At 38.2% G+C, this 57,671-nt stretch carries 52 protein-coding genes and 1 tRNA gene (2 of these 53 cut by a window edge); 15 read left to right on the plus strand and 38 right to left on the minus strand.

What is annotated here, in order from left to right; genetic code table 11:
- Nucleotides 1–809, minus strand: the 5' portion of a protein-coding gene (locus K5G00_RS10765) for a hypothetical protein (protein ID WP_238766168.1). The gene continues 370 nt to the left of window position 1, outside the view; only the first 809 of its 1,179 coding nucleotides appear in the window; its start codon is at nt 807–809; its stop codon lies beyond the left edge, outside the window.
- A 443-nt stretch (nt 810–1,252) separates the two neighbouring features.
- Between K5G00_RS10765 and K5G00_RS10770 the strand changes: the two genes are divergently transcribed.
- The gene (locus K5G00_RS10770) at nt 1,253–2,611 is read left to right on the plus strand and encodes a glycoside hydrolase family 27 protein (protein WP_238766169.1); all 1,359 of its coding nucleotides are present in this window, start codon (nt 1,253–1,255) and stop codon (nt 2,609–2,611) included.
- A 70-nt stretch (nt 2,612–2,681) separates the two neighbouring features.
- Here the strand turns inward: K5G00_RS10770 and K5G00_RS10775 are convergent, their stop codons facing one another.
- The 4 genes from K5G00_RS10775 to K5G00_RS10790 all read right to left on the minus strand — a co-directional run bounded on the left by K5G00_RS10775 (nt 2,682) and on the right by K5G00_RS10790 (nt 4,659).
- A complete protein-coding gene (locus tag K5G00_RS10775) occupies nt 2,682–3,173 on the minus strand; it encodes a Dps family protein (protein ID WP_238766170.1) in 492 nt (163 codons plus the stop codon).
- Nucleotides 3,174–3,198: 25 nt separating this feature from the next.
- Nucleotides 3,199–4,062 (minus strand): universal stress protein, encoded by an 864-nt coding sequence (locus K5G00_RS10780; RefSeq protein ID WP_238766171.1) that lies wholly within the window; start codon nt 4,060–4,062, stop codon nt 3,199–3,201.
- Between the two features lie 73 nt (nt 4,063–4,135).
- Nucleotides 4,136–4,432, minus strand: a complete 297-nt coding sequence (locus K5G00_RS10785) for a YtxH domain-containing protein (RefSeq protein ID WP_238766172.1) — start codon at nt 4,430–4,432, stop codon at nt 4,136–4,138.
- Between the two features lie 44 nt (nt 4,433–4,476).
- Nucleotides 4,477–4,659 (minus strand): hypothetical protein, encoded by a 183-nt coding sequence (locus tag K5G00_RS10790; protein WP_238766173.1) that lies wholly within the window; start codon nt 4,657–4,659, stop codon nt 4,477–4,479.
- 564 nt (nt 4,660–5,223) lie between these two features.
- Here K5G00_RS10790 and K5G00_RS10795 point away from each other — a divergent pair.
- Complete coding sequence (locus tag K5G00_RS10795; protein ID WP_238766174.1) at nt 5,224–7,644, plus strand: TonB-dependent receptor; 2,421 nt, start codon at nt 5,224–5,226, stop codon at nt 7,642–7,644.
- A gap of 121 nt (nt 7,645–7,765) precedes the next feature.
- Here K5G00_RS10795 and K5G00_RS10800 read toward each other — a convergent pair whose 3' ends face one another.
- From K5G00_RS10800 to K5G00_RS10845, 10 genes are all read right to left on the minus strand, one after another.
- Nucleotides 7,766–9,976 carry a S8/S53 family peptidase gene (locus tag K5G00_RS10800; protein WP_238766175.1) on the minus strand — a complete coding sequence of 737 codons (2,211 nt, stop codon included), beginning with the start codon at nt 9,974–9,976 and terminating at the stop codon, nt 7,766–7,768.
- A gap of 411 nt (nt 9,977–10,387) precedes the next feature.
- Nucleotides 10,388–11,686, minus strand: coding sequence for a sensor histidine kinase (locus K5G00_RS10805; protein WP_238766176.1), 1,299 nt, complete (start codon nt 11,684–11,686; stop codon nt 10,388–10,390).
- Nucleotides 11,683–13,056: a sigma-54-dependent transcriptional regulator gene (locus K5G00_RS10810; RefSeq protein ID WP_238766177.1), complete on the minus strand. Its 1,374-nt coding sequence runs from the start codon at nt 13,054–13,056 to the stop codon at nt 11,683–11,685. Before K5G00_RS10810 ends, K5G00_RS10805 begins: the two co-directional genes overlap by 4 nt.
- A gap of 27 nt (nt 13,057–13,083) precedes the next feature.
- Nucleotides 13,084–13,752, minus strand: coding sequence for an ABC transporter ATP-binding protein (locus K5G00_RS10815; protein ID WP_238766178.1), 669 nt, complete (start codon nt 13,750–13,752; stop codon nt 13,084–13,086).
- Between the two features lie 152 nt (nt 13,753–13,904).
- On the minus strand, nt 13,905–15,068 hold the full coding sequence (locus K5G00_RS10820) for an ABC transporter permease (RefSeq protein WP_238766179.1): 1,164 nt from the start codon (nt 15,066–15,068) through the stop codon (nt 13,905–13,907).
- Nucleotides 15,065–16,312, minus strand: coding sequence for an ABC transporter permease (locus K5G00_RS10825; protein WP_238766180.1), 1,248 nt, complete (start codon nt 16,310–16,312; stop codon nt 15,065–15,067). Before K5G00_RS10825 ends, K5G00_RS10820 begins: the two co-directional genes overlap by 4 nt.
- Before the next feature lie 11 nt (nt 16,313–16,323).
- Entirely contained in the window at nt 16,324–17,823 is a 1,500-nt protein-coding gene (locus K5G00_RS10830; protein ID WP_238766181.1) for a TolC family protein, read from the minus strand.
- Nucleotides 17,824–17,829: 6 nt separating this feature from the next.
- Nucleotides 17,830–19,119, minus strand: coding sequence for an efflux RND transporter periplasmic adaptor subunit (locus K5G00_RS10835; protein ID WP_238766182.1), 1,290 nt, complete (start codon nt 19,117–19,119; stop codon nt 17,830–17,832).
- Nucleotides 19,120–19,324: 205 nt separating this feature from the next.
- Nucleotides 19,325–19,397, minus strand: a tRNA-Thr gene (locus tag K5G00_RS10840).
- A 25-nt stretch (nt 19,398–19,422) separates the two neighbouring features.
- Nucleotides 19,423–20,319, minus strand: coding sequence for a sugar phosphate isomerase/epimerase family protein (locus K5G00_RS10845; RefSeq protein WP_238766183.1), 897 nt, complete (start codon nt 20,317–20,319; stop codon nt 19,423–19,425).
- Nucleotides 20,320–20,440: 121 nt separating this feature from the next.
- On the opposite strand from K5G00_RS10845, the gene K5G00_RS10850 reads away from it, so the two are divergent.
- The 3 genes from K5G00_RS10850 to K5G00_RS10860 all read left to right on the plus strand — a co-directional run bounded on the left by K5G00_RS10850 (nt 20,441) and on the right by K5G00_RS10860 (nt 22,178).
- Nucleotides 20,441–20,878 (plus strand): peptidylprolyl isomerase, encoded by a 438-nt coding sequence (locus K5G00_RS10850; RefSeq protein WP_238766184.1) that lies wholly within the window; start codon nt 20,441–20,443, stop codon nt 20,876–20,878.
- A 103-nt stretch (nt 20,879–20,981) separates the two neighbouring features.
- On the plus strand, nt 20,982–21,698 hold the full coding sequence (locus tag K5G00_RS10855) for a vitamin B12 dependent-methionine synthase activation domain-containing protein (protein ID WP_238766185.1): 717 nt from the start codon (nt 20,982–20,984) through the stop codon (nt 21,696–21,698).
- A 144-nt stretch (nt 21,699–21,842) separates the two neighbouring features.
- Complete coding sequence (locus K5G00_RS10860) at nt 21,843–22,178, plus strand: hypothetical protein (RefSeq protein ID WP_238766186.1); 336 nt, start codon at nt 21,843–21,845, stop codon at nt 22,176–22,178.
- 91 nt (nt 22,179–22,269) lie between these two features.
- Here the strand turns inward: K5G00_RS10860 and K5G00_RS10865 are convergent, their stop codons facing one another.
- The 15 genes from K5G00_RS10865 to K5G00_RS10935 are packed head-to-tail and all read right to left on the minus strand — an operon-like array spanning nt 22,270 to nt 39,130.
- Nucleotides 22,270–22,719, minus strand: coding sequence for a GatB/YqeY domain-containing protein (locus K5G00_RS10865; protein ID WP_238766187.1), 450 nt, complete (start codon nt 22,717–22,719; stop codon nt 22,270–22,272).
- A 15-nt stretch (nt 22,720–22,734) separates the two neighbouring features.
- The gene (gene ftsZ, locus K5G00_RS10870; protein WP_238766188.1) at nt 22,735–24,120 is read right to left on the minus strand and encodes a cell division protein FtsZ; all 1,386 of its coding nucleotides are present in this window, start codon (nt 24,118–24,120) and stop codon (nt 22,735–22,737) included.
- Nucleotides 24,121–24,144: 24 nt separating this feature from the next.
- Nucleotides 24,145–25,494: a cell division protein FtsZ gene (ftsZ, locus tag K5G00_RS10875; protein WP_238766189.1), complete on the minus strand. Its 1,350-nt coding sequence runs from the start codon at nt 25,492–25,494 to the stop codon at nt 24,145–24,147.
- An 11-nt stretch (nt 25,495–25,505) separates the two neighbouring features.
- Entirely contained in the window at nt 25,506–26,795 is a 1,290-nt protein-coding gene (ftsA, locus tag K5G00_RS10880) for a cell division protein FtsA (RefSeq protein WP_238766190.1), read from the minus strand.
- A 2-nt stretch (nt 26,796–26,797) separates the two neighbouring features.
- Entirely contained in the window at nt 26,798–27,547 is a 750-nt protein-coding gene (locus tag K5G00_RS10885; protein WP_238766191.1) for a cell division protein FtsQ/DivIB, read from the minus strand.
- The gene (gene murC, locus K5G00_RS10890; RefSeq protein ID WP_238766192.1) at nt 27,547–28,932 is read right to left on the minus strand and encodes a UDP-N-acetylmuramate--L-alanine ligase; all 1,386 of its coding nucleotides are present in this window, start codon (nt 28,930–28,932) and stop codon (nt 27,547–27,549) included. The genes K5G00_RS10885 and murC overlap by 1 nt, the downstream gene beginning before the upstream one ends.
- Entirely contained in the window at nt 28,932–30,032 is a 1,101-nt protein-coding gene (gene murG / locus K5G00_RS10895) for an undecaprenyldiphospho-muramoylpentapeptide beta-N-acetylglucosaminyltransferase (protein ID WP_262921331.1), read from the minus strand. The genes murC and murG overlap by 1 nt, the downstream gene beginning before the upstream one ends.
- Nucleotides 30,032–31,237 (minus strand): FtsW/RodA/SpoVE family cell cycle protein, encoded by a 1,206-nt coding sequence (locus tag K5G00_RS10900; protein ID WP_238766193.1) that lies wholly within the window; start codon nt 31,235–31,237, stop codon nt 30,032–30,034. Before K5G00_RS10900 ends, murG begins: the two co-directional genes overlap by 1 nt.
- 2 nt (nt 31,238–31,239) lie before the next feature.
- On the minus strand, nt 31,240–32,577 hold the full coding sequence (gene murD, locus K5G00_RS10905) for a UDP-N-acetylmuramoyl-L-alanine--D-glutamate ligase (protein ID WP_238766194.1): 1,338 nt from the start codon (nt 32,575–32,577) through the stop codon (nt 31,240–31,242).
- Between the two features lies 1 nt (nt 32,578).
- Nucleotides 32,579–33,829, minus strand: a complete 1,251-nt coding sequence (mraY, locus tag K5G00_RS10910; RefSeq protein ID WP_238766195.1) for a phospho-N-acetylmuramoyl-pentapeptide-transferase — start codon at nt 33,827–33,829, stop codon at nt 32,579–32,581.
- Between the two features lie 9 nt (nt 33,830–33,838).
- Nucleotides 33,839–35,296, minus strand: a complete 1,458-nt coding sequence (locus K5G00_RS10915) for a UDP-N-acetylmuramoyl-L-alanyl-D-glutamate--2,6-diaminopimelate ligase (protein WP_238766196.1) — start codon at nt 35,294–35,296, stop codon at nt 33,839–33,841.
- Nucleotide 35,297: 1 nt separating this feature from the next.
- Complete coding sequence (locus K5G00_RS10920) at nt 35,298–37,400, minus strand: penicillin-binding protein (RefSeq protein ID WP_238766197.1); 2,103 nt, start codon at nt 37,398–37,400, stop codon at nt 35,298–35,300.
- Between the two features lie 5 nt (nt 37,401–37,405).
- Nucleotides 37,406–37,753: an FtsL-like putative cell division protein gene (locus K5G00_RS10925; RefSeq protein WP_238766198.1), complete on the minus strand. Its 348-nt coding sequence runs from the start codon at nt 37,751–37,753 to the stop codon at nt 37,406–37,408.
- Between the two features lies 1 nt (nt 37,754).
- Nucleotides 37,755–38,657 carry a 16S rRNA (cytosine(1402)-N(4))-methyltransferase RsmH gene (gene rsmH, locus K5G00_RS10930; RefSeq protein WP_238766199.1) on the minus strand — a complete coding sequence of 301 codons (903 nt, stop codon included), beginning with the start codon at nt 38,655–38,657 and terminating at the stop codon, nt 37,755–37,757.
- Between the two features lie 11 nt (nt 38,658–38,668).
- Nucleotides 38,669–39,130 carry a division/cell wall cluster transcriptional repressor MraZ gene (locus K5G00_RS10935; RefSeq protein WP_238766200.1) on the minus strand — a complete coding sequence of 154 codons (462 nt, stop codon included), beginning with the start codon at nt 39,128–39,130 and terminating at the stop codon, nt 38,669–38,671.
- A 372-nt stretch (nt 39,131–39,502) separates the two neighbouring features.
- Between K5G00_RS10935 and K5G00_RS10940 the strand changes: the two genes are divergently transcribed.
- The 3 genes from K5G00_RS10940 (at nt 39,503) to K5G00_RS10950 (ending at nt 42,075) form a co-directional block, all read left to right on the plus strand.
- Nucleotides 39,503–40,345, plus strand: a complete 843-nt coding sequence (locus K5G00_RS10940; RefSeq protein WP_238766201.1) for a 1-acyl-sn-glycerol-3-phosphate acyltransferase — start codon at nt 39,503–39,505, stop codon at nt 40,343–40,345.
- A 73-nt stretch (nt 40,346–40,418) separates the two neighbouring features.
- Nucleotides 40,419–41,378 (plus strand): GNAT family N-acetyltransferase, encoded by a 960-nt coding sequence (locus K5G00_RS10945; protein ID WP_238766202.1) that lies wholly within the window; start codon nt 40,419–40,421, stop codon nt 41,376–41,378.
- Between the two features lie 4 nt (nt 41,379–41,382).
- Nucleotides 41,383–42,075, plus strand: a complete 693-nt coding sequence (locus K5G00_RS10950) for an NUDIX hydrolase (RefSeq protein ID WP_238766203.1) — start codon at nt 41,383–41,385, stop codon at nt 42,073–42,075.
- 35 nt (nt 42,076–42,110) lie between these two features.
- Here K5G00_RS10950 and K5G00_RS10955 read toward each other — a convergent pair whose 3' ends face one another.
- The 7 genes from K5G00_RS10955 to larE all read right to left on the minus strand — a co-directional run bounded on the left by K5G00_RS10955 (nt 42,111) and on the right by larE (nt 48,982).
- Nucleotides 42,111–44,009: an amidophosphoribosyltransferase gene (locus K5G00_RS10955; protein WP_238766204.1), complete on the minus strand. Its 1,899-nt coding sequence runs from the start codon at nt 44,007–44,009 to the stop codon at nt 42,111–42,113.
- On the minus strand, nt 44,002–44,472 hold the full coding sequence (locus K5G00_RS10960; protein ID WP_238766205.1) for an SPOR domain-containing protein: 471 nt from the start codon (nt 44,470–44,472) through the stop codon (nt 44,002–44,004). The genes K5G00_RS10955 and K5G00_RS10960 overlap by 8 nt, the downstream gene beginning before the upstream one ends.
- A 137-nt stretch (nt 44,473–44,609) precedes the next feature.
- Nucleotides 44,610–45,359: a YebC/PmpR family DNA-binding transcriptional regulator gene (locus K5G00_RS10965; protein WP_238766206.1), complete on the minus strand. Its 750-nt coding sequence runs from the start codon at nt 45,357–45,359 to the stop codon at nt 44,610–44,612.
- A gap of 148 nt (nt 45,360–45,507) precedes the next feature.
- On the minus strand, nt 45,508–46,218 hold the full coding sequence (locus tag K5G00_RS10970; RefSeq protein ID WP_238766207.1) for a sulfite exporter TauE/SafE family protein: 711 nt from the start codon (nt 46,216–46,218) through the stop codon (nt 45,508–45,510).
- Between the two features lie 7 nt (nt 46,219–46,225).
- The gene (larB, locus tag K5G00_RS10975) at nt 46,226–46,966 is read right to left on the minus strand and encodes a nickel pincer cofactor biosynthesis protein LarB (RefSeq protein ID WP_238766208.1); all 741 of its coding nucleotides are present in this window, start codon (nt 46,964–46,966) and stop codon (nt 46,226–46,228) included.
- Nucleotides 46,953–48,137: a nickel pincer cofactor biosynthesis protein LarC gene (gene larC, locus K5G00_RS10980; protein ID WP_238766209.1), complete on the minus strand. Its 1,185-nt coding sequence runs from the start codon at nt 48,135–48,137 to the stop codon at nt 46,953–46,955. Before larC ends, larB begins: the two co-directional genes overlap by 14 nt.
- A 5-nt stretch (nt 48,138–48,142) precedes the next feature.
- A complete protein-coding gene (gene larE / locus K5G00_RS10985) occupies nt 48,143–48,982 on the minus strand; it encodes an ATP-dependent sacrificial sulfur transferase LarE (RefSeq protein ID WP_238766210.1) in 840 nt (279 codons plus the stop codon).
- Between the two features lie 208 nt (nt 48,983–49,190).
- Between larE and miaB the strand changes: the two genes are divergently transcribed.
- From miaB to K5G00_RS11000, 3 genes are read left to right on the plus strand one after another with little or no spacing between them, the layout of a single operon-like run.
- Complete coding sequence (gene miaB / locus K5G00_RS10990) at nt 49,191–50,522, plus strand: tRNA (N6-isopentenyl adenosine(37)-C2)-methylthiotransferase MiaB (RefSeq protein ID WP_238766211.1); 1,332 nt, start codon at nt 49,191–49,193, stop codon at nt 50,520–50,522.
- A gap of 6 nt (nt 50,523–50,528) precedes the next feature.
- Nucleotides 50,529–50,879 carry a carboxymuconolactone decarboxylase family protein gene (locus tag K5G00_RS10995; protein ID WP_238766212.1) on the plus strand — a complete coding sequence of 117 codons (351 nt, stop codon included), beginning with the start codon at nt 50,529–50,531 and terminating at the stop codon, nt 50,877–50,879.
- 47 nt (nt 50,880–50,926) lie between these two features.
- Nucleotides 50,927–51,250, plus strand: coding sequence for a NifB/NifX family molybdenum-iron cluster-binding protein (locus K5G00_RS11000; protein WP_158864486.1), 324 nt, complete (start codon nt 50,927–50,929; stop codon nt 51,248–51,250).
- A 25-nt stretch (nt 51,251–51,275) separates the two neighbouring features.
- Here the strand turns inward: K5G00_RS11000 and yjjX are convergent, their stop codons facing one another.
- Nucleotides 51,276–51,815 (minus strand): inosine/xanthosine triphosphatase, encoded by a 540-nt coding sequence (gene yjjX, locus K5G00_RS11005; RefSeq protein WP_238766213.1) that lies wholly within the window; start codon nt 51,813–51,815, stop codon nt 51,276–51,278.
- 124 nt (nt 51,816–51,939) lie between these two features.
- On the opposite strand from yjjX, the gene K5G00_RS11010 reads away from it, so the two are divergent.
- The 4 genes from K5G00_RS11010 to K5G00_RS11025 all read left to right on the plus strand — a co-directional run.
- Nucleotides 51,940–52,386 carry a GNAT family N-acetyltransferase gene (locus K5G00_RS11010; RefSeq protein WP_238766214.1) on the plus strand — a complete coding sequence of 149 codons (447 nt, stop codon included), beginning with the start codon at nt 51,940–51,942 and terminating at the stop codon, nt 52,384–52,386.
- A gap of 15 nt (nt 52,387–52,401) precedes the next feature.
- The gene (locus K5G00_RS11015; RefSeq protein ID WP_238766215.1) at nt 52,402–53,277 is read left to right on the plus strand and encodes a VIT1/CCC1 transporter family protein; all 876 of its coding nucleotides are present in this window, start codon (nt 52,402–52,404) and stop codon (nt 53,275–53,277) included.
- Nucleotides 53,278–53,282: 5 nt separating this feature from the next.
- Nucleotides 53,283–53,945: an AlbA family DNA-binding domain-containing protein gene (locus K5G00_RS11020; protein ID WP_238766216.1), complete on the plus strand. Its 663-nt coding sequence runs from the start codon at nt 53,283–53,285 to the stop codon at nt 53,943–53,945.
- 302 nt (nt 53,946–54,247) lie between these two features.
- On the plus strand, nt 54,248–57,671 hold the 5' portion of the coding sequence (locus K5G00_RS11025; RefSeq protein WP_238766217.1) for a PAS domain S-box protein. It continues 599 nt past the right edge of the window; the window shows 3,424 of its 4,023 coding nt (coding positions 1–3,424); it begins with the start codon at nt 54,248–54,250; the stop codon falls past the right edge of the window.

A 57,671-nucleotide genomic window follows, 5' to 3' on the forward strand; every position in this document is an offset into this window, starting at 1 on the left:
TCCGAATTAATATCATTCATACAGGTGCCATACCATCCTGCCACAATTAAATTATTGTCGGGGCTGCAACAAATACACTCAGCTCTCACATCAACATTGGGGGTTTTATACCGTTTCTCCCATATTTTATTTCCCTCGCTATTGAAACGTATCACCAAAAGATCTGATTCCTGAGCAACTTTTCCGGCAGTTTGCGCTGCAACAACAAAGCTTCCATCAGGTAGTTTCTTCATGGATCCAACTTCCTCTATATCATTTTCGCCGCATGTTTTTTTCCATAATAATTCTCCATCATTATCGAATTCAGCCAGCCATATTTTTCTGAAACCCTCTGAAACTAAGACTGAGCCACAGGTCACAAAGTTTCCATCATCTGAAGTTAAAACTTCGCTAACAGAAATATTCTCCAATTCATTCAGGCTCTTCTGCCAAACTTCGTTTCCATCAACATCTGATTTGAAGAAAAAAACATGAGTTTTTCCGGCATCCAAAACGCTATTCCCCACAACAATATATTCGCCACTTACAAACTGGGAAATACCTGATGACAAATCGTTACTTTCTGTTCCGAATATTTTTACGGTAATTATCTGTCCTTCGGCAGAAAACTTCACCAAACAAAAATCCAAATCATCCCGGTTAACCGCCGGCGAAGAACCCACTACAGTGTATCCTCCATTCACATCTTCGATTATACAAGTAAAAACATCCAAACCAGCTTTACCTGTTTTTTTCTCCCACTCGATATCTAAAGTTTGAGAAAGCGCCTGAAAACCAATCAAGCTGAAAACAACAAAAAAGTAAAACATTTTGGAACACATGGCCGTTTTTTTTGATTTTGTTTTGACTTTTTTTACGGATTTCAAACTTGATTAGTTATACATTTTTGATATTTCATTTTGTAAGCTAAATAGTTATTAACAACTAACTTTCAGTACAAAACATTGACATATATCAACAGATTCTCCTGCAAAGAGCTTCAAAATGACCCAAAAAAAGACAATTCGTTAAAAAAAATTAATTTCTGATAGGATATTTTGGATTTTTATTTACATTTGAAACGCATTTGGGATTCATCCCATATTGTGTGTTTGGGGGTTAACATTTAGGAAGGAGGCTGATGAGCCTCCTTCTTTCTTTTTATACCTTAATCTCCCTCGGTAAATTCATATTACTTTTAATAAAAAAAATAGAATCCCAAATAGTTAAAAGTCATTTATACATTTATTATCTTAGCAAAAAAAACAAACCGATGAAATTAAAACGACTTATATCAGCAGCAGTTAGCTTTCTAGTCATGCTACACCCCCTTCTTGCTCAAAATAAAACTCCTGAATTTTACTCTCTGGCAGAAAGCCCTCCAATGGGATGGAACAGCTGGGACTGCTACGGGCCAACCGTTACTGAAAAAGAAGTAAAAGCCAATACTGATTATATGGCTGAAAAATTAAAATCTTTTGGATGGCAATACATTGTGGTTGATATAAGATGGTATGTTGAAAATACCAAGGCACAGGGATACAATCAAACCGACCCTGTTTATTGTATGGATGAATATGGAAGATTAATTCCAGCAACAAATAAATTTCCATCATCTGCAGAAAATAACGGATTCAAACCACTGGCAGACTACATTCATAAAAAAGGACTAAAATTCGGGATTCATCTCATGCGTGGTATTCCGGTTGAAGCAGTTAAAAGAAATACACCTGTAAAAGGCACAAAACATTCAGCAAAAGACATTTATTCTGAAGAACTACAATGTAAATGGTTACGAGATATGTATACCGTTGATGCATCGAAACCAGGAGCACAGGAATATTACAACTCATTATTTGAACTCTATGCAAGCTGGGAAGTAGATTATGTTAAAATTGACAATCTATCACGCCCTTATCACCAAAAAGAAATAGAGCTTATCAGAAATGCAATAGACAATTGCGGAAGACCAATGGTATTAAGTACATCGCCAGGAGCAACTCCACTTGAAAATGCAGAACATGTAAAAAGACACGCTAACCTTTGGCGCATTTGTGATGATTTTTGGGATAACTGGAGATACATGGCCCCAATGTTTGAATTATGTAAACACTGGGCGCCTTACAGTGGCCCGGGCCACTGGCCGGATGCCGATATGCTTCCTCTTGGAAGAATTTCAATCAGAGGGGAGCGGGGCGAGGAAAGAATGACAGGCTTTACTACCGACGAGCAATTTACGCTTATAAATTTATGGGCTATTTTTCGTTCTCCTCTTATGTTTGGCGGAGATTTGCCCAGCAACGACGATTTTACCCTTTCGCTGATTACCAACAAGGATATTCTAAAAGTCAACCAAAGCAGTTCCAATAACCGTGAGTTAAAAAACGAAAACGGATTGATTGTGTGGACTGCAGATATACCCAATTCAAAAGATAGGTACGTCGCGTTTTTTAATAGCAATGACAAAGAAAGTGAAGCTATTTCTGTAAAAATGAAAGAATTAGATTTAAATGACAACGCAATAGCAACAGACCTTTGGAGTAAAGAAAAAGAAACTGTAAAAAACGGAAAATTTACAAAAAAAATAGCTCCTCACGCCTCTGCAATATTCAGACTGAGCCAAAATTTGTAATAGAAAAGGGGGTGAACAAAAAATTCTGTTCGCCCCCTTTTTTAAAATTCGTCAGGTATAGAATTTAACACTAATTTTTTTCCATCCAGGCTGTAAACATCCAATAATATTTCTCAGTCTGTTTTACAATGCTGTTTAATAAGTCAATAGTTGACACGTCGCCGCTTTCGTTGGCCAAATCCAGCACATTTATCATCTGAGAGAGTAAAATCTCAAAATCGGTTAAAATACTGTCCACCATAATATCAGGACCAAGACCTGGTTCAGGTTCTGAAATTTTCGAAAATTTCAAATATTCATCTAGCCGAGCCATTGGTTTTTCGCCAAATACACGAACTCGTTCTGCCAAATCATCAATATTAACCTTTGAAAAATTATACAACTCTTCAAATTTTTCATGCAAGTCAAAAAAATCTTTCCCGGTCACATTCCAGTGAAAATTCCGCAGTTTCTGATAATGCACATGATAACTTGCAATCAGTAAATTAATTTCCTTTGTTAACTCGGTAGTATCTTTATTTGCAAATCCCAAATTTTGGAATACTTTTTCTTTTGTTCTCATAATCTTGTATTTTTTTTAGTTCAAATTACTGTTCATGATAAACCAGAACCGGTTTATCAAAATGTGTCAATACGTTTTTTACATCACTTGATGAAAAAAACTGTTCAAAAAAACCTTTCTTCTCATGCATTAACACCAGTAAATCTGTCTTATGTTCCGATGAATAATCTTCAATTCCTTTTCTGAAATCCTCCTGACTTTCAAGCGTAAAGTCAAAATTATCAAAATCAACCTCTTCTTTTACCACCTCTTTAAAACCTTTCCACTTCAACTTTTCATCAAAATCAACCTCTTTTTCGTTGTGCAAAACCATTATATGGGTATGTTCTGCCTGTTTCAGAAAGGTTGACAAATGCTTTAAGGAAGTAATATCTTCCGGATTGTAGTCGGTAGCATATACCACATCTTTAAGAATAACGTGTGGTGTATCTTCCGGTATTACAAAAACCGGACATTTTACGTCGTTTATAATATTTGGATAATGAATCAGCCCTCCTGATAGTTCCGCATAACTTTGGTAATTATTAATCAGCAACATCAAATCCTTATCTTTCTTAAGTTCTTCCTCTACCAAATCAACCCGATTTAATTCAGAGGTACTTATTTCGTAGGGAACCTGAGTGAGGTTATGCTTAAGATACTCGTCAACCATCGCTCTAAGCTTCGTTTGGGCTTCCTCAAACTCTTTTCTGGCCATTTTTTCGGCATGTATAAAACCTGCATCCATGGGAGCTGTCGCACCAGACATATATGACTGTCCCATCCATTTCAAATCAAAAACGTAAATAATTTTCAATTTCCTTCTGAAACGGTTGCTAAACGAAAAAGCAAACGACAGTAAACTTTCGCTGTTCTTTAATGAATCCAGTAATAACAAATTTGTTTTCATGACTTTCCTTTCTTTAAAATTCTAGTTTTATTTTACCGTGTGCTTTTTCGGGTGTATAAAAAATATCCGGAGGTTAATTGGCTGCTGCTTTTGCTTTGTCTGCCGTTGCGTTAACCTTTTGATTTACTTTTTCTTCTGCTTTAGCAGCCTTTCCCTTCATCTCATGTACAGCGTCGTTTACAGAATCTTTCAGATTGTCAACTTTCTCCCCCAAAGTTTCTGTAATATCCTTTGAAACATTTTTTACTTTCTTCGAAATCTTCTTTCTCGTCTTTGCTCCTTTTTCAGGTGCTACCAAAATTCCTGTTAATGCTCCTGCCGCCGCTCCGGCAACAAATCCCAATAATGCATTTCTTGTTCCTTTTCCCATGATTTCTAATTTTTAAGTGTTAATAATTTATTTTATATAATCGTTTAAACTCCTGCCTTAAAATTCTCGGCAGTACGTTTCATTTTTCTAATGTCATTTTTTTTCTGAATCCAACCCTTATCCATCGCCTGAATTCTGCTTTTCAATGTATTTTTATCGCTACCTAAGTAATTTTTTGAGTTAATTACAAAAGACAAGGTTGTTTTTCGTTTTTTTAATCCATTCATATATCATTTCTGTTTAAATGTTTTCTACTCTTTTACTCGAAAAAAGTATTCCAGAATTAAGCCACCAGCCCCACAACCCAACTACTTGCTGAAAATCAAGGCTTTATTTGTTTTTGATTTGTATATAATGTGAATTCCTAATGTGGACAAATCTCTACACGATGTGGATTTTAAAGAAGGTTTAATTTTCCACGAAACAACAGCCACTCGTTAACTTGTATAAAAAAACTTTCCTTATTCTTTTTGTATTTAACAAAAATAAACAAGCATTTCTGTTTGGATTTTACTTCCAAATACTTAAAAGTTATACCATCATGAAGAAATTGTATAAAAATTTGAATGGTTGATTACTCTCATTATTCCGGCTGTAGTAGCTGTTACTTGCATTAAAAACGATGATTTTGTTCCTGCGAATAGAATAAAAGTGAAAACCCCGAGAAAAAAGCATTACGGTGTCCCTTTACATTGTTAAGAAAGCTGCTCAGTAACACTCTTCCTGCTCCAAAATAAATTATCTTTAGGAATAATTTTTGTTCCTTACCAAACAACTAATCTAAAACCGCAATGCAAACAAAATACTTACTCCCAATTTTACTGATATTAATTACGCAGTCAGTTCTTTCTCAGAACAAAAAGTCATTTATTGAAAGCCAACAAACGATTCCTTTTCAAAAACTTTACCTACACACCGACCATGAATTTTACTTTTTGAATGATACAATTTGGTTTGCGGGATACCTACTTCACCCGCAAACGCATGCTCCTTTAAAAACCGACTGTAACTTGTATATCGAATTAACTGACAGTTCCGGTCATTCTGTTCAAAAAGAATTTTTTCCGATTGAGCAAGGTTTTTGCCCAGGCCAGTTAACGCTAAACAGGCCTGAATTGGAAGAAGGAAACTACCTGCTTCGTGCTTACACCGATTTATTGGGTGAATATGGAGATGATTTAATTTTTTCAAAACCAATTCGTATTAGTCGTGTAAAAAATACAGCCGGTCATGAAACAAAGGATAAGGATAAGCATAAAATAATCAACAACATAACTATCGACCTGTTTCCTGAAGGTGGTTTTCTGCTGGCGGGCAAATACAACCAAATGGCTTTTAAAGCAACTGAACCTTCAGGAAGGGATGTTGAAATTCACGGCCGGTTACTAAACGGGAAAGGAGAAGAGTTGATGAAATTTTCTTCGTTGTACCGGGGCATGGGAATAATTTATTTTATTCCGGAGCAAAGAGAAAAATATACAATTGAAATTGATGGTTATCCGAATGTAATCTATAATTTCCCTAAAATCTCAGACACCGGAGCCAAACTGATGATTTACAAAGAAAATCCGGACGGTATTGATGTTAACGTTCTTTTAAACGAAGCAGTTAGCAATCAAAAATACTATGTGACTTCTCTAACCAGAGGCGAATTAAACTCTTTTGCAGAGGTAAGCAGGAACAAAAAAGAAAAAATTGTTCATATTAAAAACGAACTACTAAAAAACGGTATCAACCGGGTAGTTCTGTTAAACGAAAATTTCAAACCTGTCTCGGAACGACTTGTTTTTATTGATGAAGCCGAAGATGCTTCTTTGAAATTAAAATTGAACCAATTCCAATTTCGCCCACGGGAACAAGTGAAACTTGAAATAGATGTAAGTAAAAACATTGACAGAAATGAAATTGCTAACCTTTCCATTTCGGTTATTGATAAAAGTTCGATTCCGGAATCAGGGATTACAGAAAACATAAAATCCTATCTGTTAATCGATTCTGAACTAAAAGGGTACATTGCCAGCCCTGCCGACTACTTTATAAACGAACCTCAAATTTCATCAGCAAAAAAACTTGATTTACTTATGATGACCCAGGGTTGGAGCAACTATGTTTGGAATACACTAACCAAGAGAGAAAGAATCCCAGAAATTGAAACACATTTAGGACATACTTTTACAGGAACATTAAAAAATTACTACAAAACAAAAAAGCTAACTGATTCAGAAGTAATACTGAGTGTGTCCGGAAAAACAGACAACTTTATGAATTTTACCCAAACTGATTCACTGGGAAACTATACATTTGACAATGTACAGTTTTATGATTCAGCTATTGTTTTTATACAGGGAAAAAATAAAAGAGACAAACTTAATACCACCATAACGTTAGACAGTATCCTTTTTAGCTCGCCTGAAACAACCTCTTCTGAACTGACGTTGGCAAAACATTTTACCAAAATTCCGGTTCCCATGCTTCGGACAAAATATTTTAATGAAGCCAGACTAAAAGAATTTTTCCCCGACCGTGATACCCGTCTTATTGAAGAAGTAAGAGTAACGGCAGCCAGGCCGGAGGAAGAAAAAAGCCAGGGACGAATTAGAATTTATACCGAACCAACTCACACGGTAGTATTGAAAGAAAATGCTTATGCATACCCAAACATTATGGAATATTTGGCAGGTCGCGTTCCCGGAAGAGTGGATTCCACCTATTTATTCTTGATAGATGGGATTGAAGTATTTTCAACAGATGATTTTCCAGCATATGATTATGTAACCTCTATTCCTGTGGGAGATATAGAAAGAGTAGAAATTCTAAAACATGCCGCAGGTACTTATTATGGAATGCGCGGAAGAAATGGTGTTATTAACATCATTATTAAAAGAGGTGGGGGACGTACATCAACGCCGGATATTCTGAAAGGTACAATAGTTAAACGAATTAAAGGCTTTTCATCGTACCGCGAATTTTATTCTCCAGCATACAACAGCGAAAATATACGTTCTGAAATACCCGACTACCGGACTACACTTTACTGGAATCCGTCAATCGCGGTGGAAGATGGGAAAGTTAACTGTACTTTTTTTACTTGCGACAATGTTGCTGAATACAAAATATTTGTAGAAGGAATTACAGAAAACGGAACAATTTGTTTGGGTGAGGCAGAGTTCGAAGCGGTTAAAAACAATGATACTACAAGCGAAAATTATTAAAATCCCGGCAGTTTGCACCACCGGGATTCACCAGATTGACTCTCTGTAGAATGTGTCGACTTGAGGATTTTAACCTCTAAGTCTATCGAATTAAAACTATTACGATTTCAGATTAAAAAAACTACCGCAAAACACGTCTCAGCTGCAACAGCTCCGGATTTAAAGCAATGGTGAGGCCGCCGGTAACAGTCCAGCCAATACCGTACCAGGTTGACTCTGTTCCTGACCACCGCCTGATTTTTATAGTATAAGTTTTGCCCGGCTGCCCGGTAAACTCAGCTATTTCGTAGCTGTTATCCCACGAACCGCTGTATCCTACCAAAGCTCCATTTTCGTCATATATCATAAGGTCAAGGTCGACCTTTAGCTTTGACATATACCAGCTCCAGAAAAGGAACGATGTCTTTTTGGTTTTGGATGTCCAGGCTAAAGCAACTTTCACTTTTCGTGGCCCCCATATGTAATTGGGGACAGACACTTTATACTCAAAAGTAGATTTTTTGTCGCTGCCAAAACTGGAAGAGCTAAGCAAGCCTACGTCCCATCCTCTGCGTGTAGCGGGTGCATTTCCCCATCGCCGGTTCTTTGCTACATTTACACCTTCGCATGCATTCACAGCTCCTGCACCGTCTTTTGCGTCAACTCCCCCACTTACATCCTGCCACCATGTATTACCAACAACATTTTTTGTTGCACTGGCTAACAGTATGGCTCTGCATCCTTCGGGCCAATGTTTCAATGTTGAATTTGTACCTTGAAGAAGTGCGCTTACTCCAACAACTGCCGGTGAAGCCTGGCTGGTTCCGGTCATTGTAATTCCGTCGGCTGTTACGCCAACACCGTTTGCGCTTATTTCAGGCAGTTCACGATCGCCGTGCGAAGTGCCCGGATTTCGAAACGTTGATGATGCTGACATTGCCGATGCATCATCATTGTGATTCCCAACAGAAATCGTATTATACCCTTTATGATTTACATATTCACTGCTGGGCGGATTAATATTATCCGGGTCTCCGTTCCAGAAGTTACCTGCTGCATGAACTATTAAAGGATATGGATATCGGGTTGCCAGATAGTCGCCATAAATATCATCGCTTGATAACGCAGCAGAACCAGGCTCGCTGGATCGGTGAAAGCTTTGATTAATAACCGTACAGCCTTTGTCTTTTACTGCCCAGGTTAACGCATCCCTGTCTTTATCATTTGCTGAATACAAACTACACCCGGGAGCGTGCCCATTTGGTGTTCCGGATTCCTTATTCCGGATTATCGCATGCACATTCTGCGAATGATTTGATGTAGAAGGATTTGATTTGTATTTTCCGGCAATAACCAAATCTGAATTATTTGAAGGCCCTGATTCCCAGACAGCGACTTTTACACCCGAACCAGTTTCACCGGTGGAGTGAACAACATCAGAGCAGGCAACGGAAATCGAGTCGTCGAGGTCTTCAATGCCTTCAGTTTCATGAAGAAGTAAACCTGCCACATCTTTTCGTTCCGCCAACTCTTTAATGCCCGATGTTACAACATGAACGGTAACTACCGGCGCGAGTTCATCAACCTTTACTACTTTCAGATTGCTGCGAAGAGATTTTGCAAACTCTTTTAACCGTCCAACCATCTTTTCTCTCATTTCTTCTGAACGTCGGTTTGCTGAATCCTGGTCACATTCATTTAAAGCACGGTCTGAAGGCAAAGCTTCAGGCTCCTCAACTTCGTACCAAACATCGACCAACACATTTGCAGGTGGTTTTTCAGAATAGATAATAGAAAACAGTGAGGGATGAATCTTTCCGAATTTCGAATTCAGTTTTTCACGATGTTCTTCAAGGACTTTTTCTCCATCTACTCTTTTGCCTTTATGGTCAAATTCAAATGATAAAGGCCTACCACTCTTGCGGTCTGTAGCTTTAAAAAATTCGATATACTCTACGTCTGAAATCTTATCACCCGGAAGCCGCTCAACACCATCTTCAACAAGTTTAATTCGAACAAAACTATTGATTTGCAGGTTGCCGGCAATTTTTGAGTTCGTGGCAACTACTGTAAAAGGGATCTCCAGAGGATCACTCAATTTCTGTGATTTAGCATCCACAAGCGGATCAATTACCAGCCTATGTTGTCCGGGTGGCAACCCATTCTCTGCACTCCATACAAAACCACCTCTCCGTCTTGTAGGAGAGACTTTCCCATCCACACCCTGAACCGCTATGCTTCTGATCACACGATCTGCATCTGCATTCGCAACAGTTGTGATTTCGATAGACGAATTTGTTGTTAGAATTTCGTCGCGTACCAGACTTACCAGTACATTACTTTCTTTAGTCATAACTAACTCCTCTCTTTTTTAAGTATTTAATGGTTGTTATTTTCGTGTTTGAGTAAAAGAGTCATATAATCTGCCAAGTTAAATCGAACGCAAATAAGCCAATGACTTTCGACGTCACCGCGTCAGAGGCTAAGCCTGTACTTCCAATCAGTCAGGTAAACTGTAAACTTGTCAATTTCAGCTTCTTTGTTTAAAAATGATAGTTTCCCAGATAATCATTTGGGGATTTAAACAAATCCAGCATAAATAGAAAAACTTCCACATGCCATTTCCGAAAAAGATTTTGAATTATTCACAATTTAAACTCAACATTTTACACGTGCAATATATGCACTAAAAAACTAAAAATCAATAACATAGTTAAAATCCCGATAAAAATGGGGCAAAAACCCCTTGTCCTCAAAGGAGGTATTATTTTAATGAAATTTTAAATTCCGTCATTCCGTCATCATTGGTTTCTAATGTAAATCCGGCTTTGTGATTTATGAGTATTTCCCGGATTAGAGTTAGTCCTATACCCTGCCCGGTTCGTTTTGTGGTGAAAAATGGCTCAAATAATCTCTTTTGAATATCAGCAGGAATGGGTTCTCCATTGTTTCCAATAATCAAAGTTGCAGGACTCAGACGGGTTTTAACAGTTATTATTCCTTCGCCGGTAATAGCCTCAATGGCATTCTGCATAATATTGATCAAAACCAGTTCCAGTTGTTGCGGGTCAAAAGGGATTGTCAGATTATCTGATGTAAATTCTGTAACGATTTTTATATTTTTTTCTTCAAAGTCTTTTTTGAAATAAAACAAAATGCGTGTGACAATTTCATTTATCGAACAGTCCTGGATTTCAGGCGGCGGAATTCTGACAATATCGGCGAATTTTTTTGTAAAGGTATTTAAATTAAAAATCCGTTCTTTTGCAATCGCCAGTGCATCAACAAAATCCTCATTTTTTTCTGATGAAAATCGCCGCAGATGAACTATCGAAGAATCAATAATCGAATTCACCGAGCCAACACTGTTATTTACTTCGTGCGAAATCATTCGTATCACCTTTTCATACGACTGTTTTTCTGCATTCAACAATTCTTTTGTCAGTTCCTCTATAATATAAAAAGTTCGTTTAACTCCTCTTTCCAGAAAACTGGATCTGTAACATTTGTATTGACTAATCCCGTTTATTTGGATCAACCTGGAGTCGTTTTCTTTAATATTTAATAGTTCCGAATTCCATGGTGGAGGTAACTTACAGATTTCCGTAATTTCTCCTTTTTCATCGATTTCCAAAAGGTCTTGGGCATAAGGATTTATGGATTCAATATTTTTATTTGCGTCTAAAATGATAATTCCTGTTGGTGTTGCGTCGATCATTTTCTGGAGAAAAAAGTGTTTCTCGGCAACATTGGTCCGTTCCAGCCTTAACTGGTCGATCATTTTATTATACACCTCGAATAATTTATCAAGCTCCTTGTTTCCAACCGGCAAAAACTTTATGCTGAAATCTTTATCTGCAATAGAATCTATTCCTGCATTCAACAACTTAAACGGCTTAAAAAGCGGCAAAATCAGCGTAAACGAAAGTACCAGAGAAATAATCAGAATTGCTTCGCAAATCAGAAAAAGAATTTTATTCTGCTGATAGATTAAAACGGTTATAACCCCAAATGAGAGGTGAACTATGATAATAAACAGTATGTATCTTGTTTTTAACTTCATTCGGCTTTTATAAAATCAGAAAGCCCGTGTTTTTCCAGTCTCCGGTACAAAGCGGCCCGGCTAAGCCCAAGTGATTTTGCTGTTTTTGACATATTGCCCCTGAACCTTTCCAGTGTTTTGATAATCATTTCCTTTTCAATTTGTTCTAACGTTAATGCTCCAACAGGAGGTAGGTTTTCTTTTGATATTGGAGTCGATGTTTGCTGCAAAGCTTTTTCAAAATCGGAAATTTCAAATTTGTTTTTCCCTGAAATTAACCATGTTCTCTCAATTAAATTTTTTAGCTCCCGGATATTTCCTGTGAACCTAATATTTTTCAGCCACTTTATTGCTTCTCGTGAAACATCTATGTTATCTAAATTATAAATACTTTTTAAAGTTTGAATAAAATAATTAACCAGAAGCGGGATATCGCTCTTCCTTTCTGTTAATGAGGGAATATTGATTGTAATTAGGTTAATCCGGTAATAAAGATCCTCACGAAAAGTACCCTTTTCCACCATACTTTTTAAGTCCCTGTTTGTAGCACAAATTACTCTGACGTTTACCTTTCTTGTTTTACTTTCACCCAACACCTGGTAGGTTTTATCCTGCAGAACGCGAAGTAATTTTACTTGTGAATTCAAATCGAGGTCACCGATTTCGTCCAAAAAAATTGTTCCGTTATCTGCCAACTCAAATCTACCTTTTCTATTATTATAGGCGTCGGTAAATGCACCTTTTACATGCCCAAATATTTCACTTTCAAACAGGCTGGATGAAATTCCTCCAAGATTAACTTTTATAAACGGAGCATCCTTTCTGCTGCTGTTTTTATGAATGGCTTCCGCAAACAATTCTTTCCCGGTGCCGCTTTCTCCAAGGATTAACACAGGAGCATCTGTTTTACTAACCCTTCCCACTGTACTTAAAACAGATAGTATTTCAGAGCTGTTACCTACAATATTTGTAAAATCATATTTGCTATCCAGCTCTTTTCTTTTTATTCCAACCCTGGGTTCCTTTGTTAATTCAAAAGCGGTTTTAATGTTATGCAGTAAACTCTCATTTTCCCAGGGTTTGCTTATAAAATCGAAAGCTCCTTTTTTTATACCTTCAATCGCCAAAGGAATTGAAGCCCAGGCAGTAATTAGAATTACGGGTATTTTAGGAACAACTGCCTTGAGTTCTGACAAATAGTTCAATCCCTCTGTCCCTGAGCTATTGTTGCTGAAGTTCATATCCAGAATAACCAGTTCCGGTGTTCTCTCTTTTATTATTTCATTTGCCTCTTTTGGATTGGAGGCACAACGGGCTGTATAACCATTCTGTTTTAGCAGCAAACTGATTGAAGTTTGTATCGCCTTATCGTCGTCGATAACCAATATCATATCAGGAAAGATAATAAGTTCTTAACGCTAATTTACCTGTTTACCATCAAATAAATGAATAATCCGGTTTGTTTTGTTTGCCAGCCGTTCGTCATGAGTAACCATAATGATGGTTGCTTTTTCCTGTTTATTCAGCTTTTCCAGTATTTCCATAATATCGTTCCCCATTTTACTATCCAGATTACCCGTGGGTTCGTCGGCAAGAATAATGTCGGGTTGCCCGATAATTGCACGGGCAATAGCTACACGTTGTTTCTGTCCGCCGGACAATTGTGCCGGGTAATGTTTTGCACGAGTGCTCAATCCAACTTTTTCAATGGCTTCCAGTGCCCTTTTTCTTCGTTCTTTTCCAGAAATTCCCTTTCGGTAAAGCAGCGGTAGCTCCACATTATCAACTACCTGCAAATCGTTTATCAGGTGAAAGCTTTGAAAAATGAATCCCAGTTTTTGGTTTCTGAACTGAGCCAACCTCTTGTCTCTCCAGCCATCAATAATATTTTTTTCAATTTCAACCATGCCGTTTGTCGGTTTATCCAATAATCCAATCATGTTTAGCAAAGTACTTTTCCCACAGCCGGATGGCCCCATGATTGACAGGAATTCGCCTTTGGCAATTTCAAGGTTTATATTACTCAATGCAACCGTTTCAATCTCATCGGTTTGGTAAACTTTTTCAAGGTTTTTTAATGTTATCATAGTTGTAAATTTTATTTCATCATAAATTAAAGTCGTTTAGTTAATTTTTCCCGCCCCTGAAGGGGAGCAAGACAAGTCCCCTTTAGCGGATTTAGGGGTAAATTGACTTGTAATTTTTCCGAAACTAAACGACATTGTTTTCAAAATGATTATTATTCTTCGTGTAATGCAATTGCCGGTTGTATTTTAACCGCTTGTATGCTTGGAATAAAGCTGGATATAAAAACCAGCATATAAATAATAAAAACCGAACAAAGAATGGCCAGCAGGTATATTTCATCTTCAATTTCAAAAGCATGCAGAAGGGGAAATTGAACGGCAATCAGGATTCCGGGAATAAATCCAAGAGTGGTTAATACAAGCATTTCCCCGATAAATTGCTGGTAAATTTTTCCGGCTGACGCGCCAACCGACTGACGTAACCCAATCTCGGGAATACGATTATTAATGTTGTACCAGAGAATTCCCAGAAGCCCCAGAATGATATTCAGAATAAGAAAGATACATACGCCGCCAAATAATAGAATGGGAATCCAGGTACGCTGGAAGGCGTCCTTTCGGTAGTTGGACAATGGCTCAACTTTGATGGTCCAGTCTTTGGCAATATTGGAGGCTGTTTGGATCAGCTGCTCCTCAAAAGCAATTCCTGCATCGGGTTTTACTTTTAACAGGAAAATCCTATCAAAATGATTGGGTTCGAAGCGGGAAAAAAAATTATTTGGTTCTTCTGAGTATTCCCCTTTTAATTTAAATTGTTCAACCACCCCGACAACTTTATATACTCCGGAATGAACGATTTCTCCAATTGCATTCTCGTCTCCAAACATGGCTTCTTTTAATTTCTGATTGATTACAATCGGAATTTCTTTGTTGCCTTCATCTGTTTTGTTATACCAGCGGCCTTGTTTCAACTTAATACCAAGCACTTCTGCAAAAGCATCATCACTTTGCACGCGGTTTGTTGAAATTTTCAAATCATTATAATGCATGGTTGTTGAATAGGTACTCTGGGAATAAGGCAAATTACCCGATGTATTTGATAAAGATAGAACATCTGGCATGGATAAAATATTTCTCCTTAATTGGTCTATTATCAATTCATTTTGCTCATCACTCAATCCTGCACCCCAGATATTCATGTTCACCACCCAAACGTTTTCATAATCGAAGCCGGTTGGTTCAAGATAACTTCTTGTGTTTTTAAGAACCATGGCAAAAAGAGCGAACAACAGCAGAAATGAAATAAACATTTCCACAATCATTAACGTACTTCTTCTTTTGCGTTTCCAGATTAATTTGAATATTGACTTTATCATAATTCACCTCCTTTTAGCGATTCAACAATTTGTAAGCGCGACATGCGGTAAGCCGGCAGTACCCCGGAAATAAACCCAAACAAAAAACAAAAAAACAAGCCGGTAAAAAAGATGCGGAAGTTCAATGGAAACCCTTCTGAAGGTATAATACCTGTGGGTTGAAAAAACTTCAGTACGATAAACGAAAAAATAAAGGCAATAACACCGCCGAGAATCGTAAGAACAATGTTTTCAGTCAAAAATTGTCCAGTTAAGGCAATTTTAGTCGCACCAAATGATTTCCTGATCCCAATCTCCGACAAACGTTCACTTATCCGGGTCGTGTTCATACTGATTAGATTTAGAGAAGGGATAAATAACAAAATGAATATAACTGCTGACAGCAGGATACTAAAAGTTTTTTTGTTGACGGGGCTAAACCGGATAAAATCTTCAAGAACAGATTCAGCATGACAGTCAATAAAATTCATTCCGTTAAAAGGGAAATCTATTTTTTTCAGCGCCGCCTGAAATTCACTTTCAATTTTTGGTAAATCACCTCTCTTTTTTGCAAGTAAAATAGCTGAGTAACCTCCATCCAGCTTTTTAACTGACAGATCGTTTTTCGTTGTAGTTATGGGTACCCAAACATTTCCGTAAGCATACTGGCTGGTAAAAGGAACGTCTTTTACAATGCCGATAATCGTATAATTAATTTTGTCCATTTCTACCTGCTTCCCAATGGCATCCTGGCTCTCGTTGAAAATTGTTTTTGCGACAGACTCAGATATTACAGCAACCTGTTGGGCATCTTCTACTTCATTTTTATTATAAGGCCGGCCCGCAATGAATTTAAAATCAAGAACATTCCAGAATTCATCGTCTGTATGTCTTATTTTCAGTTCTAACTTTTGTGCGTTAATATAACTGTTTACTGATGTTACAAAATTTGAGTTTATTGAAACTTTCAATGGTGTTTCTAAGGTCCGGGCATAATTATCAAGCAAGTAATAACTTGGAGATCCTCCAATATAATTGTTGTAACTGTTTTTTCCAGTCTGTTCATCCCAAATTCTCACATTACTAATAAAGGATATCCGGTCTAACTTTTTTGCCGGATAATTCGATTTGGTAAAGTAATCGAAAAACGAAGCGGCAACTATAAGTATGATTAATGTAAAACTGATGCCAAACAAACTGATAAATGTAAACAGCTTGTTACGCATCAGCACTTTCCAGGTAATTTTTAAATAGTTTTTTATCATGACATCTGATTTTAATTGATTGTCGAAAGTTGTCTGTTGTTTTCAAAATCATGCAGAGTAAGTATCCGAATAGTATAATAAGTCACCCAGTAATCGCGCAATGCCGTAATGTAATCCTGCCGGGCGTAGTCTTTTTGTTCCAGCGCAATATTATACTCGGTAAGGCTAATATCTTCGGCAATGTACCTTAACCGGGCAATTTCGTATCGTTCAGTTGCAGTTTGGTTGGCATCCCGGGTGTATTCGATAAAACCTTGTAACATGCTGAAGTATTCAACCTGTGTAATGATTTCCTGCCTGAAATTTATTCTATCCTGTTCAACGGTATGTTCTGCCAGTTTTAAATTTGCCAGGGCTGTTTCACGCTTTGCTTTGGCTCTGCCCCAATCAAGAATGGGTATAGACAGTCCAATATTGACTGTTTGAAGCGTTTGCGGCTCTCTGTAAAGAGATGTAACATCATTTGCCACATTGGTTGTTCCGTAACTTAACTGCAGGTTGGCATTCAGTCCGCTTTCGCGTTTAGCTTTAACCAGGTCTCTTTGGGCCTCCAGTACTTCGCGTTTAAAAGCCAAAGAACGCTGGCTGTTTTCAAGTGCTTTTTCAACAGCCATCGAATCGTCGATAAAAAAATGGTGAATTTTATCGGGTATTGCGAGTGTTGCTGTTTCTGTAACAAGTAAGCCCGTATATGAACTTAGTTCCAATTGTGAAGTTTCTCGTGAAAGCATGGCCTTTGACTTTGATTTCTGCGCTGTTATAACTCCAAATTTTAACTGGAGAAGTTCATTACGCGAGATTTTCCCCATGGCATATTTTTCCTGACCTGTTTTAAAAATGGTGTCGGCAGTTTGAAGATTGGCATTGGCAATCCTGAGATTAATTTGTGCAATCAGTAAGTTAAAAAAATGATACGCTGTATTATAAGCAATACGTTCGTTGTTTTCAATAAACTCCCGTTGCGATTCTTCATATTTTAATGGTTCAATTTTATTCATCCATTTTAATTCATTAAAACGAAACACGGGCTGTTCAATTCCGATGTAAAATGGTGAATTGCTGTAGCTGTGCATATTTCCGTCGAAATTGTCCACGCGGCTAAGGTCTGAACTCAGGAACAGTTTTCCCCCGGTAAGGCTGATATTTTGTTCCAGCGATATATCAACTGTGGCTTCACTTTGGTTCACCCTGCGGTAAACAATACTTCCATCGTCCTGCAATACAGGTATATTTCTATTTTGGTAAGGAAATTCTGAATTCAGCACAAGCTGTGGTTTATAGTTCGATTTGTAGGTTCTCCATTGCCAGTATTTGTTTTCTTTGGCGGTTTCAATCCGGATCGCCTCAGGAGAATTCTTTTGTGCGTACTCTATAATCTCATTTAATGTGTATGATTGACTGCAAACAGGATTTGTAACAAAAAAAGTAAATAAAAGGAAAAAGAAACCTTTTCCAAGCTTGTGAACTCTGAAGAAGTTGGTTGCAAATATGGTCATAAAATCCTTTTTCATAGAGCATCAGTCTTTTATAAAAAGTTGTTCAGATTTTTCATAATCTTCCATATCGGAAGTGACTATTTTTTCTCCTTTTGAAAGGTCTTTTATAATTTCAACATAGTCGATATTGCTTTCACCAAATTCAACTTCTTTTTGAATGAGTTTACCGTTCTCAACCACAAATACTTTTTGCCTGGTTCCTCCCTGGTAAAAAGCACCGTTTTTAACCCGCAGAACATTCTTTTTGAATGCGGTAACCAGGAATACATCAACTTTCATATTCGGACGGAGCAGGGGATGTTCCTTTTGCTGAAGCTTAATTTTAAACTGAATCAGATTTTCTTCTATGGCCGGAGAAATACTGATAACTTGACCATCAATGTCGGTTTGCTTGTTAATACGTACAATTACATTGGCCCCGTTGCTTAATTTTTCTGAATGCATATCCGAGATACTTCCTTGCACTTCATAACTTTTAAGATTAGCAACTTTTACCATCTCTTCTCCTTCGCTGACTGTTTGCCCAATTTGATTATTTATCCAGGTTACTACACCTTTTTTGTCGGCTTTAATTGTTGCCCCGGCGATTTTATTTTCCAGTTCATTTATGTTGTTTTGCTGAATGCTAATTTCATAATTGAGGCCAACCAAATCTGCTTGCATCGATTTTTCACTGTTTTCAATGGTTTGGTTAATTTGTTCCAGTTCCAATTTTGCAATTTTCAAATTGAGTTCAGCTTTTTCAATTTTCTCCTTTGTGCCGCCACCAATGGAATTCAGATATCTTTCTTCCTTTAAATCTGTCTCCATACTTTCCACACCTAACTCTTTGATGTTAAATTGAGTATTTAAATCAATGATTGTTTTTTCGAGCTGAAGCTTTAATCTGGTTGCATTATTCTTTTTTAATGCCAGTTCGTCTTTTAGTTTTTTTAACGCAGCGACCGAACTATTAATATCCAAAATCAAAATCGTATCTCCTGTATCGACCTCATTTCCCAAATTTTGATGTATTTCTACTATTGCGGAAGAAATGGGGCTTGTTTTTATTTCTTCAAATTCGGGTAAGACTGTTCCTGAAGCCGACACGGTAGCTAAAACATCACCGGTTTCAACTGTTGCTACAAAAAAATTATGCGAACGAATAGTTGGTCTAATGAGTTGCCTCAAGCTAAATACTGAAATTATAAGAATAAGACCACCAATTACAATTCGTATTAAAATTGTTTTTTTACGTTTCTTTTTTACATCAGCAGGCAAGTCCCGATCCATTTGAATGATAATTTTGGCCATCCCTAAATCAAAAGGCATGCCGAAGCTGTATAACACTCATCTAATGCCACTTAAACCAAAACAGAAACAACAAAAAGTGTCCGATAATGAACAGCAGTGTTCGGTTTCGAATAGGTTTTAAATTTACCTTTAATAAATTTGGTGTATTTGTAAAGGTCAATAACAAAAAAAGCCCGAAATCAGTTGATTCCAAGCTTTTAGGAAATTTCGTTATTGTGATGCGAGCCACTCACGGGACTCGAACCCGCGACCTGCACATTACGAGTGAGCTGCTCTACCGGCTGAGCTAAAGTGGCCTTTGCCACGCAAGATTAAAACAAATTATAATTTAGCCTGCGCCTTTTCTATCATGTTTTCCCAAACCTGCCGCTGTTCTTTCATCGCTGCAACTTTATCTGCAGGATTAGTACGACACTCCAATAAAATCCAACCGGGATAATCTATTTTCACAAACAAATCCATCAACTCCTGATAGGGATAATCGCCCACATTTAGTTCACGAACATGGCAAATGTCCCCAAACTTATCTTTCACAAGATTAAAGTTGTATTCCAATCCCTGCCCATCCAAATCCTGGTCGTTGCAATTCCAACAAACAGTTGCACCTTTGTTTTCAACGTAATCCATCATTGTTTTTATGTTGGGCAGTTGCTGCGTTTCCCGTCCATGTACTTCTAACCGGATTTGTTGCCCCATGTCAAGCGCCATTTTTCCGATTTCATTCAGCGCCTTTCCGATTTGTTCCAGAGTCTTTTCTTTTGAAACTCCATCAGGGAATGCATTGGGTTTTACTTTTACCCCCGAGCCACCTATATCCCTGCTTAGTTCAAGCCACTTCCGTGTATTTTCAATATGCTTTTTTAATACCGCAGGATCCGGAGAATGGTATTCTTCATTTGTTCCCATTCCCACAATCTCAACAGGAGAATCGTTGAACTTTTTCTTCACCTCTGCCCGTTCTGCTGCTGTCATATTAAAATTAACACCATGTGCATGTTCAACGCGAAGCTCGACTCCCAACACCTGCGTTTCACTGCAATTTTTTATTATGGTAGGGATATCCCAGTCCTTTGCCCACAGATAAGTTACCAGTCCTAATTTCATTTTTGAACCTGCAACCTTACCCGAGGAAGCAAATAAACTTCCTGGAATTGCTGACGCGCCAACCAATAATGACAAGTTTCGGATAAACTCTTTTCTACTTTGATAAAATCTCATTGTTGTCAGATTTAGTTGTTAAAAGATATTAAAGATATAATTCTCCGCTCAACTCTACAATATTGATTTATGAAATATGGCAAGATTTTCTACTTTTGTGCCGGAACAAATACAAAAAAAGATGAAAGAAGCAGAAATTTATACGTCGAAGGGAGTAATGAAAATAAAATTCTTTGAGGAAGATGCACCTGGTACGGTAGCAAATTTTGTAAAACTCGCAAAAGATGGATTTTACGACGGATTAAATTTTCACAGGGTAATACCTAATTTTGTTATTCAGGGAGGATGCCCGGACAAAACCGGCGCAGGGGGCCCGGGTTATACTATCAAGTGTGAACTCGACGGCGACAACCAATACCACGAAAGAGGTGTTTTATCGATGGCGCATGCTGGCAAAGACACCGGTGGATCACAGTTTTTTATTTGTCATAACAGGGAGAATACCAAACACCTCGACAAACATCATACTTGCTTTGGAAAAGTTTATGAAGGACTTGATGTAATTGATGATATCAGGCAAGGTGATGAAATTGAAAAAATTGAAATTATTGAAGATTAATAACAGAATTCGATTTGTAAAAAAGGGATTTACGTGCACGTAAATCCCTTTTTTATTTCCGGCATCCTCAATTTAGTTGTAAATTCCCTGATATTTTTTTCAAATGATAAAAGAGTTAAGTTACAGTTTTGAAGAACTATCTTTAAATTTCCACGAAATTGAAGAATACATGGGTTTTGAAAAAGGTACCTCTCCCGATCCCTTTCCTGAACTCGTGAAAGCTGGATTATCAAAAGCCTCCGCTTTGTGTGATATCAGAGGAGGAATAAAAGTCTTATCGCCTGCTGTTGTCGATAAAAAAAATAACCAGATAAGAACGGAGAAAACAGTTTTTTCCCCCGGAAAAATTGTCACAGCCCGTTTATTCCATGCAAGTTCGATTGCTTTGTTTGTTTGCACAGCAGGAAGCGAAATATCAGAACATTCAAAAAAAATGATCAAAGAGGGAGATGCACTGGCCGGATACATTTTTGATACAATCGGTTCTTTAATAGTGGAAAAAGCCGTGGATAACATACAAGAATGGCTCAAAAATAAAATGGCACCCCGCAGATTAAATATTTCAGACCGGTTTTCGCCGGGATATTGCAACTGGGATGTTTCGGAACAACAAAAACTGTTTTCTCTGCTCCCTCCACAGTTTTGTGGTATTACACTTTCTTCCTCATCGCTGATGAATCCAATAAAATCAGTAAGTGGAATAATTGGAATTGGCCCCGAATTAAAACAGAAAGGATATCAGTGTAACTGGTGCGATGATTTAAATTGTTTCTACGGAAAAATAAAGCGTCAAAAAAAACCTTTAAAAAAATCAGAATAACTGTTGGAAATATCAATTCTTACTCATTTATTTGTTGTAGTTATTGGAATACAAACGATAGCATAAAAACGTTTTGTGTGCTTTTTACAACAAGGCAAAAAACATTAGTAAAACATTGATTTAAAAAAACTTAACAAAGCAGAAATGGCACCTGTTAATAAACCTAGGGTAATAAAAGATTACAACAAGTTAGACAAGGATCTACAAGAGCAGATAAAATTGGTTTACGCTGATGGATTTGCCGATAACCTGATTCACTTTTTTGATAAAAACGGAATTAAAGTTACTGCGCTTCCGTTTGAAACCGAAGACAAATACTACATGCTCCGGATGACCGAAAACGAAGCGGTTCAGATTGTTGATGAAGATGATGATTACGATGATGACGGTTTCTTAAAAGACAATGTAAAACAGGATTACGAAGACAAATATGCAGATCTTGATCATGTTGCGGATCAAATATCTGACGATGAGGATTAAAAAAAGGAAGGATTTATCTATGAATCCTTCCGTATACTTTAAATCAAAAGACTAAAAATAACCGCATAAACATGCGGTTTTTACAATTAGACTATTGTAACAATCTTTTTACTTTATCGGCTATTTCTTTCCCGTCTGCTTTCCCGGCTAATTCTTTGCTCGCTAATCCCATAACTTTTCCCATATCTTTCATAGAAGAAGCTCCGGTTTTTTCAATTATCGCCTTTACAACAAATGTCAGTTCCTCTTCACTCATTTTTGCGGGGAGATAGCTTTCATAAACAGCCACCTGCACCATTTCCTGATCGTGCAATTCCTGCCTCCCCTGTTCTTTATAAATAACTGCCGAATCAGAACCTTGTTTAGCCAGTTTTGATATAATTTTCAATGCCTCTTCATCGGTCAATTCAGCTCCGGCACCTTTAGATGTTTTCGCTTCAAGCATCACTTTTTTAATGTTTCTGAGCGCTTCCAGCTTTTCCTTTTCACGGGCTTTCATAGCCGTTTTAATATCGTCGTTTATTTGTTCAAAAATTGTCATAATTATTATTTTTAATTAATCGACCTGATCATGAAGATATGAATTTTTGTCTTTTATTTTATTATCTTTTGAGACAGAATATTTTGACGGTTTATGGTTATATTTTGGGTCGTTCATTCTCAACTGTCTTCTTTTATAGGCAGGAATATTTTCAAACTCGTCCACATCCTCATCGCTTAGATTAGAATAATCCAGTACCACATTTTTCTTTTCAGGAGAGGTTCTCTCTTCTGATGTTTTTGGATACAACAACTCAAACTCAGACTCCTCCTGTCTTTTTTCCTCCGAAATATCAAACTCAAACGTTTTCTGATTGTTTCTGCTATTTGTTTTTTGAGTGGTCGAATTTTCTCTGTTTTGCTTCTCTGATTCGTCAAGCAGATGTTCTTTTTTTTCCGCCTGTTCTTTGTTCTCAAAATGAGGAATACTACTCTTACTGATTCCCGTAACAATTAAGGTTACTGAAATATTTTCACCAAGCGATTCTTCTTTTCCGTTTCCCCAAATAATATCGGCGTCAAATCCTGCTTTGTTCTGGACATAGTCTGTAATACGGCCAACTTCATCCATAGTAACTTCAGTTGTTCCAGAAGTAATATTTAGTAAAATATTTTTTGCACCCCGAATATCATTGTTATTCAACAATGGGGAATTCAACGCTTTTTCAACTGCTTCTTCAGCACGTTTTTCACCTGTTGCGATTCCGGTTCCCATAACAGCCAAACCACTTTTGCGCATAACAGTTTCCACATCAGCAAAGTCTACATTTATGTATCCCGGAACAGTAATAATCTCTGCGATACCTTTTGCTGCAATAGCTAGAATATTATCTGCACGAGAAAAAGCTTCTGAAATTCCAAAATCACCATACATTTCACGAATTCTTTCATTGTTGATTACCAATAATGAGTCCACGTGCTTTTCTAATTCTTCAATTCCTTCAACAGCCTGTTTTATTCTCCTCCTTCCTTCATTTCTGAAGGGAATGGTTACAATCCCAACCGTTAAATACCCGCGGTTTTTACATGCTTCAGCAATAACCGGAGCGCCACCTGTTCCGGTTCCACCGCCCATTCCGGCAGTTACAAAAACCATTTTTGTGCCGTTCCCAAGTGCTGCTTTTACATCATCAATATTTTCAAGTGCCGCCTGTTTTCCTGTTTCCGGTTTGTTCCCTGCTCCCCGTCCCTCTGTCAACGAGGCTCCCAGTTGTACTTTAATCTGAATAGGGCTGGCATCCAAAGCCTGTGAATCTGTATTACAAATCACAAAATCAACATCGCGAATGCCCTGTTTAAACATATGGTTTACCGCATTTCCTCCGCCTCCGCCAACTCCTATAACTTTTATCGCAGCTCCTTTATTTTTAGAATTTGATAAATCTGCCATTTTCTCTGTCATAATCCAATCTGTTTGTTTTTGGGTTTACTCATCCATTGCTTGATCCTCATCATCAAATAATTTCCCCAGTCCAAAATTTTTATAAAACCAATTATCAATACTAGGTTCAGTTACAGGTTCATCTTTCTTTACTTTTCTCTTAGGTTCTTTTTTCTTTTTTCGACCAAAAATCGATTTTTCACTTGTTTCCTTCTTTGGCCTTACGTAAACTTTTTCTTTTAACTCCTCCTCTTTTTCGTCATCGTTTTCTTCCTGCTCAAAAACAATCTTATTTTCATTTTTTCTCTGTGAAACAAATTCTTCTTTTTCTTTTGTTTGTTCATTAAGAACAGGTTCTTCTTCCGGATCCTCAACTAAATCGAACTTTTCCCGTTCTTTTTTGGGCTGCAAAATCTGATTTGGATTGGTTACAAAACCAGTGGCAAGAATGGTTACGCTGACTTTGTCTCCCAGTGATTCATCATATCCATTTCCCCAAATAATATCTGCCTCCTTACCTGCCTTTTCCTGCAAGGTTTCAATTATGTCACCAATCTCGCCCATTTTTATTTCTTCCTTGCCCGAAATAATATTGAGCAATATATTTTTGGTACCATGAATATCATTGCTATCCAGCAAAGGCGATTCCAAAGCCTGATTCACTGCTTCCATTGCCCGGCCTTCACCAGTGGCATAACCGGTTCCCATAATAAACACTTTACTGTTGTGCATTACGGTATGAACATCGGTATAATCAATATTTACATTACCATGAACCGTAATGATTTCGGCAACACCTTTTACCGCCGTGGTTACAATATTATCAGCCATTTTAAATGCCTGTCGGGCAGGTAAATCTCCAAATATATTCTGAAGTCGCTGGTTGCTTACTACCAGCATACTATCCACAAACTCTCCCAGTTTCTCAATTCCTTTCATAGCCTGACCAAACCGTTTCTTTCCTTCTGCCGGTGAAGGAATTGTAACTACCGCTATCGTAAGAATTTTAAGTTCCCGGGCCAACTTGGCAATTACCGGAGCTGCCCCCGTACCGGTTCCTCCGCCCATTCCGGCGGTGATAAACAACATTTTGGTGTTATCTTCCAAAACTTTTTTTAGATCCTCATAATTTTCACGTGCTGCCTCCTCGCCCATTTCGGGTTTGTTACCTGCTCCGCGGCCCTCGGTAAGTGTAACACCAAGCTGAATCTTCACAGGAACAGGACTCTGTTCCAACGCCTGCGAATCAGTATTACATATGATGTAATCCACTCCTGTAATTCCCTCCTCAAACATGTGGTTAACAGCATTGCAGCCGCCACCGCCAACACCAATTACCTTTATTATGGATGACGAAGCTTTTGGAAGCTTAAAGTTTACTAATTCTTCGGTCATATCATTCAATTTTAATTCATTGCTAAATCATCGTTGTCATCGTCGATGTAATCGAGAACACCCTGAATGGCTTTACGCCATGAAGAAAGGCCGTTATTTTCCTTTTTCTTCTTCTCCTTTTTTCTTTTCGTTCTTATACCCTCCGACTCCTCCTCTTTCTCTAGAGTCATTTTCAACAAACCAAAAGCGGTAAGTAAATCCTGATTTTGAAATTCTTTCCGCCTGTTTACCGGATGGATAACAGGAAAAGCTTTTCGGGCATCCAAACCAGTTCGGAATTTCACCAACGAAATCAGATTACTCATATCAGCGGTTCCTCCCGACACAACAACCCCAAACCCCAGTTTTTCTTCCACTCCTGATTTTCCTATCTGGAGATTTACATTGTCAATAATTTCCTCCATTCTTGCCTGAATGATAAATGCAAGGCTTTTAAAAGAGATTTCTTTGGGTTCCCAGCCATTATGCCCGGGAATGGTAACCACTTTTTGTTCATCAGCAAAATCGCCCAGAGCTTCACCATACTTTACCTTCAGCTGTTCGGCCCATTTTAACAAAATAGAACAACCTTCTCTGATGTCTTTGGTTACAACGTCTCCTCCAAAAGGGATAACTGCAACGTGTTTTAATACACTGTTATGAAAAACAGCTAGCTTTGTTGTTCCGGCTCCAATATCCAAAAGAACAGCTCCATTTTCCTTTTCATCCTCGGAAAGCGCCGACTCGGAGATTGCCAAAGGCGAAAGCGTGATTCCTTCTATATTCACCCCGACCTTTTCAAAAACCCGTTGAAAATTAAGAATATGAACCTCAGGAACAATAAACAATTTGTAATTAGCCTCCAGTTTTCTTCCGGTAATTCCCACCGGGTTCAATTCCCTGATTTCATCATCGATAATAAAAGATTGCGGAACAATGTGAATCGTCTTGTAGTTCTGCTCAACCTTATAACTTTTAGCTTCATTATACAACTCGTTAATATCAAAATCAGATACTACTCCGTCGTCAGACGTATAGCGATAACCGCGGTAATCAGCCGTTTTCATTTGCTGTCCGGCAAAAGCAATTTCAACTCCTGTAATTTCTGCATCCAACTGCTTTTCCAAATCGGCAATTACTTCTTTCAGACATGAAGCCAATTCTTCAATATTAAAAACCACCCCTCGTTTGACACCTTTTGAGGACACTCTTGAAACGGCCAAGATTTCCATTTTGCCCTCCTCTGTTTTTTGTCCTGCCAGTCCGACAATTTTTGAAGTACCAATATCAATAACAACCGAAAGATTACTGTTTGAAGCCATGTTTATCTCTTTTTTGCTACTATTTGATTTGAATATTTTAAACTCACCGATTTATATTTATCCCAGTTGTTCGCTGCCAGAACCTGGTTATAAAAAGCACGCATATTTCTTAGTTTTGCTTCATAATTCTCCAGTTTTCCCAGCTCTATAATCTGATCACCTACCAAAGGGATTAAAAGTACATCACCGTTATTCTCCAAATGAATCTGCTCAATTTGTGCTTCCCAAAACTCATCCTCCTTCAAATAAAGTATAAACGGCAACAACTTTTCAACAGCAAATTTTTCGCTAATATTTCCTGTTGCAGCCAAAACATTTGCTGTGTATTGGTTCGAAACGGGAATTCTTCTCCCCGACTTATCCATATAATAATTTCCGTTTTCCGACACGATCCGAACTACTGGTTTCCTATGTTTTACCTTTACGGTTAAAATTCCTTTGTAGGAAGTACTGTCTTTTACCCAAACCTTGTACACCTCGGCTTTTAAAACAGCTTTATGTTTTTCCACTTCCTGTTCAATGAATTCGGCGTTAATTTTACTTAAATTCTTCCCGACAATACTGTCGTCAGCCGATTTTACCAACTTCAAAATCTCACTGTTATTAATTTTTATAATGTCATCTGGCCTAAAATCAACTTCAATATTCCGGCAAATAATATCCCTGCTTTCATGTGAGGTGAAAGCAAGTGTGATGATCAAAAAAACAATCACTACCAACAAACCGCTAAATTTGAATATTCTACGCCACATTAATTTTTACTCTTTAGAACTTCAATTATATTTTCTGCCAGCCGGTCAATATCGCCGGCTCCTATTGTTAAAACCACATCTGTCTTTTCATTTCGCAGTAATTCAAGGGTCTCCTCTCTTGAAAGCAAATGTCTGTTTTCCAGTTTCATTTTTTCATAGATGGTTTCAGAAGAAATTCCCTTTATAGGTTCTTCCCGTGCGGGATATAACGGAATTAGAACTGCTTCATCAAGTAAATCCAGACTGTTGGCAAATTCAGCAGCAAAATCACGCGTGCGTGTGAATAAATGCGGCTGAAAAATCCCTGTTACTTTGCGGTTGGGATATAATGCCTGAACCGACGAAATCACCGCTTCCAACTCTTTTGGATGATGCGCATAATCATCAATATAAATTTGTGAATCGCTTTTAAACCGAACATCAAATCTCCGCTGAACACCGGCGTATTTTTCCAGCCCGGCTTTTATATCATTTGCAGAAACTTCCGCCAAAAATGACAGCGCAGCTGCTCCGACTGCGTTTTCAACATTCACCAACCCAGGATAATTCATTTTGCAGTTGGCAATTATTCCCTCCGGAGTTTTCAAATCGAACCGATAACAACCATCCCCTGCATCCAATCTCAAATTCAGGGTGGAAAAATCAGCTTTTTCTTTTAACGCATAGGTAAAAATTTCTGCTGAAGTTTTTTGCCTGTTTATCTCAACCCCGACTTTTACCACAAGTTTGCCACCCGGTTTTATTTGCGAAATAAACTTTTCAAATGCATCTACAATTTTTTCCTTGTCGCCATAAATATCCAGGTGATCTGCATCGATAGCTGTAATCAAAGCCAGTTCAGGTTGCAAGTGCAGGAACGAACGATCAAACTCGTCGGCTTCAGCTACAATCCAGGGCGAATCGTCTTTAGGAAGCAACAAATTGCTCCCAAAATTTTTGGAGATACCACCTAAAAAAGCACCGCATCCAATTGCTGTTTCATTCAAAATAGTAGCGACCATCGTGCTTACAGTTGTTTTTCCATGCGTCCCTGCCACAGCGATTCCACTTTTGTCGTTGCTAATCAAGCCTAAAACTTTGGCTCGTTTCAGTAAACCAATCGGTTTTTCACGAAACCACGAAAGCTCCTGGTGTTCATCAGGAAGTGCAGGCGTAAAAACGGCAAGCGTTTCCGCCGGATTCCAGTTTTTGGGAATATTACGGATATCATCTTCAAAATGAATATCAATCCCCTCTTTTTCCATTGCCTCTGTAAGTGCAGTCGGTGTGCGATCGTAACCCGCCACATTGCAACCTGTAAATTTAAAATAGCGCGCAAGCGCGCTCATCCCTATTCCCCCGATTCCGAGGAAATATACATTTTTAATATTTTGAAGATTCTTCATCAATGCAGAATTTTTTCTACTTCATCAACAATATCGTTCGTTGCATCGGGCTTTGCCAGCTTTTGTATTTTTTCTGAAAGCACTTTACATTTCTTTTCATCATTGATCAACTGAACGGCCTCCCGAATCAGTCGTCCCTTAATTTCATCATCTTTAATCATTAATGCAGCATCTTTTTCTACAAGTGCCATTGCATTTTTAGTTTGATGATCTTCGGCCACATTTGGTGAAGGCACCAAAACAGAAGGTTTTCCAACCAAACACAGTTCAGAAATGGTTCCGGCCCCAGCTCTTGAGATTACCACTCCGGCAACAGAATAGGCCAAATCCATCCTCGAAATAAACTGGTGTATTTGCAAATTTTCCGGTCTGGCCTCCTCTAATTCTTTTTGAATTCGATTATAATAGATTGCTCCGGTTTGCCAGATTACCTGAACACCTGACTCTCCAATCTCTTTCACACTATTCAGAACTGTATTGTTTATTGAACGTGCTCCCAGGCTTCCGCCAACAACCAATATCACTTTGTCATTTTCTGTTAATCCGAAAAACTCCAGGGCCTCTTTTTTATTCGACTTACTCCGCAGTAAATTTTCCCTCACCGGGTTTCCGGTTATTGTTATTTTATCTGAGGGAAAATAACGTTCCATTCTATCGTAGGCCACACAAATTGTATTAACCTTTTTGCTCAATAACTTATTGGTTATTCCGGCATATGAGTTTTGTTCCTGAATAAGTGTTGGAATTCCTTTTGCAGACGCGGCACGTAACAGCGGACCGCTTGCATAACCTCCTACACCAATAGCCACCTGAGGCTTAAAATCTTTTACAATCTTCCTGGCCATTGAGGCACTTTTTATCAGGCGAACAAAAAAAGTAAACATCTTTAAGCCAGGTTTGCGGGGAAATCCCATTACCGGGAGCCCGATAATCTGATAACCAGCCGCCGGTACTTTTTCCATCTCCATTCTTCCAAGTGCACCAACAAACAAAATTTTGGCATCCGGATTTCGTTTGCCAATTTCGTTTGCAATTGCAAGTGCCGGGAAGATATGTCCCCCGGTTCCGCCTCCACTTATTATAACTCGTTCAATCTTCATTATTTTTCCATTTCAACATCTTCGTCAGGTACATTTACCTGAACAGGTTGTTTCTGAACTTCACGGTTTACCTGATTTTGGTGACTCACACTTAAAATACATCCAAAAGCAATGGATGTAAAAAGCAGCGATGTACCGCCTAAACTCACCCATGGTAAAGGTTGTCCGGTTACCGGTAGTGCGCCGCTGGAAACACCTATGTTTATCATTGCCTGAAAAACCAGCAACAATGTTAATCCTGTTACCAAAAAAGCCGGGAACGTCCGGGTCGATCGCCGGACTATTACCACTCCCCTGAATAAAAATATCAGGTACAAAAACATTACTCCCGCCCCTAAAATCAATCCGTATTCTTCAACAATTATGGCAAAAATAAAATCGCTGTATGCAGCGGCCATATAATTGCTTACATCGGAATGACCTGGCCCTTTGCCAAAAATTCCGCCTTCGTAAATAGCCAGTTTGGCATAATCTGCCTGTGTAATTCCTTTTTCTGAATTCGGGTCTCCATGGATAAAACGTTCAATCCTGCCCTTTATCGTATGAGCCCTTGACACTGAATCGGGAATTAAATCTGCTCCATAGTATATCAAAACAATCAGCGCAACACCTGTTGCGATAACCAATGCCAAATATTTTAAAGGAATTCGTCCGATAAACATCATGGCCATTATTGTTGCAAAAAGAAGAGCGGAAGTAGAGAAATCAGATAAAAATATGAGTCCGCAAATGACAATGGTGTACAGAATAATTCTTTTGAAAGCTTTAAACAAATCGCCTTTGGTTTTTTGCTTTTTCCCTAAAATTTTTGCGGTGTATATGATTAAAGAAATTTTTGCGATCTCGGCAGGCTGAAAAGAGATAGGCCCTAAACCCAACGTTCGTCCACTTCCTTCGCCAATTCCTGCAAAACGAAAAGCGACAGCCAGCAACAACAAACCTATACTAAAATAAACCAAATAATTTGCTACCATGGAATAAATTTTCACCGGGATTACATTCACCATCAACAACATGAGCCCGAAGCCGGCAGCAAGAAAAAATAACTGCCGAACCAGATAATAGACGGTGTTACCTGACGCCTGCCGGTAAGCGAGTGCTCCTGTTGAGCTGTAAACAATTAACAGTGACAAAAGCGACAGTAACAACAGAATAATCCAAATCACCCTGTCACCCCTAAATATTTTCCCCAGTGTAATTTCCATTCCTATAAATTCCTTACTTCACGTTTAAACTGTCTCCCGCGATCTTCATAATTTTCAAACAAATCGAAACTGGCACAAGCCGGAGACAAAAGAACAGTATCGCCATTGCGGGCCAGGTAGTAGGCTGCTTTTACAGCTTCCTCCATGCTTGTTACATCGACCATATTTTTTACTTTTTCGTCAAAAGCCGCATGAAGTTTTGCATTATTCTTTCCAAGGCAAACAATCGCTTTTACTTTTTCTCCTACCAGGTTATCCAACATTGAATAATCGTTTCCTTTATCCACACCTCCGGCAATCCAAACAATCGGTTTATGAATACTTTCGAGGGCATACCAGGTAGAATTTACGTTGGTTGCCTTTGAATCGTTTATAAAATCGATCCCGTGAACTTTTAGAAAATTTTCCAGGCGGTGTTCTACTCCCTTAAAGTCGGCAAGGCTTTCCCGCAATTGTTCATTTCGAATTTTAAAAACCATACTTGCAATTCCTGCTGCCATTGAATTGTAAGTGTTGTGTTTTCCTTGTAATGATAAATCCAGAATAGACATACTGAATTGATTTTGATTAAAATTTATTATTATCTGATCCTCTCTTAAACCTGCACCGTCTGCTACATTTTCAGACAAGCCAAAAGGCAGGGAACAGGCATTTATTTCTCTCTTTTTTATTTCTTCTTGAATCACCTCGTCATCAGCGCAATAGATAAAATAATCTGCACCGGTTTGATTTTGAATAATCCGGAATTTGGAGCTGATATAGTTCCTCATATCATAACCATATCTGTCGAGGTGATCGGGCGTGATGTTCATCAAAACAGCTACATCGGCTCTAAAATCATACATTCCGTCGAGCTGAAAACTGCTGAGTTCAATAACATACACATCGAAGTTTTCTTCGGCGACCTGCCATGCAAAACTTTTCCCGACATTGCCTGCCAAACCAACATTTACACCAGCCTTTTTCAGAATATGATAGGTTAACAGGGTTGTGGTTGTTTTTCCGTTACTTCCGGTTATACAAATGGTTTTTGCAGAATTGTATCTTCCGGCAAATTCTATTTCTGAAATTACCGGTATTTGTTTTGCCAACAGTTTTTGTATGACAGGCGCAGTTTCCGGTATCCCGGGGCTTTTTACTACCAACTCAGCTTCCATAATCTTTTCTTCAGAGTGTTTTTCGCTTTCAAATTCAATATCATAATCTGAAAGAACATCCTGATACTTCTTTCTAATTTTCCCCAAATCAGACACAAACACCGAGTAACCTTTCTTTTGTCCAAGAATGGCGGCACCTACACCACTTTCGCCTGCTCCTAATATGACTAAGCTGTTTTTCAACCTACCTGATTTTTAAAGTTACAATGGTTAATACTGCCAGAATAATTCCCACAATCCAGAATCGTGTTGTAATCTTTGGTTCTGGAATCCCCTTTTTTTGGTAATGATGATGAATGGGACTCATTAAAAATACACGGCGTCCTTCACCATACTTGCGTCTTGTATATTTAAACCATGACACCTGTATCATCACTGAAAAGTTCTCAACAAGAAATATCCCACACAACAGTGGTATTAATATTTCTTTTCGGATAATAACTGAAAAAACCGCTAAAATTCCGCCAAGCGCCAAACTACCGGTATCGCCCATAAAAACCTGAGCCGGATAGGAGTTATACCACAGGAAGCCTACGGTTGCTCCGATAAAAGCAGCAACAAAAACAGTTAATTCTCCAATATTTGGGATGTACATAATATTGAGATAATCGGCATAAATAATGTTACCGCTTACATACGCCAAAATCCCCAGAGTGACCCCGCTGATTGCTGATGTACCTGATGCCAGTCCATCGATTCCGTCTGTCAAATTTGCGGCATTTGAAACAGCGGTAATTATAAATATGATTGCCAGTGCATAAACCACCCATTTTAACCAGGATGAAGCATCGCCAGCAAACGACACAAGCCATTCATAATCAAATTCATTCTTTTTAATAAAAGGTATGGTTGTTATCGTCGATTTTACGTCTTCCGTTACATACTGCAAACTTTGTTCTCCCGTTTCCGCATCAATCACAATCTCCCGGATATCTTCACCATTTGCATCTTTTACATTCTGACGAACAATTACATCTTCACTTAAAAAAAGCGTTGCTGCTACAATCAGACCAAGGCTTACCTGTCCGAGTATTTTAAACTTACCGGCCAGTCCCTCTTTATTTTTCAGAAAAACTTTAATATAATCATCCACAAAACCAATTAATCCGAGAAAAGCGGTTGTTGTAAGCATCAAAAGAATATAGATGTTATCAAGCCGGGCAAAAAGAAGTGTTGGAATTATGATAGCCGACAGAATAATTATTCCCCCCATTGTCGGCGTCCCTTTTTTCTGCATCTGGCCTTCCAATCCTAAATCACGGATTTCTTCGCCAATTTGTTTGCGTTGTAAAATGCGAATCATTTTTTTACCAAAAGCAGTGGTAATTATCAACGACAAAATAATTGCGGCCGCCGAGCGAAATGAAATGTATTGAAACATTCCCAATCCGGGGAGGTCAAATCCTGATAATAATTTATACAAATAATAGAGCATAGTTTTGCTTTAATCTTCAATTCCAAAAAATTCCTTTACCACTTCCTTGTCATCAAAGTGGTGCTTCACACCATTTATTTCCTGGTAATTTTCATGGCCCTTTCCGGCGATTAAAATAATATCACCTGGTTGAGCAATCATTACCGCTGTTTTTATAGCTTCTTTTCTGTTTTCAATTGAAAGCACCTTGTTTTTATACTGCGCTTCAATCCCGGCTTCCATGTCTTTTATAATATCTGACGGATTTTCAGTTCGCGGATTATCAGAAGTCAGAATCACTTTATCGCTTGCAAGCAAAGCCTCCTGTGTCATTTCAGGACGTTTTGTTTTATCTCGGTCTCCCCCGGCGCCAACTACAGTTATTACCTGTTCGTTGCGGGTGCGGATTTCAGAAATAGCCTGAAGTACATTTTTTAATGCATCGGGTGTATGGGCGTAATCAACAATTGCCAACTTCCCATCTGTACTTCTAATTGTTTCAAATCGTCCGGCCACCGGCTGAAGGTTGCTGATTTCAGTGAGAACCTCTTCTGTACTCTGTTCCAAATTTATTGCTGCAGCATACACGGCCAACAGGTTGGAAGCATTAAATTTCCCTACAAACCGGGTCCAGATTTCATGACCATCCATATTTAGCAACATCCCGTCAAAATGGCTCTCCAAAACTTTACAGCGAAAGTCAGCCATTCTTCCAACAGAATAGCTTACTTTTTTCGCTTTGGTATTCTGGAGCATCACCAGTCCGTTTTTATCGTCGGCATTGGTAATTGCAAAAGCATTGGGCAACAAACCGTCAAAAAAAGCCTTTTTTGCTTTTATATATTCAGCAAATGTTTTGTGATAATCCAGGTGGTCGTGAGTAATGTTGGTAAAAATCCCACCGCCAAATTCGATCCCTGAAATTCGCTGCTGATGAATGGCATGAGAGCTCACCTCCATAAAACAAAATTCACAACCTGCATCGACCATCTCAGCCATCAACTTCTGGATTTTTAATGCGTCAGGAGTAGTATGGGATGCTGTTTCCTCCGCTTCATTTATTTTGTATGAAATGGTTGAAATAAGACCAACATTGTAACCCAGTTTTCGAAACAACTTGAAAAGAAGTGTCGCAATGCTTGTTTTACCATTTGTTCCGGTAACACCAACCACCTTCATTTTTGATGAAGGAAAACGATAAAATGCAGAAGCAAGTTTCCCCAAAACCGAATTTGAGTTTTCAACCTTAACATAGGTAATGCCTGAAATTCTTTCTGAAGGTATTTCCTCGCAGACAATTGTTCCGGCACCTTTCCCGATTGCCGGAATGATAAAATTATGCCCGTCAAAGTGAACTCCCCTTTGCGCCACAAAAACAGAGTCCTTTTCCACTTTGCGTGAGTCGAACTCAATTCCTGAGGCCTTTCGATTTAAAGTCCCAACAACCTCCAGACAATCAACACTTTTTATTAACTCCTCTACTTTCATTTCAACTTAATGTGAGATAAACCGTTTGCCCGGGTCTGCATTTTTCTCCCGGATTTAACGACTGCAGCGTTACTTTTCCGATTCCCTTAATTTTCACGTGCAGCCCTGCATTTTCCAATAAAAAAATAGCATTACTAACTCCCATTCCACGAACATCGGGTACAATCCCCGGTGTTATATTGTCATCGCCTAAAACTATTTCACCACCTTCTCTTATTACCGAAGCCAGCTCTGTTTCAGGCAGTCCTCGTACATTTTTCAACTCCAATTCCTTTGCGACGCGTAAAATGTATTCTGATTTTCCCTTTTTTACATCCGGAAGCTGAAGCTCCTCATCAGAATTATTACCAGGAACATTTTCCATTAAAATCTGAGATGCGTAAACTTTTTCTGCAATTTCCTTAAATACCGGACCTGCAATAGAAGCTCCGTAATACCCGTTACGCGGATTATTAAAAGTCACAATCATCGAATATTTTGGATTATCTGCCGGAAAGTACCCTGCAAAAGAAGCCAAATACAAACCGCTGTATCCTGTATTTCCTTTTGCCACCCTGGCTGTTCCTGTTTTCCCTGCCACATCAAAATACTCGCTGGTTACGGTGCGACCAGTACCGTACAAACAAACACCCTTTAACATAGCCTGGGCTTTACCAATGGTTTCTTTTGAAGCAATCATTGGATTAATAATCTCGGTCTTAAACTGTTTTACCAAAGCGCCTTTATCTCGAATTTCTTTTACAAGATGTGGCTTTACCATTTTTCCATCGTTGGCAACTGCGTTGTAAAAATTCAGTATCTGAAGCGGCGTCATCTTTGAATCGTAACCATACGCCATACTGCCCAGAGTAGTCCCCCACCAGTCGGCGTCACCCGGATATTTAAAATAAGGCTGTCCTTCGCCCTTCACTTCCAAACCGATTGGCTTATTGATACCAAAACCAAAAACCCTGTCAACATAATCGCGTGGTCTGCTACTGTACCTTGAAGTAATAACCATTGCAGTTCCCACATTGGATGATTTTTCAAAAATCTGCTTTACTGTTAATTCTCCGTAACCATGAGTATCGGTAATTGTCCGCCCGTTATTTCTCCATGTTCCGTTTCCCGTATCAAAAACATCGCTGGTATCAACAACACCATCCTCCAATGCAGCCATAAGCGAGACGAGCTTAAAAGTAGAGCCTGGCTCGTAGCAACCAGCATGTCCAAGCGCATAATTATAGTTTTCGTAATAATCACCATTTTCAAGCCCTAAGTTTGCAACCGCCTTTATTTCGCCGGTTTCTACTTCCATTAAAATGGCTGTTCCCCAATCAGCATTTGTTATTTTTAACTGCTTATACAAAGCACTTTCTGCAATATCCTGAAGCTTTACATTGATAGTGGTAATCACATCCATTCCGTCACGCGGTTCAATTTCAGTGCGAGTCACCCACCTTCCCGACAAATTCTGTTTATAACTAATTCCGTCTTCTCCTTTTAAATATTGCTCATATGCACCTTCCAAACCAGTATACCCTATATTTCCGTGCACACCACCGTAGGCACCTTTATTTAATCCGCCAATAGTGCGGTAAGCCAGAATACCAAGCGGAGTTATTCTTTTATTTTCCTGCTCGACAATCATCCCTCCTCCAAAACGGCCACGCCGCAGAATGGGAAATTTTTTAAGCTTCTGAAGTTCGGTATAATCAATTTTACGGGGAGTAAGCATAAAACCACGATTCCCGCTACGATATGCTTCGTTTAGCCGCCGGTTGTATTCCTGCCTGGAAGCATCGCCAAAAAACCTGGAAAGATAGTATGCAAGCGAGTCACTTTCATTTGCATACACTCTCTTTACTCCCTCTGCTGCCAAATCTATACGAACATAATATCCAGGAACTGAGGTGGCCAAAACACTTCCGTCGTCAGCACAAATATTTCCGCGATTGGGTTCAACAATTACCGTATTTTCACTTAAATTTCTGGCAATCTTTTCCCAACGTTCATTTTTAATTTGCTGAACGGAAACCATTTTAAAAACGACCACTACACCAAAGAGAAGCAGTACGAAATAAACGATCGCTATTCGTGATATGATTGATCTTCGAATACCCATTTCTTCTATTCCTTTTTTACTATCAATTTTTTGGGTGGCGTAACCGGTTCTTTCAAACCGATTCCCGCATTCTCGACTTTCTTAAATACTTCCGACGGACGACTTGCGTCCATCAGTTTTGCCGACAATGTTATCGACTCAGAACGAAGTTCATCCAGTGTGTCTTGCAAAACTTCAATTTGCCTGATAGTCCGTTCTGACCAGTTTCTGTTGGTAATCAACATTATTCCCAATGCTGCAAGAAAAAACAAAAACGGAATTTGGCGCGTAACTCGTTCATCGGTTAGCACCGTGCCCCCAATAAACGATTTCATACCGCCCCTTTTTCTGTTATTTTTTACTTTTTCTTCCATTTTAAATCTTCTCTGCTATTCTCAATTTTGCACTCCGAGAACGTGTGTTACTTTCCATTTCCTTTTCATCAGGAATAATTACCTTCCGGTTTACCATTCGAAACGGAGAACTAACGTTTCCGTAAAAATCCTTCTCTATTTTTCCGTCAAAATTTCCGGCTTTTATAAAATTTTTACAGAGGCGATCTTCAAGACTGTGATAAGTTATTACAACCAGTCTTCCACCTTTCTTCAGAACGTCAAGCGATGCGACCAAAAATTCTTTTAAAGCATCCATCTCGTCGTTTACCTCTATTCGTAAAGCCTGAAAAACCTGCGCCAAATATTTATTCTCAATTGCTTTTGGTGCACACTTAACAGCCACTTCTTTGAGCTGCGTTGTTGTTGTTATCTTTCCCGAGTTGCGCTCTTTGACAATCGCAGCAACCAGACGAGGGGCATTTTTTATTTCTCCATACAACCTAAAAACAGAAAGCAATTGTTCTTCTGAATATTCGTTTACAACCATCGTCGCATTCTTTGTAGCGTCCTGATTCATTCTCATATCCAACTCGCCCTCAAAACGAAACGAAAATCCACGTTCGGGAATATCAAAATCATGTGAAGAAACGCCGAGGTCGGCAAAAACAGAATCAACACTCCCCACCTCATAAAACCGAAGAAAGTTTTTCAGGTACCTGAAGTTATGGCGAATAAAAAAAAGCCTTTTGTCTTTAAAAGTATTCCCGGCTGCATCTTCATCCTGATCGAAGGCAAAAAGCCTCCCCGCCCCCAATGCCTGAAGAATCAACCGGGAGTGGCCACCTCCGCCAAAAGTAGCATCAACAACATCATCCCCCGGACGGATATTCAGTCCTGAAATGCTTTGCTCTGGTAATACCGGTATGTGGTACTGCTGCAACATTGTTTCTCCTCCTAACCTTCATCTCCACCTATATTCCCTATCATCCCCAGTAAACTCAGATATTCCTCATTGGACATCTCTGGCTCTTTTGTTTCGCCGACCGCACTCAAACGAATAGATGTATACATCCCCACAAATCGCACTTCTTTCTCGAGTTTCGCAAACTCCATAAAATCCGACGGGATATTAATCCTTCCGTTTGCAGCCACTGCAATCCTAGTAAAATTCTGAAAATACACCTGCAACAATCTATCGTGCAGCGGATTGAGTGGATTCAGTTTCTTCTTGAAACTTTTCACATTTTCGGTCCATGTTTCTTCCGTATGAATATCCAGACAATTATTCAACCTGTTTTTTTCAACAATGACAAATTCAAGCTTCATCTCGCCCACAGCCTTTTTAAATGCAGCAGGAAGCACCAACCTCCCTTTGTCATCTACTTTTGCGCTATGTTTTCCAACAAAAATTGCCATTTGATTAATTATCCGAATTTATCAACTGTAAAAGTAAAAATTTATTCCATACCATTCCACTCTCTTCCATATTATTCCACTCTCCTTCTATCTCAAATTGTTAAGAAATTGTTGATAGCATGTTGGCAACTTAAAACGCCCCTAATTCTCTTTTTATTTAAAACTCACAAAATCAATAATTTATTATCAACAACATTCAAAATTAACAGGCGTTAATAACTCACATATTTGCTGCGAACATTTAACAGAGCAACACGGGACAAATTCGTCGCTTATTTATCAGTTAGAAAAATCTAACTCTATCTTTCGATGAGCATTTTTTCTTTTTATGGTGATTTTTTGTTTAATTGCCGGCTCAAAAATTTTCGAAAGGTGGAAAAGCCAAAAACAAATACATTTAAACCTGTGAGTATCAGGGAAGTTTTTGCCGAAAAAAGTCCAAAACTGGCAAAACTGATGCCTGGTTTTGTTTACAGTTACCTTACACGAATTTTGCACATTGAATTCTTAAATGATTTTCTGGAAAGAACAGGACACCTGAAGGGAATTGCTTTTGTTGACGAGGCGGTAAAAGAATTTAATGTAAAGGAACATATCCACGGAGTAGAAAACATTCCTTCTTCCGGCAGGTTTATATTCGCCAGCAACCATCCGCTTGGTGGTTTTGACGGAATGCTTTTAATGAAAAACGTCAACAAAGCCCTGGGAGATTTAAAATTTTTAACCAATGATATTTTGATGAATATTCCCAATCTCAATCCTATGTTTGTTCCTGTAAATAAACATGGGGGACACAGCCGTGATGCTGCCAGGGCAATGGATGAGACCTATCGATCCGATAAACAAATTCTGATCTTTCCATCAGGACTGGCATCCCGGAAAATCAAAGGAAAAATCATCGATCTGGACTGGAAAAAACACTTTATTTCAAAAGCCATTCAATACAAAAGAGATGTAATTCCGGTATTTATTTCAGGGCGGAACACAAACCGTTTTTACAGATTGGCCAAACTGAGAAAATTTTTCCGAATTAAGTGGAATCTGGAAATGTTTTTCCTCCCCGACGAAACCATAAAACACAGGAATACTGACGTTCATATCTACTTTGGTCAACCTGTACCTTACACTTTGTTCAATAAAACAAAAACACATAAAGAATGGGCTGACTACGTTAAAGAACTGGTTTATAAACTTCCGCTTCAGTACAGTAACTGAAATTAAAGTTTAATGAATTAAAAACATGCCCGTATTTTTTTAACTTTGTATTCCATTTTTCAAAAAGCGTAATATGAAAGATATAATAAAACCTCTTCCAAGAGAAGCCATCTACGCTGAACTTACCCCCGAAAAGCTTATGAGGAAAACGAATAAGGGTGGAAATGAAATATACATCATAACCCACCATGATTCGCCTTCAATCATGCATGAGATTGGCCGTTTAAGAGAGATTACTTTCAGAGATGCAGGAGGAGGAACCGGTAAAGATACAGATATTGACGCATACGATACAGCCGAAGTTCCGTACAAACAACTAATTGTATGGGATCCGGATGCAAGAGAAATTTTAGGTGGTTACAGATACATTCTTGGCTCAGAAGCTGCGAGAGACGAAAACGGAGAAATATCAATGGCAACGTCCCGCCTCTTTCATTTATCCAAGGAATTTATCGACGATTATTTACCGTACACACTGGAATTAGGACGTTCGTTTGTGCAGCCGGCTTACCAATCGAGTAAGGCAGGAGCCAAAGCCCTTTTTGCTCTTGATAATCTCTGGGATGGACTGGGAGCGTTAACCGTAGATCATCCTGAAATTAAATATTTCTTTGGAAAAGTAACCATGTACTCCCATTTTCATAATGAGGCGAGAAACCTGATACAGTATTTTTTTAAAAAATATTTTAGAGATAAAGAAAACCTTGTATATCCGAAAAAACCTGTTGAGTTTGGGTATGATGCAGAGGAAATGAAAAAAGTATTCAATGGCTCAGACTACAAGGAAGATTACAAAATATTAATTCAGACGGTTCGTCAGTACGGAGAAAATGTTCCTCCACTCATCAATGCATACATGAATCTTTCACCATCGATGAAAACCTTTGGAACAGCGGTAAACGAAAAGTTCGGGGAAGTTTTGGAAACGGGGATAATTGTGACCATCGACGATATATACGAAGTAAAAAGAGACCGACATATAGAAACCTATGTAAAAGATAAGGACAACAGCCAATGGCCTGCACCGGAATAAATCTATGAAATTCTACGAAAAGCATCCAAAAATACTTTTAGCCGTTGACTCTATTATTTTTGGGTTTAATGAAAATGAGAGAGAGCTAAAACTACTTATCCTTAAACGTAATTTTGAACCTGCTAAAGGCAATTGGTCGTTAATGGGTGGATTTGTTGCTCCTGATGAAAGCATTGATGGTGCAGCCGAAAGGATTGTAAAAGAACTTACCGGGCTGGAAAACGTCTACATGGAACAACTTTTTGCTTTTGGCGGCTTAACCCGTGACCCCGGGGGCAGAATCGTTTCTGTTGCTTACTTCTCGCTGATCAAACTTAACGATTACGATAAGGAGCTGGCTAAAAAACATGGTGCTTACTGGATTTCACTTTCTGAACTGCCGGATTTAATATTTGACCACAATGAAATGGTAACAAAAGCACTCCGAAAATTAAGAATAAGAGCCCGCACACAACCTATTGGTTTTGAGCTTTTACCTGAAAAGTTTACGATTCCCCAGCTGCAGGGCCTGTATGAAGCAATCTACCAAACTCCTTTTGACAAACGTAACTTCAGAAGAAAACTTCTTTCAATGAATTTGCTTGAAAAACTGGACGAAAAAGAAAAGGAAACCTCAAAAAAAGGAGCCTTCTACTATAAATTCAACCAGGAAAAGTATGAAGAACTTCTTTTGAAAGGATTTAATTTTGAGATTTAGCAACACTTTTATCGATAGTTTTTTGTCCGATAAAATTAATATGCCCTCTCATTTTTTCCTTCAACAAAATAAATAAAGGAGGAGTTTACAACCCGGTTTCCACCCGGGGTCGGATAATTTCCGGTAAAGTACCAGTCGCCTAAATCGTTCGGGCAGGCTTTATGAAGGTTCTCAATGGATTGATAAACAATTTCCACTTCCGCTCCGCAATCATCCGGTTTTAACAATTCAGCAATTTTTGCAGAAACCTGTTCTGCCGTAAAAGGCTTGTATATTTCCCGAACATAATTTACCATTTCTTCTTTTGATAAATTCTCCTGTTCTTTGCACTTCTTGTAAACACTATCAATTATCGCCTCCTGCCCGGTTTCCTTTAACAATTCAATGGCCGCATTAAAAGCAATAAATTTATCAAGCTGGGCCATGTCAATACCGTAACAATCGGGATATCGAATTTGCGGAGCTGAAGAAACCACAATTATTTTTTTGGGATGCAGGCGATCCAGAATTCGTAAAATACTATTTCTCAAAGTTGTTCCGCGAACAATTGAATCGTCGATGATTACCAGTGTGTCAACATCGTTTTTGATTACACCATAAGTGACATCATAGACATGGGCAACCAAATCATCGCGGCTTGCATCGTCTGCAATAAATGTTCTGAGCTTCACATCTTTAATGGCGATTTTCTCCATTCTGGGCTCAAACGAAATGATTTTTTTAATATCCTCGTTTGTTAGTGAACCGTTTTTCTTTTGAATCTCCCCAATTTTCCAGTCAACCAAATATTCCCGAACTCCTTCCATCATCCCGTAAAACGCTGTTTCTGAAGTATTCGGAATATACGAAAACACTGTATTTTCAAAATCATAATCTACTGCCTTCAAAATCGTTGGACTAAGAAGACGTCCCAGTTGTTTTCTTTCCTGGTAAATATCCTTATCGCTTCCACGCGAAAAATAAATTCGTTCAAAAGAACATGATTTTCTTTTGTGTGGAACGCGGATCATTTCTTTGCTAATCCATCCGTCCTTTTTGATTATCAGCGCTTCTCCCGGCCCTATTTCGTTCACTTCACGTGCATGAACATCCATTACTGTTTGAATGACCGGCCGCTCGGAAGCAACCACAGCAATTTCTTCATCAAAATAATAATACGCAGGACGAATTCCCCAGGGATCCCGAACAACAAATGCGTCGCCGTGTCCTATCAAACCAGCAATTGCATAGCCGCCATCCCAGTCTTTTGTGGCTCTCTCAAGTATATTCTGAATATCGAGATTCTTTTCAATCAGCGGAGAGATGTCGTTGTTACGATAACCTTCATTTTTGTATTTGCGAAACAACAACTGGTTTTCCTCGTCAAGAAAATGGCCAACTTTTTCTAAAGCTGTTACTGTATCAGTATAAGCTTTCGGATGCTGCCCCAATTCGATTAGTACTTTAAAAAGTTCATCGGTATTGGTTAAGTTAAAATTACCTGCTAGCACAAGGTTTCTCGACCTCCAATTATTTTGCCGCGCAACAGGATGCACAAAATCAATGCTGTTTTTTCCAAAAGTACCATACCTTAAATGCCCCAAATACAACTCACCCGCAAATGGAAAATTTTCAGATGCCCATTCCGAATCATCGATATCTATATTATGCCTTCTTGCTTTTTTCAGGGGCTTATTTACTTTGTCGAAAATATCCTTTATCGGATTTTGCTCTACTGAACGGAAACGATTTATGTACGCGGTTCCGGGGCCCAGATTATTTTTCACACAAACAACTCCGGCACCGTCCTGCCCTCTGTTGTGTTGTTTTTCCATTAAAAGATATAGCTTATTTAGGCCGTATTTCCAGGTTCCGTATTTCTCCTGGTAGTAGGATAACGGTTTTAACAATCGTATCAGGGCTATCCCACATTCGTGCTTAATTTGCTCACTCATAATCTATTGGATTCAACACCGGAAAATTAATTTTGTCTTTAACAACAAAAGCTGCACGATAATCGTCTTTTATTTTTTCGTACAGCTTCCATGCTTCATTTTTTGTTCTAAAATCACCTACCCGAACCCTGAAATTTGGGGCTACAAATTTAACATGTACATTGTAATCCGGGTATTTTGATAAAAATTCAACCTTTTTATCAAATGCCTTTTCTTTGGCATTCATATCGGAACTAAAGAATATTTCAACTCTGTAACCATCTATCCCATTCCGGTTTTTGTTGTTTTCGATGTGCCAGTTAAGCATTTTGTCAAGGCGTTCATCGCGCTCAACATTTACACGTTGTAAAATGGCAGGAGTTTTTATTTCAGCTTGTTCTTCTTCCGCCGCTATTTCACTTCCCTGAGCAAACAGCGTTTGAACAAAAAACAACATTAGAACAGATAGAAAAAGTCGTCTCATATTCTCCTTTCTTGAGTGAGCAAATATAATTCAAAAACCAATACAATTATAACGGATTTTTTCACCACCAATTGCCTGAAAGCTGCTTAAGCAGCGTATAAAACAAAAAACAGAGACGAAACACTGTTGATAAATAATTAAGATTCACTTAACGCTTCTTCCAGCTCGGGAGTTATTTCAAGGTTATGATACACGTTTTGGACGTCATCGTCGTCTTCGAGTTTCTCTATTAAACGCATAACTTTCAGGGCGTCGTCAAGATTTAGTTCTGTTGTACTATTGGGAACCCGCTGCAAATCCTGACTCTCCGTTTCCACACCAAGTTCCTCCAGTTTTTTTGAAACGTTGCCAAAATCTTCCAGCGCAGTAGTGATCATTATTAAATTATTATCTTCTTCCAGTTCTTCCGCTCCTGCGTCGATAATTTCCAACTCAAAATCTTCCAAATCCATATTCCCGGTATTTTGAACAACAAATATTCCTTTTCGATCGAATAAAAAGCTAAGCGAACCATTTGTTCCCAAACTTCCTCCATGTTTGGAAAATGCTGAGCGTACACTTGCAACTGACCGATTATTATTGTCGGTAAGGCATTCAACAAAAATTGCTATTCCTCCGGGGCCATATCCTTCAAATGCTACCTCTTCAAAATCCGAGGAGTCTTTATCGGCTTTGCTTATAGCTCTTTCAATAACATCTTTCGACATATTTTGCCCTTTGGCATTTTGGATTGCCTGTCGTAACCGCGGATTAGAATCCTCATCAGAACCCCCCAATTTTGCAGCTACTGTAATTTCTTTAGAAAGTTTAGAAAACATTTTTGAACGTTTGGCATCAGCCGCTCCTTTTTTACGTTTTATAGTTGACCATTTGCTGTGACCTGACATAAATTTTCACTTTTAATTCTTCTTCCCATAAAAATACAATAATTCATTTTTTTGAAAAAACAGGGAAACAGAAACTATAAATAAGAGAAAGATAAAAGTGACAAAGTCAACAAATGTCAATTGGCTTTCTTTTTGAAGCACCAGCTAATCACCATCCTAAAAATAAAATACTTGTTCCTAAAAACGCAATTACCAGACCAGCCGCAATATGCACATATTCTCCTTTGTCTTTAAAATTAAGAAACCTGGCTCCTTTGTAGCCCAGATAAACAATACTCAACATAGTAACGATAGTAGCCAATCCAAAAATAATGGCGACCGTTGCAACTCCAACAGAACTGTGTTCAGCCGCCGGGAAAATAAGCATTGGGATAAGCACTTCGCACGGGCCAAAAACAAAAATGAGAAAAAGCATCCAAAAGGTTACATTCGATTTTTCGTTCTTATCCATATCTGCTCCACTGTCGTTCAAATGATGCATTTTGCGAATTCGCCCCGGAAGTAAAAAACTAAAAAAATGATGATGATGACCTCTTCTTTTTATATGACGAAACAAACCATAAAAGAAATAAATGAGCCCAAATGCAAAAAGTAACCAACCGACGATTTCTCCCCGGAAAGCTTCTATTGACTCCAGTTTGCTGACGGAAATCCCCAGGGCAATTCCAATAAAACCCAAAACCACTGAACTACTTACGTGACCGAGTCCGGAAACAAAGGTTACCCAAAGCGTTTTGGAGCGCGACCAGTTTCTGGCCTTACTTAACACGATAAATGGAACATAGTGATCGGGGCCTAAAAGTGTATGAAAAAATCCCAAAGATGCAGCCGTAACATATAATAAATAGAGTTCGTTCATTTTCAGCTTACTTTAATTTATTGATTAGACTGGCCTGACATGCTGCGCCAAAACCGTTGTCGATATTTACAACACTAATTCCCGCCGCGCAACTGTTTAACATTGCCAATAACGCGGTCACTCCGCCTAAATTTGCTCCGTATCCTACACTTGTAGGAACTGCAATTACAGGTTTATCAACCAAACCTCCAACCACACTAGGAAGCGCACCTTCCATTCCGGCAACAACAATAATAACGCGAGCGCCACGAATCAATTCCAGCCGGCTAAATAAACGATGAATTCCGGCCACGCCAACATCGTAAATTCGCTCCACTTTGTTTCCTAAAAAATTGGCCGTTTCAACTGCTTCCTCTGCAACAGGAAGATCTGAAGTTCCGGCAGCAACAACTGCAATATAATCGTTGGTGTGTTTATTTGTTTTGTGATGATAAACAATGGTTTTTGCCTGAGGATTAAAAACAGCACCGGAAACAACTTCAGTTACACTTTGAAAAATTTCCTCCGAAGCTCGGGTTACCAGAATGTCAATTCCGGTTTTATACATTCTTTCGGCAATTTGTTGCACCTGTTCTTTGGTTTTACCAGCAGAATAAATCACTTCAGGAATACCAGTCCGTTCCAATCTACTGGAATCAATTTTTGCAAAACCAAGATCTTCAATTCCCTGTTCTTTAATCTGAACCAGCGTTTCCTCCAGATCCAATTTGCCACTTTTATCACTTTTCAGCAATTCATTTACTCCCATCTTCCAAACTTTTTAGAACCAACTCACGAACAAATTGTAACGAAACATTATTCTCAAGCGCCAGGCGTTTGCAATCTTCAAACTCCGGTTTTGTATTTACCAGTTCTCCTTTATAAAAACACTGTTTCACTTTCACGTCACCAAGAGAAGTTGTTATTGTTTTCTCTTCGCGGGGAAGCGCATCTTTTTTCAAATTCGTTTCCCGAAGTCCGATGGTACTTGTGTTTGAAAACAAAATTTGTTTCATTTTTGCGCTATCTTCCGGAGTACAAAGCACACAAAGTTTATTTGCCGGTCGTGATTTTTTCATGATGATATTTTCGATCCAAACATCGCCGGCTCCGGCATCAAAAAGCAAGTCCATCACAAATTCATAATTTTCAGGACTTAAATCATCCATATTGCATTCAAGCAAGGTCGCATCACTTTGAATTACATCCTTGTCTTCATCAATTTCAGCCAGAAATACACGTAAAACATTGGGCACTTCAGTATCAATGGTTCCCAAACCGTAGCCGGTTTTCTGAATATCAAAATTTATTGATGAAGTAAATTCATCAACTGTCTCAGCTAAAATTGCAGCTCCTGTTGGAGTTGTTGCTTCGTACTGAACCAGACCCGCTTTTACCGGAATATTTTTCAAAATTTCGGCAGTTGCCGGAGCTGGTACCGGCATAATTCCATGTGCACATTTTACTGTTCCACCCCCTAGTTGAACCGGAGCGGAAAGAACTTTATCCACTTTCAAATAATCCAAACAAATGGCAGCGCCAACAATATCAGCTATCGAGTCCAGTGCGCCAACTTCATGAAAATGTACTTTTTGAATGGGAATATTATGAACCTTTGCCTCTGCAACAGCAACATGTTTAAAAATATTTAAGGCTGTTGTTTTCACCCGTTCCGGCAGCCCGGAGTCATTCACCAAAGTTTCAATATGATGCAAATGACGGTGTTTTTCATTTTCAGGATTTTTGATTACAACATCAGCTTTAATTCCGCTGATTCCTCTTCTTTTATCCTCTTTTACTTCCAGCGAAAAACCTTCAATATTCAATTTTTTGAGCTCCGATTTTAAATACTCAGGCTCTACTCCCAAATGAATCAAAGCACCAAGATTCATATCGCCGCTAATTCCGGCAAAACAGTCGTAATACAATATTCGTTGCATATCGTTTAATTGGATGTATTAATCTGATCTTTTATCGCGCGGTTCAATTTTCCGGAAACCAAACCTTCGGTGTCTATCACACATTTTTCAAATCCGAGTGAAGTTATTTTTGCAGTTATCTCGTCCTGCATCAGCACCAAACGCTCCACTTCGTCATGCGGAACCTCTATTTTTCCGTACGAATCGTAATGGCGAACCCGGACATCTGAAAAACCCAACTCGTTCAACAGATTTTCAGCATCCTCAACCTGCTGAAGTTTTTGTCGTGTAATAACGTGATTATATGGTATTCGGGAGCTAAGACACGGGCTTGCCGGTTTGTCCCAGTTGGGCAATTCAAAATACCGTGCCAATTGCCGAAGTTCTTTCTTTGCGATTTTGCAATCGGCCATCGGTGAAAGAATCTCATGATTTGAAGCGGCTTGCAACCCCGGGCGATAATCACCAAAATCGTCAAAATTGGTTCCGTTTAATACATCGAAATCAGGATATTTATTTTTCACCGCACTTAAATCACTGTACAAATGCTCTTTACAAAAAAAACAGCGATTCACCGGATTAACACTGTAACGCTCATCAGCAAGTTCGTTGGTTTTTATTACTTCCAACTGAATATCAAACTCGTTACAAATTTCCTGCGCCAACTCAAAATCCTTTTTCTTTAAACTCTCTGAATTGGAAATTACGCCAATAGCATTCTCGCGTCCCTGAAATTTCCGGGCTAAAAACAGGACTAAAGTTGAATCAATCCCCCCGGAAAAAGCTACGATTGAACCTTTTCGGGATTTATACCATTGTTCCAGGCTTTCTAATTTTTGTTGTATTTGAATCATCAGCAGCGACATGGTTTTCGATTTTAGTGATTTAGATTATTTGTGTTAAAAAAAGGCAAACACAAGATTTCAAAAAAGTTACGAAGAGCATTTATTCGTCACCAATTAATCGTAACACCTTTCTAAAAAAAAATAACACCACAAACATAAAAATGTTTTCCTCAGATTAAAAAAGAAGGAATCTAAAAATTCATCTATTTTTGTAGCCACATTTTAAATTATGCAGCAAAAGAAACTTTATATTGAAACCTATGGTTGTCAGATGAATGTGGCAGACAGTGAAGTTGTGGCAGCCATTCTTCAAGAAAAAAATTATCACCTGGCGACCGAAATTGAAGAAGCAGACGCCATTTTCTTAAATACCTGCTCGGTTCGCGACAACGCAGAACAGCGCATTTGGAACAAACTGGAAAACTACAACAGTCTCCGAAAAAAGAATAAAAACCTGATTGTTGGCGTTCTGGGATGTATGGCCGAGCGTGTTGGCGAAGATTTTTTAAGCAAAGGCATTGTTGATCTGGTTGCCGGGCCGGATGCCTACCGAGATCTTCCTTTTTTAATAGACAAAGTTGAAAATGGAGAGAATGCCGTAAACGTTGAACTTTCAACCAATGAAACCTACGATAAAATTACGCCGGTAAGAATTGGCGACAAAGCAATTTCGGGTTTTGTGAGCATTACACGTGGCTGCAATAATTTTTGCACTTACTGTATTGTTCCCTACACCCGCGGACGTGAAAGAAGCCGTAATCCGGAAGATATTTTAAATGAAGTTCGCGATCTTTCAGCGAAAAATTACAAGGAAGTTACTTTACTCGGACAAAATGTAAATTCCTACCAATGGTTGCCCGAAGGAGAAAGAAAACCGGTTAAATTCTGGGATTTGCTGGAAATGGTTGCACAAGTGGATTCGAACATGCGGGTTCGGTTTACAACTTCGCATCCCAAAGATATGTCGGATAAAGTGCTGCGAAAAATTGCGGAATATCCAAATATTTGCAAACATATCCACCTGCCGTTTCAATCGGGAAGTTCGCGTATTTTGAAATTGATGAACCGAAAATATGATCGCGAGTGGTACCTCGACCGGATTAAAGCCATTAAAAGCATTGTTCCCGACTGCGGACTTTCAACCGACGTTTTCACCGGATTTTGTTCGGAAACGGAAAAAGATCACGCTGAAACTCTTTCGTTGATGGAAGAAGTAAAATTCGACATGGCTTTTATGTTTAAATATTCAGAGCGCCCGGGAACGTATGCTCACAAACACCTGGAAGACGATATTCCGGAAGAGATAAAAACACGACGATTGAACGAGGTAATTCAGCTTCAAAACCGGATGTCGATGGAGAGTAACCAAAACGACATTGGCAAAACCATGGAAGTTTTGGTGGAAGGTTTTTCAAAAAAATCGGACGACATGTTGTTTGGAAGAACTTCGCAAAACAAGGTTGCTGTATTTCCAAAATACAATTTTAAGAAAGGGGATTTTGTGCAGGTGAAAATTGAAAAATGTACACAAACCACGTTGATTGGTGATATTTCAAAATAAAATACCATGGGAAAGTTAGTTGAAGAATTTAATGCTTACCGTTCGAAAATGAACGAAAAGATTCTGGCATCGGACAACAAAGTGATGAAACGAATCTACGGAATTGACACACTAACCTACCAGGAAGGTGCGTTAAGTACAAAAGTGAAAGAAATGCTTGGACTGGCCACTTCGATGGTATTGCGCTGTGACGATTGTGTAAAATACCATCTTGAAAAATGTTACGAACAAGGGGTCACAACCCATGAAATTTTTGAAGTTTTTTCGGTAGCAAATCTGGTTGGAGGTACCATTGTAATCCCACACACACGGAGGGCTGTTGAATACTGGGAAGAACTACACGATGGCAAATACTAAAACTTTTTGTATCTTAATTGTTATATTACTGAATCAAATGTTTAAAAATGGATAAAATATTTGCAATTTCATCAGCGGGAAAAACAGAAAAATCCTTTCTTGATTTACGATTTGGGAAATGTGAGAACATTGTTTTTTACAATGCAACGCAGGATTCTTTTTCTATTATTGAGAATCCCTATAAGAATTCGGATCACAGTGGAATAAAGCTGGTAAAATTTTTACAAAACGAAAAAGTTTCAACGATTATTACCGGTGAGGTTGGTCCAATGGTTAGTAATTTGCTCGAGAAAGAAAAACTGCAACTCGTTCTTTTGGATGAAGAAAGAATTAAAATTGAAGAGATAATTTCACGTATTCAAAAAAAATAAAAACCCATACATAAAAATACATCCGCTAAAATAAATCGGGATTAATAAAAGGAATTAAAGCCAGTTGCACAGCCTGGATATACAGTTGTGTCCGGCTGATTTCATTTTTTGTGAGCAAGCCCACTGCCCCCTGCTTTTGTTTTGAATTCTCTCTGTTAAAAACAACGTCAATTGCTGCTCCCAACTCTCTTCCGTTTTTTACTAAATTAGCTATCGCAGGAGGCAAAAGAAAAGTTGTCGTTCTGGCTTCACCACTTCCATTTTCCGATAAAACAACAATCCAGGCAAATGCGGTTGTGCCTTTCTCCGAGTGCTCGATTCCACCTTCAATTCCAACCCAGAAATTAGCATCAGGAATTTTTTGTTTAGCACCAACAGCTCGGTTATGAGCCCCAAGTTTTGTTTCCAAATCGCTGACAGGTTGGTCTGGCACTCCTGATCCCACCTTAATACTTTCAACTTCAATCGCCGAATAAAAAACTAAAAATCCTTCTTTTACTGCATTAATTTTTACCGGGTTTTCAGAGGCTACAACAATTTTTATTTTTTTTTCGTTTAAACTCATTCGTTTCTTTAGTGTTATTTGATGATTAAAATGAATCAAAAAAATCAGGGGCTAAAAATATAAATTAGAAATGGGATTGAAGAATAACGCGTCATGAATCGGTGGTATTTACTATTTTTGAAAGATGATAATTAGAGAAGCAAAACCAGAGGACATTTTTTCAATTGTCAATTTTCAAATTGCAATGGCGAAAGAAACGGAAGGAATTGAATTGCACCTCCCGACAGTTGAACTTGGAGTTAAAGCAGTTTTGAACGATGCAAGCAAAGGCAGATATTATGTTACTGAAGTTAATGACGAAATTATTGGATCGCTCTTAACTACCTATGAATGGAGTGACTGGAGAAATGGAACTGTATTGTGGATTCAGTCGGTTTATATAAAACCCGATTTCAGAAGAAAAGGAGTATACAGAAATATGTATTCTTATCTTAAACACAAAGTTCTTGAAGACGAAAAGCTTAAAGGAATACGATTGTATGCTGAGAAGTCCAACATCTCTGCACACAAAACATATAAAAAACTGGGAATGAACCCGGAGCATTATACAACTTTCGAATGGCTAAAATAAAACCATAAAACCATTATGAAATCGTTAACACCGCTTGTAAGGAATCAGATTATTAAAGCGCAGCGTGCTGAAATAACTGAATATTACACCTATAAAAAGTTAGCTCAAAAAGCCAAAAACAAATCAAATAGAAAGATTTTAAGCAAAATTGCTGACGACGAAAAGAGGCACTATGAAATATGGAAAAAATACAGTGGCCGGGAAGTAAGTCCAAGTCGATGGGACATAAGCAAATATTTCTGGCTTGCGCGTATTTTTGGATTAACATTCGGACTGAAACTGATGGAGCGCGGTGAAGAAAGGGCACAAATCAATTACAAACAGATTGGAAAAGAAATTCCCGAAGCTATTCAAATAAGCAAAGAAGAAAACGACCACGAAAAGGAACTTATTGCATTAATTGATGAAGACCAGTTAAAATACATCGGCTCAATTGTTTTGGGACTAAATGATGCTCTGGTTGAAATTTTGGGAACGTTAGCCGGTTTAACATTTGCTCTTCAGAACAATCGTCTGGTAGCTTTGACGGGAGTTATTGCAGGAATTGCAGGAGCTCTTTCAATGGCATCCTCTGAATACCTCTCAAACAAATCGGAAGGAAAAGAAGACGGCGCAGTCAAATCGGCTATCTTTACAGGAATAGCTTATGTTTTTGCGGTAATTTTCCTGGTGGTTCCCTATTTTATGCTTGACTCACCATTTTTGAGCTTAGCGTGGGCAGTTCTTGATTCTGTTTTTGTAGTATTTATTTTTAGTTATTACATTTCGGTGGCCAACGATCAGTCGTTTAAAAAACGTTTTTTAGAAATGATTGTTCTAAGTACAGTGGTTGGTTTAATCTCATTTGGATTAGGTTATCTGGCGCGTGTAATTTTTGGAATTGAAGTTTAAAAACATTGAGTATTTACTTACATAAATTAATTGAAGAGGGGGAGCATCAGCAGCAGGATTTTAAATACTGTATTAACGACTCAAAAAAAATTGCAAAATCGCTGGTCGCTTTCGCCAACACCGATGGCGGACGTTTGCTGATTGGTGTAAAAGACAATGGCAAAATAGCGGGAATACGTACCGATGAAGAATTTTACATGGTGGAAGCGGCGGCTAAAATTTATAGTAATCCAGCCATCAACTTCTCAACCAAACAATGGCAGGTAGAAGGAAAAACAGTTCTGGAAATTGGCATTGATTCAAGTGAGGACAGACCTCATTTTGCAAAGGATGAAAGTGGAAAATGGCTGGCCTATGTGCGGATGAAAGACGAAAATGTCCTTGCCCATAAGATACAAATTGAAGTATGGAAAAAACAAAACAGCCTGAAAGGAATTTATTTCACATATTCTGAAGATGAAAAATTTCTGGTTGAGTATCTTAAAAAGAATGAACAAATAACCTTTTCTAAATTTATGAGACTTGCCCATATTTCAAGGCGAAAAGCAGAAGAAATTTTAAGCAACTTTGTAGTTATGGATGTAATTCGAATGAATACAAACAGAGAAGGAACTTACTTCTTTCTTAACACGGAAGTTGGAGAAGACAAATTACAAAAATTTGAATAACTACATCTTTGAAATACAACAAACATCATATATACCTGTGCTCAAAACTTCTGAAAAAAACTTTTTCGCAGGACTATGCGTCCCGGCAGAATTTCAGAAAATTTTTAGCAGCAAAAACAGCTTTCGTCTGCTTCGTTGAAACAACGTAGTCCCAAATAAATTTATCTAATACGATTTAGCTTAAAAATACGTATCTTTTCCTCAAAAATTAAAATCAATCTTGAGTTTACAAAATTAGTACAACAAAAAAACATAATCTTTTGGTTTAATGGTGATATTATAATTTTTAGTTAAAAAAACTTATGGGAATTCACAACCGTCAGAAAGAATATATTCATTATCAAACATTCAATATTATAATTATCGAACATGACAAAAGCCTCAACAATAAAATAAATCACTATTTAACGAACGAAGGTTTTCAAACGGTTGTTACATTTTCCGGTCAAGAAGCATTGTCGGAAATACAGGGAAAAGATAAAGAAATCCTTCTGCTTGATTTTAACTTGCCAGACTTTTCAGCAGAGTTGTTAATAGAAAAACTGGAAAAAACCCACAAAAAAACTCCCAATTTGATAATGCTCGCTGCAAAGAACAGCGAAAAAAAAATTGTCAGCATGCTGCGTCTTGGGGCACATGATTATGTTGTAAAAAATTCCAGCTTCCTTCCTATTTTAGTAGAAAAGCTAAAACGGATTTGCCGCGCCACTGAAAATCAAATAAAACTTAAACAAACTGCAAAAGCATTACAAGAAAGTAAATCCAAATTTCAGCATCTTAACGAAACTCTTACTCAGGGAGTAATCTATCAGGACAAAACAGGAAAAATTATTTCAGCAAATCCGGCTGCTCAAAAAATATTCGGCATCAGCGAGGAAAAGATGAAAAGTGCAAATTTGAGAGATATCGACTGGAAAGTTGTCGATGAAGACAAAAACGCTCTCCTTGAAAAAGATTTTCCATCTGCGGTGGTATTTCGAACAGGTGAAAAAGTTGAAAATGTTTTAATCGGTATAAATAAACCAACTGAAAACAATTATATTTGGACCATAATAAGCTCTGTTCCAAGATTTTCAAAAAACAACAAAAAAATCATTGGCGTTTGTTCTACCTTCCTTGAAGTTACCAAGCGGATAGTTGCAGAGGAAAAACTTCAGAAACAGAGTTCTCTGTTAAATAAAACAGCAGATATTGCCAAGATCGGAGGTTGGGAAGTATACCTCGACACGAGTATTATTGAATGGACAGAGACTACCAGAAAAATTCACGAAGTATCAGATGATTACGTACCAACGGTAAACGAAGCACTAGACTTTTTCGAGCCAGAATCACGCGAAACGATAAAAAATGCAGCGAAAAATGCGATTGAGCATGGCAAGATGTATAACCTGGAGCTTTTAATGAAAACAGCAAAAGGAAACCTTCGATGGACGAATTCGATAGGTATCCCCCAGATGAAAAATAACAAATGTGTACGTTTTTACGGAATTCTTCAGGACATCACAGACAGAAAGCTTGCAGAAGAGAAACAACGGGAACTTGACCGAAAACTTAATAACAGAGAAAAACAGTTAGAAACAACCAATCAACAATTAAAAACGGTGATACAGCAATTAGTTCAAAAAGAAAAAGAACTAAACAAAAGCAAAGAAACCGTTGAGAAATACCTTGATTTAGCAGCCGAAATAGTTTTATCGCTCGATATTGAAGGGAAAATTTTAATGATTAATGAGAGCGGCGAAAAACTTCTGGGCTATGAGAAGGATGAGCTAATAGGAGAAAACTGGTTTTCAAAATGTGTACCTCCGAAATCAAAAGAAGAACTGGAAAAAATATTTGAAGACACATTACAAAACAATGCATCAAATAATTCAACTTTCGAATCGGAAATAATCACAATAACAGGGGATAAAAAAACTATTCTTTGGCACAACACCGTTTTAACAGCCCCTTCTGGAAAAATAACCGGCACGTTAAGTTCAGGAGAAGACATTAGTGAAAGGAAAAAACACGAAAGCCACATTTTAACTCTCAACAAACAATTTTTACTCTCACAAAACATTGCGAAACTGGCTTACTGGAATGTTGATTTAAAAACGCAAAAAGCACACTGGTCCGACGAAATGTTTAAAATCTACGGAATCCCTATTGAAGAAGGAGAAATAACCTATAAAGAACAAAAAAAATATGTTCATCCCGAAGATTGGGACCTCTTTCATAATTCAATACAACTTTTAATAAGAAAAAATATAAATTACGACATTCAAGTACGCATAATACGTCGCGACAACAAAATCGTTTGGACCAGAACAAAAGGTTTTTTAAACAAAAAAGAGAAAGAAGACACAATCGAATTATACGGAGTTGTACAGGATATTACCGAATACAAAGAAACAGAGAATGAGTTAATTGAGCAAAAACTTCTTTTTGAAAATATGTTTAACGCGATCGAAGATGCAATTGTAATTACTGACACAGAAAGAAACATAGGGCTGGTTAACGAAGGTGTAAAAAAAACATTTGGTTTAACAAAGGACAACATAATAGGAAAAAATGCAAAATTATTTTATGCCAATAATGACATATACAATGATGTGGGATTAAAAACATTTGGAAATAAAGTTCAAAACAAAAAGTACTACTACATTACTAATTATAAAAGCGCAAACAACACCATTTTCCCGGGAGAAACTTTTGGAACGAAGCTATTTAATGCAAAAGGAGAATGGATTGGAAATCTCGCAATAATACGCAATATTACAGAACGAGTCAAATACATTGAAGACTTAAAAAAAGCGAAAGCACTTGCTGAAAGTAAAGAACAAGATTTCAGGTTGTTATTTGAAAATATGCATCAGGGTTTTGCGCTTCATGAGCTAATTTATGATGAAAATGGTAAAGCAATCAGTTTTAAATTCGTAAAAGTAAATCCTGCTTACGAAAAGATTACACAAAGGGAATTGGCGAAACATATTGGCAAAGATATTTTTGAAATATTTGGAAAACCCGAAAAAAAATGGATTTCTTTTTTGGATAAAATTTCCAAAACAGGTAAGAATGTACAACAAGAATATTTCGATAAATCAATAAATAAATACTATCTGATTAATGCATTTAGCCCAAGGCCTGGTTTTGTAGCTGTCTTACTCGCCGACATAACCTCTGTCAAACTATATGAAAATGAACTAATCAAGGCAAAAGAAAAAGCAGAGGGAGCAGACAGGCTCAAATCAGCTTTTCTTGCTAATATGAGCCATGAGATCAGAACGCCTATGAATGGTATCCTTGGATTTACAAGTTTATTAAACGAACCCGGATTAACCGGTGAAGAAAAACAACGCTTCATTGATATTATTCTGCAAAGTGGAAATCGTATGCTAAATACAATCAATGATTTAATTGACATCTCAAAAATCGAAACAGGACAGGTCGAACTATTTTTAAAGAATGTCAACTTAAAAGAAGAAGTTGAAAATCAATATAATTTTTTTACCACTGAAGCAAACAAGAAAGGCTTAACTTTACTCCTGAAGGACAAACTGTCAGAAAAAGAAAAGTATTTCGAAACCGACCTTTCAAAAATAAGTTCTATTATAATCAACGTTGTAAAAAATGCAATCAAATATACGGACAGAGGATTTATTGAAATTGGATTGGAAAAAAGAAATCACAATCTGATATTTTACGTAAAAGACACGGGAATTGGTATTCCGGAAGAAAGACAGT

The organism is Maribellus maritimus, assembly GCF_022267315.1.
GTDB classification, from domain to species: Bacteria; Bacteroidota; Bacteroidia; order Bacteroidales; family Prolixibacteraceae; genus Draconibacterium; species Draconibacterium maritimum.

Coding starts and splice junctions, on each gene's coding strand:
- K5G00_RS10995 (WP_238766212.1), top strand. CDS start 50,529: ATGGGAAAGTTAGTTGAAGAATTTAATGCTTACCGTTCGAAAATGAAC.
- K5G00_RS10885 (WP_238766191.1), bottom strand. CDS start 27,547: ATGTGGCGTAGAATATTCAAATTTAGCGGTTTGTTGGTAGTGATTGTT.
- K5G00_RS10815 (WP_238766178.1), bottom strand. CDS start 13,752: ATGATAACATTAAAAAACCTTGAAAAAGTTTACCAAACCGATGAGATT.
- ftsA (WP_238766190.1), bottom strand. CDS start 26,795: ATGGCTTCAAACAGTAATCTTTCGGTTGTTATTGATATTGGTACTTCA.
- K5G00_RS10810 (WP_238766177.1), bottom strand. CDS start 13,056: ATGATATTGGTTATCGACGACGATAAGGCGATACAAACTTCAATCAGT.
- K5G00_RS10785 (WP_238766172.1), bottom strand. CDS start 4,432: ATGGGAAAAGGAACAAGAAATGCATTATTGGGATTTGTTGCCGGAGCG.
- K5G00_RS10830 (WP_238766181.1), bottom strand. CDS start 17,823: ATGAAAAAGGATTTTATGACCATATTTGCAACCAACTTCTTCAGAGTT.
- K5G00_RS10770 (WP_238766169.1), top strand. CDS start 1,253: ATGAAATTAAAACGACTTATATCAGCAGCAGTTAGCTTTCTAGTCATG.
- larC (WP_238766209.1), bottom strand. CDS start 48,137: ATGCAACGAATATTGTATTACGACTGTTTTGCCGGAATTAGCGGCGAT.
- K5G00_RS10950 (WP_238766203.1), top strand. CDS start 41,383: ATGAAATTCTACGAAAAGCATCCAAAAATACTTTTAGCCGTTGACTCT.
- larE (WP_238766210.1), bottom strand. CDS start 48,982: ATGTCGCTGCTGATGATTCAAATACAACAAAAATTAGAAAGCCTGGAA.
- K5G00_RS10855 (WP_238766185.1), top strand. CDS start 20,982: ATGATAAAAGAGTTAAGTTACAGTTTTGAAGAACTATCTTTAAATTTC.
- K5G00_RS10795 (WP_238766174.1), top strand. CDS start 5,224: ATGCAAACAAAATACTTACTCCCAATTTTACTGATATTAATTACGCAG.
- K5G00_RS10825 (WP_238766180.1), bottom strand. CDS start 16,312: ATGATAAAAAACTATTTAAAAATTACCTGGAAAGTGCTGATGCGTAAC.
- K5G00_RS10920 (WP_238766197.1), bottom strand. CDS start 37,400: ATGGGTATTCGAAGATCAATCATATCACGAATAGCGATCGTTTATTTC.
- ftsZ (WP_238766189.1), bottom strand. CDS start 25,494: ATGACCGAAGAATTAGTAAACTTTAAGCTTCCAAAAGCTTCGTCATCC.
- K5G00_RS10965 (WP_238766206.1), bottom strand. CDS start 45,359: ATGTCAGGTCACAGCAAATGGTCAACTATAAAACGTAAAAAAGGAGCG.
- K5G00_RS11000 (WP_158864486.1), top strand. CDS start 50,927: ATGGATAAAATATTTGCAATTTCATCAGCGGGAAAAACAGAAAAATCC.
- K5G00_RS10915 (WP_238766196.1), bottom strand. CDS start 35,296: ATGAAAGTAGAGGAGTTAATAAAAAGTGTTGATTGTCTGGAGGTTGTT.
- larB (WP_238766208.1), bottom strand. CDS start 46,966: ATGGGAGTAAATGAATTGCTGAAAAGTGATAAAAGTGGCAAATTGGAT.
- rsmH (WP_238766199.1), bottom strand. CDS start 38,657: ATGTTGCAGCAGTACCACATACCGGTATTACCAGAGCAAAGCATTTCA.
- K5G00_RS10860 (WP_238766186.1), top strand. CDS start 21,843: ATGGCACCTGTTAATAAACCTAGGGTAATAAAAGATTACAACAAGTTA.
- K5G00_RS10960 (WP_238766205.1), bottom strand. CDS start 44,472: ATGAGACGACTTTTTCTATCTGTTCTAATGTTGTTTTTTGTTCAAACG.
- mraY (WP_238766195.1), bottom strand. CDS start 33,829: ATGCTCTATTATTTGTATAAATTATTATCAGGATTTGACCTCCCCGGA.
- murC (WP_238766192.1), bottom strand. CDS start 28,932: ATGAAGAATCTTCAAAATATTAAAAATGTATATTTCCTCGGAATCGGG.
- K5G00_RS11010 (WP_238766214.1), top strand. CDS start 51,940: ATGATAATTAGAGAAGCAAAACCAGAGGACATTTTTTCAATTGTCAAT.
- K5G00_RS10935 (WP_238766200.1), bottom strand. CDS start 39,130: ATGGCAATTTTTGTTGGAAAACATAGCGCAAAAGTAGATGACAAAGGG.
- K5G00_RS10775 (WP_238766170.1), bottom strand. CDS start 3,173: ATGAGAACAAAAGAAAAAGTATTCCAAAATTTGGGATTTGCAAATAAA.
- K5G00_RS10925 (WP_238766198.1), bottom strand. CDS start 37,753: ATGGAAGAAAAAGTAAAAAATAACAGAAAAAGGGGCGGTATGAAATCG.
- K5G00_RS10850 (WP_238766184.1), top strand. CDS start 20,441: ATGAAAGAAGCAGAAATTTATACGTCGAAGGGAGTAATGAAAATAAAA.
- K5G00_RS10835 (WP_238766182.1), bottom strand. CDS start 19,119: ATGCCTTTTGATTTAGGGATGGCCAAAATTATCATTCAAATGGATCGG.
- K5G00_RS10865 (WP_238766187.1), bottom strand. CDS start 22,719: ATGACAATTTTTGAACAAATAAACGACGATATTAAAACGGCTATGAAA.
- K5G00_RS10820 (WP_238766179.1), bottom strand. CDS start 15,068: ATGATAAAGTCAATATTCAAATTAATCTGGAAACGCAAAAGAAGAAGT.
- miaB (WP_238766211.1), top strand. CDS start 49,191: ATGCAGCAAAAGAAACTTTATATTGAAACCTATGGTTGTCAGATGAAT.
- K5G00_RS11015 (WP_238766215.1), top strand. CDS start 52,402: ATGAAATCGTTAACACCGCTTGTAAGGAATCAGATTATTAAAGCGCAG.
- yjjX (WP_238766213.1), bottom strand. CDS start 51,815: ATGAGTTTAAACGAAAAAAAAATAAAAATTGTTGTAGCCTCTGAAAAC.
- murG (WP_262921331.1), bottom strand. CDS start 30,032: ATGAAGATTGAACGAGTTATAATAAGTGGAGGCGGAACCGGGGGACAT.
- K5G00_RS10945 (WP_238766202.1), top strand. CDS start 40,419: ATGAAAGATATAATAAAACCTCTTCCAAGAGAAGCCATCTACGCTGAA.
- K5G00_RS10805 (WP_238766176.1), bottom strand. CDS start 11,686: ATGAAGTTAAAAACAAGATACATACTGTTTATTATCATAGTTCACCTC.
- K5G00_RS10955 (WP_238766204.1), bottom strand. CDS start 44,009: ATGAGTGAGCAAATTAAGCACGAATGTGGGATAGCCCTGATACGATTG.
- K5G00_RS10900 (WP_238766193.1), bottom strand. CDS start 31,237: ATGGAAATTACACTGGGGAAAATATTTAGGGGTGACAGGGTGATTTGG.
- ftsZ (WP_238766188.1), bottom strand. CDS start 24,120: ATGACAGAGAAAATGGCAGATTTATCAAATTCTAAAAATAAAGGAGCT.
- K5G00_RS10790 (WP_238766173.1), bottom strand. CDS start 4,659: ATGAATGGATTAAAAAAACGAAAAACAACCTTGTCTTTTGTAATTAAC.
- K5G00_RS10845 (WP_238766183.1), bottom strand. CDS start 20,319: ATGAGATTTTATCAAAGTAGAAAAGAGTTTATCCGAAACTTGTCATTA.
- K5G00_RS10780 (WP_238766171.1), bottom strand. CDS start 4,062: ATGAAAACAAATTTGTTATTACTGGATTCATTAAAGAACAGCGAAAGT.
- K5G00_RS10800 (WP_238766175.1), bottom strand. CDS start 9,976: ATGACTAAAGAAAGTAATGTACTGGTAAGTCTGGTACGCGACGAAATT.
- K5G00_RS10970 (WP_238766207.1), bottom strand. CDS start 46,218: ATGAACGAACTCTATTTATTATATGTTACGGCTGCATCTTTGGGATTT.